Source organism: Streptomyces sp. NPDC059861, from assembly GCF_042731435.1.
Taxonomy (GTDB): Bacteria; Actinomycetota; Actinomycetes; order Streptomycetales; family Streptomycetaceae; genus Streptomyces.
The window spans coordinates 206,089-261,765 of the sequence record NZ_JBHWJQ010000002.1 but is presented as its reverse complement, the minus strand read 5'-3'; the positions used below and the strand labels follow the sequence as shown (position 1 = coordinate 261,765).

Sequence of the window (55,677 nt, the reverse complement as noted above, 5' to 3'; positions counted from 1 at the left end):
GCGGTGCACGGCGTTGAGGGAGTGCATTGCGCCTTGGAAGACGATCGAGGCGCCGGCCCACCGCACCGCCCGTACCTGACCCCACCGCATGGTCAGGATGTCCTCGCCGTCCAGCAGCACCGACCCGGCGATCCGCGTTCCGGTCGGCAGCAGCCTCAGCAGCGCCAGTGCCAGCGTCGACTTGCCGCACCCGGACTCGCCCGCGAGGCCGAGCTTCTGCCCTGCCGCCAGCGTCAGGTCCACACCCCGCACGGCGGCCGCACCGCCCGGATAGGTCACCTCCAGGTCCCGGACTTCGAGCAGTGTCAACGGGCCACCCCCAGCCTGGGATTGAGAACGGACTCCACCGCACGCCCGCACAGTGTGAACGCCAGCGCGATCACGGCGATGGCGATACCGGGCGGTACCAGATACCACCAGTCGCCCGAGCTGACCGCACCCGCCTCCCGCGCCTCCTGAAGCATTCCGCCCCAGGACACAACCGTCGGATCGCCCAGGCCCAGGAAGGCGAGAGTCGCCTCGGCGAGGATGGAGGAGGAGATCATCAAGGTGGTCTGTGCCAGCACCAGCGGCATGACGTTCGGCAGGACGTGCCTCGACATGACGTGCCAGTGGCCGCCACCGAGCGCCTTCGCACGTTCGATGTACGGACGGGACTCCACCGCCAGCGTCTGAGCCCGCACCAGCCGGGCCGTGGTCGGCCAGGTGGTGACGCCGATCGCCAGGACGACCGTGCCGAGGGACCGGGACAGCACCGTGGCGAGGGCGATGGCGAGCACCAGCGTCGGCATGACGAGGAACCAGTCCGTGATCCGCATCAGCACGGTGGCGTACCCCCCGCGGAAGTGCCCGGCGGTGATTCCGACCAGAGCACCGATCACCACCGAGAGCACCGCAGCCAGTAGCCCGACCAGGAGCGAGACACGCGAGCCCCAGATCAGCAGGCCCAGCAGGTCGCGACCGAAGCGGTCGGTCCCCAGTGGGAACTCGGCGCTCGGACTCTCCATCGGGCTGCCCGGCGCGTCCGTCACGCTCGCGACGTCCGAGCCGACCGTCAGTGGCGCAGTCAGGGCGGCCAGTACGAAGAGGGCGAGGGCGGTCAGGCCCACCAGGCCCGCGCGGTGCGTCCGGTAGCGCTTCCAGAAACGGGCCGCGGATTCGCGACGACGCTGCCAGGCGAGCTTCCGCCGCCCCGCCGGCACAGGCCTCTCAGCGGTTGTCATCGGGCCACCCTGGGATCGAGCAGCGGATAGATCAGATCGGCCAGTGTGTTCATCACGATCACCGCTGCCGCGAACACGAAGAACAGGCCTTGCACCAGCGGGAGATCAGGCACGCTCAGCGCCTGGTAGAAGAGTCCGCCCAGGCCCGGCCACGAGAAGACGGTCTCGACGAGGATCACGCCCGCCACGGTCCGGCCCAGGTTCACGAAGATCAGCGTCACCGTCGGCAGCATCGCGTTGGGCACGGCGTGCCGGCGCCGGACCAGGTCGTCCCTGAGGCCTTTGGCGCGCGCCGTGGTCAGATAGTCGCTGCCCATCTCGTCGAGCAGCGCCGAGCGGGTGACCAGCAGGGTCTGGCCGTACTCGACGGCGACCAGCGTGATCACCGGCAGCACGAGATGGTGGGCGACATCGATGACGTACGCGATGCCCTCCTCACTCCCCGACTCCATGCCACCGGTCGGGAAGAGGCCGGGAATCGGGCCCATGCCCACCGCGAACACGATGATGAGCAACAGCCCCAGCCAGAAGGACGGGATGGAGTAGAGGGTCAGTGCCAGGCCGGTGTTCAGCCGGTCGCCGAGGCGGCCGTGGCGCCATGCCGAACGTGTGCCGAGGAGGATGCCCAGCGCGGTGTAGAGGACGAATGCCGTACCTGTGAGGACGAGGGTGTTGGGAAGCGCTTCGACGATCTTGTCGGTGACCGGGGTCCGGAACTGGTACGACGTGCCGAGATCCCCGGTAAGAGCCTTGCGGCAGTAGTCCGTGAACTGCTGCCACACCGGAAGGTCGAGCCCGAACTCCCTGCGGTAAGCGGCAAGTTGTTCGTTCGAGACCTGACGCCCGCCGGTCATGTACTTGACCGGGTCCCCAGGGATCAGCCGGAACAGGAAGAAGCTGGTGACCAGGACGGCGAACAGGGACACGACAGCGCCACCCAGCTTTGCGACGCCGTACCGGAGGTAGCCGGTCCCCTTGGGGGCCGACGGACCGCCGGCCTTCGTCATGGACACGGATGCTGCGTCAGCGGCCATGAAGGCTACTCACGGTCCTCGGCGGTCGCACGCCGCCGCAGACCGAAGAACACGCCCGCGCCGACAAGGATCACAACACCGGCCACGATGCCCACGACCACGCCCGTCGAGCCCGAGCCGTCGGAGGAGTCACCGGATGCGGTCGGTACCGCCGACCACCAACTCCAGTACCCGTCCTGGCCGTAGATGTTGCCCGCTTTCTCCGGCATGGTGGTGATCGACTCGATCTGGTCCGTGCGATATGCCTCGACCGCGTTCGGGTACGCCATGACGTTCATGTACCCGAGGTCGTACAGGCGCGACTCCATTTGCTTGACGAGGTCGGCCCGGGTGGCCGGGTCGTACTCGGCCAGTTGCCGCGCGTACAACTCGTCGTACTTCTTGTCGCAGATGAAGTTGTCGGTCGCACCCACGTCCTCGGGGGTGGCGGGCAGGGCGTCGCAGGTGTGGATCGACAGGACGAAGTCCGGGTCGGGGTTGACCGACCAGCCGTCGAAGGCAAGGTCGTACTGGCCCGCCAGCCAGGGGTCGGACACGTTGTCGAGGCAGTTGAGCGTCACGCCGATGCCGAGGTCGCTCCACCACTCCTTGAGGTACTGGCCGACGGCCTTGTCGTTCGGGTCGGTGGCGTGACAGAGGATGCGGTAGTTGATCGGTTTGCCGTCCTTGCCGACCCGTTCACCGTTGCCGTTCTTCTTGTAGCCCGCCTCGTCCAGGAGTTGGCCCGCCTTCGTGGGGTCGTAGGCGAGTTTCTGTTCCGCCGACGGCTTCCAGTAGTACGGCGAGAAGCGCGGCGGGATGTAACCCTCACCTTCGACGGCATGGCCCTGGAAGACCTTGTCGACCAGGGCGGTACGGTCGACCGCCATGAACAGCGCCCGCCGTACCCGCTGGTCCAGCAGCGAGGAATGGCCGTCACCGAACTTCTCACCGTTCGCGGCCCGCGCGCCCGGATTGGTGGCCAGGGCGTAGAAACGACGGCCGGGCGCGTCGTTGACCTTGATGTTCTGCTGCCCTTGCAGCGCCTCGGCCTGAGCGGGCGTCAGGCCGCTGACGAAGGACACCTCGCCCTTCTGCAGAGCGGCGACGGCCGCGTCACCGTCCTTGTAGTACTTGAAGAGCACCTCGTCGAACTTCGCGGGCCCGCGCCAGAAGTTCTCGTTCGGCTCCAGTCGCACATAGCTGTCGGCCTTGTAGCCGGTGAGGACGAACGGCCCGTTGCCGACAACGGGAAACTCCGTGTCGTTGTTGAACTTGGAGAAGTCCTTCACCTTCTCCCAGACGTGCCTGGGCACGATCGGCACATCGAGGGCGGCCATGGTGGCCTGGGGTTTGTCGAGTTCTATGACGAGCTGGGTGGGGCTGGGAGCCGTCACCTTCTTGAAGTTGCCGACGAAGCTGCCGTTGGCGGTGGCCGCGTCCTCGTCGGTCATCATCTTGTTGAACGTCCAGGCAGCGTCCTCGGCGGTGACCGGCTTGCCGTCCGACCACTTGGTGCCGGAGCGGATCGTGTACGTCCAGGTGAGCTTGTCGGCGGACGGCGTCCACTTGGTGGCGAGACCCGGGATCGCGCGAGCGTCCTTGGGGTCGTAATTGGTGAGGTACTCGTACATGAGCCGGTGGATGCTCGTGCTGACCAGTCGGGACGCCAGGAAGGGACTCAGTGAGTCCACACTCTGCGCCACCGCGACGGTGAGGACCTTCTTGCCGTCCGCTGCTGCGGCCTGCGAGGGCGCGGGGCCGCCGAGCGGTACCACGAGCGCCACCGACAGTGTGAGGAGGGCGGCGAGGATACGGGGCACGCGGGGGCGGAGTCTGTGGGGGTGGCCATGCTGGTCGTGTCGCTTCATAGAACCTGACCTCGCGTCATCGCTCGCACAGGGACGGGTTCCCGGTGTCTATCAGCGCCGCTCCGGGCCCGTCAATGGCGCCTGCACCCCTTGTGGCCTGCGGAAACAACAAGTTGATAGGACCGTGATCACCAGAGGTCCAGACCTGTGAAGCCCCCCAGGTGACGGGCTGATACCCGTCTTGCGCGATATGTGGACCCATACGGGCGGAGCTGACGTGCGAATGATCCATTCCAGGCCGATATTGGCCGTTAACGGATCCGCGCGGCGCCGACACCGGCACCTTCACGAGGAGGCACCCCATGCGCAGAGCGACGCACGCCACATGGGCCGCATGCGCGGCGGCTGTAGCGCTCGCGGCGACGGCCTGCGGCGGAGGCGGCGGCAGCGGTGACGGGGGCGCGGTGCTCAGCTCCTCGTGGGGCGACCCGCAGAACCCGCTCGAGCCCGCCAACACCAACGAGGTGCAGGGCGGCAAGGTCCTCGACATGATCTTCCGCGGGCTGAAGAGGTACGACCCGGTGAGCGGCAAGGCCGAGGACATGCTCGCCGAGTCCATCACGACCAGCGACTCCCGGAACTTCACCGTCACCGTCAAGGACGGCTGGACCTTCAGCAACGGCGAGAAGGTCACCGCCCGCTCCTTCGTCGACGCCTGGAACTACGGCGCCGACCTGAAGAACAACCAGCGCAACGCCTACTTCTTCAGCTACATCGACGGCTACGACAAGGTGCACCCGAAGGGCGGCGGCAAGCAGAGCGCCGACACCCTGTCCGGTCTGCGGGTCACCGGCGACCGCACCTTCACGGTACGGCTGAGCCAGAAGTTCTCCAGCTTCCCCGACACCCTCGGCTACGCCGCCTTCGCCCCACTGCCCCGCGCCTTCTTCGACGACCACGCGGCCTGGCTGAGCAAGCCCGTCGGCAACGGCCCCTACGCCGTCGACTCGTACACCAAGGGCTCCCAGATGTCACTGCGTACCTGGGAGGGCTACCCGGGCCCCGACAAGGCGCAGAACGGCGGCGTCGACCTCAAGGTCTACACCGACAACAACACCGCCTACACCGACCTCATGGCGGGCAACCTGGACCTGGTCGACGACGTCCCCGCCGCCCAGCTGAAGAACGTACGGACCGACCTCGGCGACCGCTACCTCAACACCCCGGCCGGCATCCTCCAGACCCTCGCCTTCCCGTACTACGACGCGAACTGGGACAAGCCCCGCATGGACAAGGTCCGCAAGGGCCTGTCCCGGGCGATCGACAGGGAACAGATCACCAAGACCATCTTCCACGGGACCCGCACCCCGGCCACCGACTGGACCTCTCCGGTGCTCGGCGAGGACGGCGGCTACAAACCGGGCCTGTGCGGCGAGTGGTGCGAGTACGACGCCGCCGCGGCGAGGAAGCTGATCGAGGAGGGCGGCGGGCTGCCCGGAGGCCAGGTGAAGATCACGGTCAACGCGGACACCGGGTCGCACAAGCAGTGGGTGGACGCCGTCTGCAACTCCATCAACAACGCCCTCGACAACGACCGCGCCTGCGTCACCAACCCGGTCGGCACCTTCGCCGACTTCCGCGGCCGGATCACCGACAAGGAGATGACCGGGCCGTTCCGCGCCGGCTGGCAGATGGACTACCCGCTGATCCAGAACTTCCTCCAGCCGCTCTACTACACCGACGCCTCCTCCAACGACGGCAAGTGGTCCGACGAGAAGTTCGACGAGCTGGTCGACCGGGCGAACGCCGAGACCGACGCCGCCAAGGCCGTGAAGGCCTTCCAGCAGGCCGAGGAGGTCGTCCGGGACAACATGGCCGCCATCCCGCTCTGGTACCAGAACGGCAGCGCCGGCTACTCGCAGCGGCTGTCCGACGTGAAGCTCAACCCGTTCTCCGTCCCGGTCTACAACGAGATCAAGGTCAGCTGAGGCGGCGCCATGGGACGGTACGTCGTCCGGCGGCTGCTGCAGATGATCCCGGTGTTCATCGGGGCCACGCTGCTGATCTTCCTGATGGTCAACGTGATGGGCGACCCCATCGCCGGCCTGTGCGGCGAGCGGGAGTGCGACCCCGCGACGGCCGCGCAGCTCAGGAAGGAGTTCGGCCTCGACAAGCCGGTCTGGCAGCAATACCTGACCTACATGGGCAACGTCTTCACCGGCGACTTCGGCACCGCCTTCAACGGCCAGCCGGTCACCGAGCTGATGGGCAGCGCCTTCCCCGTCACCATCCGGCTGACCGTCGTCGCGATCCTCTTCGAGATCGTCATCGGCGTCACCCTGGGCGTGGTCACCGGCCTGCGCCGCGGCCGGCCCGTCGACACCGGCGTGCTGCTGGCCACGCTGGTGGTCATCTCCGTCCCCACCTTCGTCACCGGCCTGCTCCTTCAGCTCCTGCTCGGCGTCGAGTGGGGCTGGATCCGGCCGTCGGTGTCCCCCGAGGCCCCCTTCGGCGAACTGCTCCTGCCGGGCCTCGTCCTCGCCTCCGTCTCGCTGGCGTACGTCACCCGCCTGACCCGCACCTCCATCGCGGAGAACCGCCGCTCCGACTACGTCCGCACAGCCATCGCCAAGGGCCTGCCCAGACGCCGGGTCATCACCCGCCACCTGCTGCGCAACTCCCTGATCCCGGTGGTCACCTTCATCGGCACCGACATCGGCGCCCTGATGGGCGGCGCCATCGTCACCGAGCGCATCTTCAACATCCACGGCGTCGGCTACCAGCTCTACCAGGGCATCCTCCGCCAGAACACCCAGACCGTCGTCGGCTTCGTGACCGTCCTCGTCCTGGTCTTCCTGCTCGCCAACCTCCTCGTCGACCTCCTGTACGCCGTACTCGACCCGAGGATCCGTTATGTCTGACGCCCAGGACACCGGCGCGCCCACGGGCGCCGTCGCCGGCACCGGCATGGGCGGTGCGATGGACCTCGCCACCAGCGAGGCCCGGACGCTGGAGCGCCCGCCCGGTGGCCCCGACACCGGCGGCCCGTCCGGCAGACCGCGCTCCCTGGGGTCCGACGCCTGGCACGACCTGCGCCGCAACCCGGTCTTCCTCGTCTCCGCCCTCGTGATCCTCTTCCTGGTCTTCATCTCCCTGTGGCCGTCCGCGATCGCCTCCGGCAGCCCCCTGCGCTGCGACCTGGCCAAGGCCCAGGAGGGCTCCCAGCCCGGCGCCCCCTTCGGTTACGACGGCCAGGGCTGCAACGTCTACACGCGCACGGTCTACGGCGCCCGTACGTCCGTCGCGGTCGGCGTCTGCGCCACGCTCGGGGTCGCGATCCTCGGCAGCGTCCTCGGCGGCCTCGCCGGGTTCTTCGGTGGCGCCGGCGACTCGATCCTGTCCCGGATCACCGACATCTTCTTCGCGATCCCGGTCGTCCTCGGCGGGCTGGTCCTGCTGTCGGTGGTCACCAGCAACAGCATCTGGCCGGTCATCGGGTTCATGGTGCTGCTCGGATGGCCGCAGATCTCCCGGATCGCCCGCGGCGCGGTCATCACCGCCAAGCAGAACGACTACGTCCAGGCCGCCCGCTCCCTCGGCGCCTCCCCCGCCCGGCTGCTGCTGCGGCACATCGCGCCCAACGCCGTCGCGCCGGTCATCGTCGTGGCGACCATCGCGCTCGGCACCTACATCGCGCTGGAGGCGACCCTGTCGTATCTGGGCGTCGGCCTGAAGCCGCCGAGCGTCTCCTGGGGCATCGACATCTCCGCCGCCTCGCCCTACATCCGCAACGCCCCGCACGCCCTGCTGTGGCCCTCCGGGGCGCTCGCGGTCACCGTGCTGGCGTTCATCATGCTCGGCGACGCGGTGCGCGACGCCCTCGACCCCAAGCTGAGGTGAGGCGCCCCGATGCTGCTCGACGTACGTGATCTGCACGTGGAGTTCCGGACCCGCGACGGGGTCGCCAAGGCCGTCAACGGCGTCACCTACAGCGTGGACGCGGGCGAGACGCTCGCCGTGCTGGGGGAGTCCGGCTCGGGCAAGTCCGTCACCGCGCAGGCCGTGATGGGCATCCTCGACATGCCGCCGGGGCGGATCACCGGCGGTGAGGTCCTCTTCCAGGGCAGGGACCTGCTCCGGCTCAGGGAGGAGGAGCGGCGCAAGGTGCGCGGCGCCGGGATGGCGATGATCTTCCAGGACGCGCTGTCCTCGCTCAACCCCGTGCTGACGGTGGGCGACCAGCTCGGCGAGATGTTCGTCGTGCACCGGGGCATGTCCAGGAAGGACGCCAGGGCCAAGGCCGTCGAGCTGATGGACCGGGTGCGCATCCCGGGTGCCAGGGAGCGGGTGAGGCAGTACCCGCACCAGTTCTCCGGCGGGATGCGCCAGCGCATCATGATCGCGATGGCGCTCGCCCTGGAACCGGCCCTGATCATCGCCGACGAGCCGACCACCGCCCTCGACGTCACCGTCCAGGCCCAGGTCATGGAGCTGCTCGCGGAGTTGCGGCGCGAGCTGGACATGGGACTGATCCTGATCACCCACGACCTGGGCGTGGTCGCCGACGTCGCCGACCGGATCGCCGTGATGTACGCGGGCCGGATCGTGGAGTCGGCGCCGGTGCACGACATCTACAAGGCGCCGGCCCACCCGTACACGCGCGGCCTGCTCGAATCCATCCCACGCCTGGACCGCAAGGGCCGGGAGCTCTACGCCATCAAGGGCCTGCCGCCAAGCCTGCTGAACATCCCGCCGGGCTGCGCCTTCCACCCGCGCTGCCCGATGGCCCGGGACGTGTGCCGGACGGACGTACCCCCGTTGTACGAGGTGTCCGGGGAGCGGGGGAGTGCCTGCCACTTCTGGAGGGAGTGCCTCGATGGCCGATCCGGTTCTTGAGGTCAGCGGGCTCGTCAAGCACTACCCGCTCACCACGGGCATCCTCTTCCGCAAGCAGGTCGGCTCGGTGAAGGCCGTCGACGGCGTGGACTTCACGCTCGACCGGGGCGAGACCCTCGGCATCGTCGGGGAGTCCGGCTGCGGCAAGTCGACGGTCGCGAAGATGCTGGTCCACCTGGAGAAGCCGACCGCCGGGGTGATCCGGTACAAGGGCGAGGACATCACCAGGCTGTCCGGCAAGGCGCTCAAGGCCGTCCGGCGCAACATCCAGATGGTGTTCCAGGACCCGTACACCTCGCTCAACCCCCGCATGACGGTGGGCGACATCATCGGCGAGCCGTACGAGATCCACCCCGAGGCGGCGCCGAAGGGCGAGCGGCGCAGGCGTGTCCAGGACCTCCTGGACGTCGTCGGCCTCAACCCGGAGTACATCAACCGCTATCCGCACCAGTTCTCCGGCGGCCAGCGCCAGCGCATCGGCATCGCCCGGGGGCTGGCGCTGCGCCCGGAGATCATCGTCGCCGACGAACCGGTCTCCGCGCTCGACGTGTCCGTGCAGGCGCAGGTCATCAACCTGATGGAGCGGCTCCAGGCCGAGTTCGACCTGTCCTACGTGTTCATCGCGCACGACCTGTCCATCGTCCGGCACATCTCGGACCGGGTCGGGGTGATGTACCTCGGGCGGATCGTGGAGATCGGCCGAGACGCCGAGATCTACGACCACCCCACGCACCCCTACACACAGGCGCTGCTCTCCGCCGTCCCCGTGCCCGACCCTCAAGCCCGTGAGCACCGCGAGCGCATCATCCTCGCCGGTGACGTGCCCTCCCCGACGAACATCCCGTCCGGCTGCCGGTTCCGCACCCGCTGCTTCAAGGCGCGCGAGCGCTGCGCCCTGGAGGTCCCGACGCTGACGGTCCCCGCCGAGTACCGTTCGGCCACCGGCCCCGCCGCCCACCCCTCGGCCTGTCATTTCGCGGAGGAGAAACAGGTCGTCGCGCCCGGGGAGACGCGGTAACACACAGGCAACTCCGCCGACCCGGCTCCGATATACGGACGCGCCACTCTCTACGACGTACGGCCGTGCGGGTGCCGTGAACGGGCCGGGGGCGCCATGTCCCCCGGCCCGTTGCCGTTCAGCGGGGCAGGCCCAACGACCGCTTCAGGAAGTCCACCTGCAGCAGCAGCAGGTTCTCGGCGACCTGTTCCTGCGGCGTCATGTGCGTCACGCCGGACAGCGGGAGCACCTCGTGCGGGCGGCCGGCGGCGAGCAGGGCGGAGGACAGGCGCAGGGCGTGGGCGACCACCACGTTGTCGTCTGCCAGGCCGTGCACGATCATCAGCGGGCGGTGCGGCTCCGCCGCCGAGGACAGCCCGTCGTCGGTGATCAGGGAGCTCTTCGCGTACGCCTGCGGGGACTCGGCCGGGTGGCCCAGGTACCGCTCCGTGTAGTGCGTGTCGTACAGCCGCCAGTCCGTCACCGGGGCCCCGGCGATGCCCGCGTGGAAGACATCCGGCCGTCGCAGCACGGCCAGGGCGGCCAGCCAGCCGCCGTAGGACCAGCCGCGGATCGCGACCCGGGTGAGGTCCAGCGGGTGCGTCTTCGCGAGGTCCTGGAGCGCCTCGATCTGGTCGTCGAGGGAGACGGTGAAGTCGTCCCGGACCGCCTTCTCCCAGGCCGGGGAGCGGCCGGGCGTGCCGCGCCCGTCGGCGACGACCACCGCGAACCCCTGGTCCGCGAACCACTGCGAGGTCAGATACGCGTTGTGCGCGGCGACCACGCGAGGGCCGTGCGGACCGCCGTAGGGGTCGAGGAGAACCGGAAGGGAAGTGTCTCCTTGGTAGTCCTGCGGCATAAGCACGGCGCACGGAATCCTCTGTGCGCCCCCCACGGTGAGCGTCACGCGCGGGGACATACCGGGATCCTCGGCGTACGACGGGACAGTCGCCAGCTTCGCCCAGCCTTCGGCCGGGGGGACCCCCATCTCCCTTCGGTCGCCCTCGCGCAGCACCCGCACCGTCGCGCCCGGCCGGTCCGGCGTAGCGGACACGAGCACGGTCACGTCCCCGGCGCGCACCGCCGAGTGCACGCCCGGCTCCTGCGAGAGGCGCTCGACGCCGAGCTCGTTGACGCGATAGACGTGCACCTCGCCGGTCTCCGGACTCGCCGCCTCCGCCCCCGCCGAGGCCGACACGAGCACGTCGTCGGCCGTCACGTCGAGCACGGCACGCAGGTGCAACTGCGGTCCTGTCAGGGGGCGTTCACCCACAGCGAGGACCCGCGCGCCGCCCTCGTCGGCGATCCGCACCAGCTGCCCCGAGGGAGACCAGCACGGCACCCCAGGGAAAAGATCAAGCCAAATCGGATCTTCGTCGGCGTGCACCATCCGGGTCGCACCCGTGTCCGGATCCACCGCCAGGAACAACTGGCTGCGCTGGTCACGCGCCTGCACCAGGATCAGCGGTGCACCCGCCGCTGACCAGTGCACTCGCGCCAGATAGGGATACCGCACGCGGTCCCAGACGACCTCGGTGCGCGCCCCGCCCAGGTCGAACACGAACAACCGCACGTCCGCGTTCGCCGTGCCGGCCGCCGGATAGGGCACGTGTTGTGGATCACGTTCCGGCTGGGCCGGATCGGAGATCCACCACCGCCGCACCGGCGTGTCGTCCACCCGCGCCACCAGCAGCCGGTCGGACTCCGGCGCCCACCAGAAACCTCGCGAGCGCCCCATTTCCTCCGCCGCGATGAACTCGGCCAGACCGTAGGAAACCGACTCCGCGTCCGGTTCCGCGAGCGCCCGGTCGCCCTCGCCCTCGGCGCCGATCACCCGCAGCGCGCCCTGTGCGACGTACGCGATGTGCCGCCCGTCGGGGGACGGGCGGGGGTCGATCACCGGGGTGGGAACGGTGAGTTCACGCGCCGTGCCGGCCCGCAGCTCGGCCGTGAAGAGCCGCCCTGACAAGGTGAAAGACGCCAACTCCACGGCCGTGTCGGTGGCGTAGCCGACGATGCCGGCGCCGCCCTCGCGGCTGCGTTCACGGCGCGCCCGTTCCTCGGGCGAGAGGTCCTCCGCGGCCCCGCCCAGCAGGGCGCGCGGGTCGGCCGCCGGGCGCTCGGCGAGGTCCGCCAGGTCGAGCACCCACAGGGCGTTCGCCCGGTCGGTGCCGGAGTGCGAGCGCAGGAAGACGACACGGGAACCGTCGGGAGCCACGGTGAACGAACGCGGCGCGCCGAGCGTGAACCGCTGGGTGCGGGCGTGCCGTCGGGGGAAGGAGTCAGGCTCGGTGGTCATGCCCCGACCATATTGGCCATGCGCCCCCTTGTGCGGCCGTGCGCCATTCGATGCGCGCGTACGGATAGTTATGATCACTAGCGCTGCGTGGGTATGAACCTGCTGGCCGCTGTATGGATTTACACGTTTCCTCGCACTGTTCGTCCCCACATTCCCGGTTCTTGGAGGTGAGCCGCCGTGGCACTCTCGATTTCGGCGGTGGTGCTGCTGGCGATCATCGTCTTCCTGCTGATCAAGAAGTCGGGGCTGAAGGCCGGGCATGCGGTGGTCTGCATGCTGCTGGGCTTCTACCTCGCCTCGTCCACCGTGGCGCCCACGATCAGTGAGCTGACCACGAACATCGCGGGCATGATCGGCGGCATCAAGTTCTGACCGGCCCGGTCTGCTCGTAGGGTGGGTCCATGACGGAACGGCCCTCCCGGCGTCTGCTGCTGGTGCACGCGCACCCGGACGACGAGTCGATCAACAACGGCGCGACCATGGCCCGGTACGCGGCCGAGGGTGCCCATGTGACCCTGGTCACCTGCACCCTCGGTGAGCGTGGCGAGGTGATCCCGCCCGAGCTCGCGCATCTGACCGGCGCCGCCCTCGGCGAGCACCGCCTGGGCGAGCTCACCGCGGCCATGCGGGAACTCGGCGTCGAGGACTTCCGTCTGCTCGGCGCGGTCGGCCGCTACCGGGACTCCGGGATGATGGGCCTGCCCGACAACGACGACCCCGACTGCCTCTGGCGGGCGGACGTCGACGAGGCCGCCGCCCCGCTCGTCGAGGTGATCCGCGAGGTGCGGCCCCAGGTTCTCGTCACCTACGACCCGAACGGCGGCTACGGCCACCCCGACCACATCCAGGCCCACCGCATCGCCATGCGCGCCGCCGACCTCGCCGCCGAGGCCGGCATCGGCATCGCCAAGGTCTACTGGAACCGCGTCCCGCGCACGATCGCCGAGGACGCCTTCGACCGCCTCCAGGACGCGCTGCCCGGCCTCGGCTTCACCAGGAGCGCGGCGCCGGACGACGTACCCGGCGTGGTCGAGGACGAGCGGATCACCACCGAGATCGACGGAACCGCGTACGCCGCCGCCAAGGCGGCCGCGATGGCCGCGCACGTCACGCAGATCGAGGTCGCCGAGCCGTACTTCGCGCTGTCCAACCAGCTCGCACAGCCGCTGTTCGGCACGGAGTACTACGAGTTGGTGCGCGGCGAGCGGCCTTCGGGGCGGGAGACGGACCTGTTCGCCGGGATCGAGGTGGCGTCATGAGTGACCGGCACTCGATGCTCGCGCAGCCGCTGCGGCGCCCCTCCGCCGGGCGGTTCGCGGCCTGCCTCGGCCTGTTCGTGCTCGGACTGGTGGTCGGAGCCGCCGGATCGCTGGTGCAGGCCGCCTGGTTCCCGGGCGGGCTGCTGCTGGCGCTCGTGGGCGCGGCCGGGGCGTTCGTCGGCGGGGCGTGGCTGACCGGCGGCCGGGTCGGAGCCGTGGCGGCCGCGGCCGGCTGGATGCTCTCCGTCATCCTGCTCACCGCCAGCCGTCCCGAAGGGGACTTCCTCTTCGCCGCGGGCGTGGGCTCGTACGCCTACCTGCTCGGTGGCATGGCCGTGGCTGTGATCTGCGCCACCCTCGCTCCTGCGCCCCGAGCGGGTGGCCGGTCCGTCCGACTTGGCGAATGACGTACCGGTTCGCCGTCATGGGCTCGTGCGAGTCCCGTGTGGGTTTCCCCAGCGGTCGCGGGATACCCGCGCGAAGTGGCCAGTATGGTGGAGCCGCCGCCGCGCTGCCCGCGTATATGAGGTCGGAACCGGCGGTGGAGCCAACCGGGAGAACCTGCCTTGAGTCGTGAAACTGACAGTCCGTCCTCCGGGCCCAACGGGCACGGGGGTACCGCATACCCCTCGGGCACGCCGCCCTACGGCACCCCCACGGCTTCCGACAACGGTGCGGACACGGGCCGTTCGGGCGCAGGGACCGAGGAGCGCAAGACCGAGACCACGCTGACGACCCGGATCCGGATCAACATTCCCGGATCGCGGCCCATTCCGCCGGTCGTCGTCCGCAAGCCCGTCGCCGACTCCGAGAACGCCGACAGCGGCGCCGCCGAGCCCGCGGCGCCGAGCGCGGCCCCCTCGCCGGGCGCGGTCGAGGCTCCGGTCGAGCCACAACTTCCCCAGCCCGCCGAGGAGAAGACCAGCGACTGGTTCGCGCCGCGCAAGTCCGGTCCGGGCAAGCCCGGTCAGGGCGGCGTCGCCGCCAACGGGGCGGTCACGCCCACCGGTTCGGCCGCCCCGGCCGCTCCCGCCGGCCCCGCCGCTCCGGGTGCCGCGCGGCCCGGCGGTGTGGTCGGCTCCATGAACATGCCGGGCGGCTCCCGGCCCGGCGGCACGCAGGGCGGCGGCCTCCCCGGCGCCACCGGCGGCCCGGTGGCCCCCGGCCACGGCGGCGGCACGGGCTCCTTCGACGTCACCGAGGCCCTCGCGGCGAGCGGCAACGGCTCCCGCCCGGGTGAACCGCGCCGCGACGACCTGCCGTACTTCACGGAACCCGGACAGAACGGTCGGCCGGGCGGCCAGGGCACGCCCAACGGCCAGGACCCCTACGGCGCGCAGAGCCCGTACGGCGGTCAGGGTGCCGCTCCCCACGGCCGACGCGGTCCGAACGGCCAGGGCGGTCACGGCGGCCCCGGACATGGCGGCCCGGCCGGCCCGCAGGGCCCCTCGGGCCCGACCGGCGGCCCGGTCACCGGCAACAGCCCCCTCGCCCTGCCGAGCGGCCCCGGCGCGACCCCGCACCCCGGCCACGGCGGCGGCCTGAGCGACGACACCGCGATCCTCACCCCGCAGCAGCCGGCCCCCGAGCCGCCCCCCGGCAGCCCCTTCGGCGTGCCCGTGGACAACGTCTCCGGGGACACCCTCACCAGCGGCATCCCGGTCGTGCCGCCCGCCGACCGGAGCACGCCGTTCGGGCCGGGCGCCCCCGCCGACGGGCCGGTGGCGCACACCCCGCCGAAGCGGCCCGAGCCGGCGCAGCGGTCCGCGCCCCCCGCCGCGCCCAAGAAGAAAAAGAAGGGCCGCAACAAGCTGGTGCTGCTCAGCGGCGGCGTGATCGCCGTCGCCGGAGTGGCCTACGGCGCCGGTCTGCTGATGAACCACTCCGACGTGCCCAAGGGCACCACCGTGCTCGGCGTGGACATCGGCGGCGGCACCCGCGACGACGCCGTCAAGAAGCTCGACGAGGCCCTCGGCGACCGTGTCGACAACCCGGTGAAGCTGTCCGTCGACGGCGAGACCCTCTCCCTGAGGCCGGACCAGTCGGGGCTCCAGTTCGACACCGACGCCACGGTCGACGCCGCCGCCACGAGCGACTACAACCCGGTCTCCGTGATCGGCTCGCTGTTCGGCCAGGAGCGGGTCGTCGAGCCGGTCATGCCGGTCGACGAGGAGAAGCTGCACTCCGCCCTGGAGACCGCGGCGGGCGGCGCGGGCAGCGCCGGCGACGGCACGATCAGGTTCGAGTCCGGCAAGGCGGTCGCCGTCTACGGCAAGGCCGGCAAGGGCATCGCCGTCGACCAGGCCACCGAGGCCGTCGAGAACGCCTACCGCAGCCAGGTGGAGACCGGCGCGGCCACACCGGTCCAGGTCCCGACCACCGCCAAACAGCCGACGGTGCCCGACGCCGAGGTCGACCGGATGATGAAGGAGTTCGCCGAACCGGCGATGTCCGGCATAGTCACCGTGCAGACCGACGCGGCCCACTCGATCGCCTTCAGCCCGGAGAAGTCCCTGTGGAAGTTCCTCCGCGTCCAGGCGGTCGACGGCAAGCTCGTCGACACCTATGACGAGGCCGCCCTGAAGGAGCTCTACGGCAAGACCTTCGACGGCGTCCTCATCACGCGGGGCACCGGCCAGAAGACCACGATCACCGTCCAGGACGTGATCGGCGCCCTGCGCCCGGCCCTGAAGAGCACGACGAACCGCGTGGCGACGATCGAGACCGACCCGAGCTAGCCGGCGCAGACGCCGAGGGCACCCGGAACCCGCCGGGTGCCCCGGGGCGATGCCGGTCGGGGCAGCGTCCCTCAGGGGGTGCGGTGGACCACGCGACCAGCACGACGCGCCCACGCCCGCCGCGTCGAGCAGCCTCGGGGACGAACCTCTAGTTCAGGAGCGCCCGGGCCGCCCGGGCCTCCCCGCGCACCTTCTCGGCCGCCCCCTCGTCCACGGCCTCCACCACCTCCGCGTACGCGTCCAGCTCCGCGGCCCCGTCCATGAAGTCCCCCCGCCGCACCAGCACCTGCGCCCGCTCGTACCGCAGCCGCGCCGGATGCGAGGGCAGCAGCAACGACAGCTCCACCGCCCACAACGCCACGTCCGACCGCTCGGCCCGGGCCGCGGCCCACGCCCGGACGTTGTTAAGGATCCGCACCACCACGTCCAGCGGGTCCGCGGGCACCAGCATCGAGGGATCCAGCGGCGCCCCGGTGGCGCCCGCCACCAGCAACTCCGCGTCGTTCCCGCTGAGCACCCGCCCGCCGTCGAACGGATCGGCCAGCACCTGCTCCGCGGCCTCCCCCGGCGTCCCGCCGAAGCCGACCACGAAGTGCCCCGGCAGCGCCACGCCGTACACCGGCGCGCCTGCCCGCCGGGCCACCTCCAGCCACACCACCGACAGCAGGATCGGCAACCCCCGCCGCCGCGTCAGCACGGCGTGCAGCAGCGACGACTCCAGCCGCTGGTAGTCCGCGGCGGAGCCGCGGAACCCGCACCGCTCACCGAGCAGTACCCGCACCGCCTCGGCCCAGGCCCGCGCCCCGCCCGGCCGGAACGGCAGCATCCCGGCCAGCCGGTCCAGCTCCACCTGCGCGGCGTCGATGCCCGCCTCGTCCAGCGCCCGGTCGGCCTGCGCCCCCACGAGCAGACACAGCGTCGCCAGGTCGGGCCGCTCGGCGCGCGCCTCCTCGGCGAACCGCCGCCGCAGCTCGGAGGTCCGCTCGGGCGGTGGCGGGAAGGGTGGACGCATGGCTATCGGCCCTCCGGCTCCCGGAAATGGTGGTACGTGTGATGCGCGCCGAAGCCCAGCCCGGCGTACAACGACCGTGCACCGGCATTGTCCGTCTCGACCTGGAGCCACGCCGCCGACGCGCCCTCGTCCAGCGCGCGGCGGGCCAGCGCGGCCATCACCTCGGTCGCCAGCCCCCTCCGGCGCAGCGCGGGATCCACCTCGACGGCGGCGAACCCGGCCCACCGCCCGTCGACGACACAGCGGCCGATCGCGGCGGGTGCCCCACCGGCACCGGGGATGCTCGCGAACCAGACCGAACTCCCGCTCCCCAGCACACGCAGCGCCACCCCGCTCACGCCCTTGCGCTGGTACCTCGCCAGCCACCCGGCGTCCGCCTCCCGGGACAGCACCACCCCGGCGCCCTCGGACCGGTCGGCGACCGGCGCGAGGGCGCCGGTCCACACCTCGGCGGAGACCTCCCGCACCCAGCCGCGCCGTTCCAGCTCCGCGCACAGCAGTTCCTGCGTGCCCTCGGCGCCGGTGGCGGTCTGGAGGTAGGCGGGCAGGCCGCGCTCGCCGTACCAGCGCCGTACGGCGCTCAGCGCCTCGTCGAGCGACACGCCCGGGTCCCCGAGCGGCAGCGCGGAGTTGGCGCGCCGGGTGAACCCGGCGGCGGCGCGCAGCTCCCACTCGCCGAGCCGCTCGCTCTCCAGCGGCCGCCAGCCCCGCGCGGCGATCCGGGCCAGTTCCTCGTAGGAGGCGGCGGGACCGCGGCGGCGGGCCGGCGCGGCGGGCACGACCTTCCCCGCGACCAGCGCGGACTCCTTGATCCGGACGCGCTCGCCGTCCCGCCGTGTGATCACGAGCACACCGTCGTCCCAGGATGTGAGAACACCGACCGTGTCGGTGAATTTCTGCTCCGTGACGCCAAGGTCCCCCAACCGCCGTACGGAGACTCGTTTGCCCACGTCAGCTGTGGTGATACGGACCTCAAGGCGTCCGCCCGCCGATATTTCCACAGGTCGGTTCACCCCTCCTGTTCGGATCGTGCCCAGGAACGGAGATACTAGAGGCGGGCATCGACGACGCCGCGCTCCCGCGCGCCAGGCGGCGGAGCCTGAGGAGGCCCGCCGGCGCCCTATCGAGGAGGAACGACAGCGTGACCTACGTCATCGCGCAGCCTTGTGTCGACGTCAAGGACAAGGCGTGCATCGAGGAGTGCCCGGTCGACTGCATCTACGAGGGCTCACGGTCCTTGTACATCCACCCGGACGAATGCGTCGACTGTGGGGCATGTGAGCCGGTCTGCCCGGTTGAGGCGATCTTCTACGAGGACGACACTCCGGAGGAGTGGAAGGACTACTACAAGGCGAACGTGGAGTTCTTCGACGAGCTCGGCTCGCCCGGTGGCGCGAGCAAGCTGGGCCTGATCGAGCGGGACCACCCCTTCGTCGCCGCGTTGCCGCCGCAGGCCGAGTGACCCCTTAAGCGGCCCGAACCGCGCCGCCTCGGTCCCGTACGGCCCGATCACCCCGATCGCCGCCGCACGGGACCGAGGCGTTTGCCGCACCAGAAAGTGAGCCAGACACCGTGTCCGCAGTCTCCGACCGCCTGCCCACCTTTCCCTGGGACAAGCTCGCGCCGTACAAGGAGACGGCCGCCGCGCACCCGGACGGCATCGTCGACCTCTCCGTCGGCACCCCGGTCGACCCGGTCCCCGAGCTGATCCAGCAGGCGCTCGTCGCCGCCGCCGACTCGCCCGGCTACCCGACCGTCTGGGGCACGCCCGAACTGCGGGACGCGATCACCGGCTGGGTGCGGCGCCGCCTCGGCGCCCAGGACGTCACCCACCGCCACGTCCTGCCGATCGTCGGCTCCAAGGAACTCGTCGCCTGGCTCCCCACCCAGTTGGGTCTCGGCCCCGGCGACCGGGTCGCCTTCCCGCGCCTGGCGTACCCGACGTACGAGGTGGGCGCGCGCCTGGCCCGCGCGCAGTACGCGGTCTACGAAGACCCGACGGACCTCGACCCGGCGGACCTGAAGCTCCTCTGGCTGAACTCGCCCTCCAACCCGACGGGCAAGGTGCTCCCGAAGCAGGAGCTGACCCGGATCGTCGCCTGGGCCCGCGAGCACGGCGTCATGGTCTTCTCCGACGAGTGCTACCTCGAACTCGGCTGGGAGGCCGACCCGGTCTCGGTCCTGCACCCCGACGTCAACGGCGGCTCGTACGAGGGCGTCGTCGCGGTGCACTCCCTCTCCAAGCGCTCCAACCTGGCCGGCTACCGCGCCGCGTTCCTCGCCGGCGACCCGGCGGTTCTCGGCCCGCTCCTGGAGATCCGCAAGCACGGGGGCATGATGACGTCCGCGCCGACGCAGGCGGCCGTGGTGGCGGCGCTGGGCGACGACGTCCACGTCGGCGAGCAGCGCGACCGTTACGCGGCCCGCCGCACGATGCTGCGCGAGGCCCTGCTGGGCCACGGCTTCCGCATCGAGCACAGCGAGGCCGGCCTCTACCTGTGGGCCACCCGGGACGAGTCCTGCTGGACCACCGTGGCCCACCTCGCCGACCTGGGAGTCCTGGTCGCGCCGGGCGACTTCTACGGCCGCGCGGGCGAAAACTTCGTACGTGTGGCCCTGACGGCCTCGGACGAGCGGGTGGCGGCGGCGGTCAAGCGTCTCGCGTGAGCACGGCGAAGGGGCCCAGGGAACTCCCTGGACCCCTTCGCCTCGAGCGCCCGGCACTCAGCCGATCGGCAGCCCATTGGTGGGCAGCGACTGGGTCGGCAGTCCGCCCTTGGTCAGCCCGTCCGTCGGCAGCCCGCCCCTGGTCGCGCTCGCCGCGGCGTCACCCACCACGGCCCCGGCGGCACCGGCGGCGTCACCCGCGGCCTTCTGCACGGCGGGCGTCGCCTTCTTCGCGACCTGGCCACCGGTCTTGCCCGCGGCCGGGACGGCCTTCTTGACGGCCTTGCTGCCGGTGTCGCCGGCGGCACCGGTGACGTTCTGCGCCGTGCTGTCGACGGTGTTGCCGACGTTCGCCGCGTCCAGGGCGGTCAGTCCGCCGAGGTTGCCGGTGGCGGGCAGTTCGGGGGCCGCGCTGGCGGAGCCGGCCGCACCGACCCCGGCAGCCGCTCCCGCTGCGACAAGCAGCGCGGCACGGGCGATCCGACGGGTCAGGGGGAGGGACATGATGCTCCTTCGACGGGAGATGACGGTGAAGTGTCCAGCCGTTCCCGGGAGTTGCTCCGCGATGTCGGTCGCGGTCTCGCGCTCCGGGCTCGGACGCAGTGACTACCGCTCGAAGCGCGCGAAGGTTGCGGCGTGCCAAAGTAAAGAGTTGGCAATGCGTCGCATTATCGGCTGCGGATAAAAACGGGCAAAGAACACCCGGTCCGAAAGTCCGCCGAATCCTTACGGCTCCGTGTTCCCAAGGGATTTGGCGCATAGGGGGGTGAGGCTGCGAAAACCTGAGCACCCGGTCACCCGGTACCGGCGCAAGTAACCCCTGAGGCTGATCGGTCGCACTACTGTGCAGTGACAATGCGGACGGCCTCGGCGGTGCTCCGAGCCCCGTCCGGATTCTTCGCGTCCTCCGCGGCACGCCACCGGCTGTCCGTGTGCCCCGCGACCCACTCCCGCCCGGCGTACGAGACGCGTTCGATGTGCAGCGAGGAGGCGTTGGCCACGGCCCAGTGGGCGTACTGCCAGCCGCGCTCGCGCGCGCCGCGCTCGTCGGTGTCCTCGGCGACGGGCACGGTCACCGTGCGCCCGCTGGTCTCGGTGACCAGGGTCGGCGTGGGAGTGGGCGTGCGGGCGCCCACCTCGGCGCCGGCCTGCTGCACGGCGTCCCGCCCGAAGTCCCGCACCAGCGCGGAACGCACCGCGTCAGGACCGGCGGTCGGCGTCGCGCCCGGCCGTCCCTCGCAGGTCAGCGTGGCCGCCGCGCGCCCCGTGAGGGCGGCGGCGAGCAGGGTGGCGTCCGGCTCGTGCTTGGCGTACGCCTGCGGGAAGCCGCTGCGCTGCACGCGCTGGGCGGCGACGGTGAGGGGCAGCCGGGTGTAACCGGGGACGTCGACCAGGTGGTCGTAGAACATGCCCGCCGAGTAGATCGGGTCCATGATCTGCTCCTCGGTGCCCCAGCCCTGCGAGGGTCGCTGCTGGAACAGGCCGAGCGAGTCCCGGTCGCCGTGGCCGATGTTGCGCAGCGCGGACTCCTGCAGGGCGGTCGCGAGGGCGATCGTGACGGCCCGTTCGGGCAGGCCGCGTGCGGTGCCGACGGCGGTGACGGTCGCGGCGTTGACGGCCTGCTCGGGGCTGAACTCGTACGTCGCCCCGTCGCCGTCGGCCGAGACGACCTTGCATCCCGGGCCGCCGGTGCCCCCGGTGACGTACTGCACCGCGAGGTAGCCCGCGACGGCGAGGAGGACCACGAAGGCCGCCCCCACACGGAGAAGGCGGCCACGACGCTGGAGATGAGGTGACGGCTCTGGCACGCGTCCAAGGTACTGGAGAGTACGAAGTGACCGGTGCCAGGCGGGGAAAGTACACCCAGGTCGGGAGCGCTAGTGTCGACGCATGGCCGACTCCCCGCTTGACCTCACCCTGGACGCCGCCCAGCTCACCGCCCAGCTCGTCGACTTCCCGTCGGAGAGCGGCAGCGAGAAGCCCCTCGCGGACGCGATCGAGAACGCGCTGCGCGCCCTGCCGCACCTGACGGTCGAGCGGTACGGCAACAACGTCGTGGCCCGCACGGACCTGGGTCGGCCGCAGCGCGTGATCCTCGCCGGACACATCGACACGGTGCCGATCGCCGGCAACGTGCCGTCCCGGCTGGACGAGGACGGTGTGCTCTGGGGCTGCGGCACCTGCGACATGAAGGCGGGCGTCGCGGTCCAGCTGCGCATCGCGGCGACGGTTCCGGCCCCGAACCGCGACCTGACGTTCGTCTTCTACGACAACGAGGAGGTCGCCGCCGACCTCAACGGCCTCAAGCACATCGCCGAGGCGCACCCCGAGTGGCTGGAGGGCGACTTCGCGGTGCTGCTGGAGCCGTCCGACGGCCAGGTCGAGGGCGGCTGCCAGGGCACCCTGCGCGTCCTGCTGAGGACCGAGGGCGAGCGGGCGCACTCGGCGCGCGGCTGGATGGGCTCCAACGCGATCCACGCGGCCGCCCCGATCCTGGCCCGCCTCGCCTCCTACCAGCCCCGTTACCCGGTGATCGACGGGCTGGAGTACCGCGAGGGGCTGAACGCGGTGGGCATCTCGGGCGGTGTGGCCGGAAATGTCATCCCCGACGAGTGCGTGGTGACGGTGAACTTCCGCTACGCCCCGGACCGCACCGAGGAGGAGGCGATCGCCCATGTCCGCGAGGTGTTCGCGGACTGCGGCGTGACCGACTTCGTGGTGGACGACCACAGCGGGGCCGCGCTGCCCGGCCTGTCGCACCCGGCCGCGGCGGCCTTCATCGAGGCGGTCGGTGGCACCCCGCAGCCCAAGTACGGCTGGACGGACGTCTCCCGCTTCAGCGCCCTGGGCGTCCCGGCGGTCAACTACGGTCCCGGCAACCCGCACTTGGCGCACAAGCGGGACGAGCGGGTGGAGACGGCGAAGATCCTCGCCGGCGAGGAGCGGCTGCGGGCCTGGCTCACGGCGTGACGGGGGCGGTGCGTCCGCGAGGGGGTTTCCCCGCGGGCGCTTCGTTGCGGACATACACATGTCCCCCCTCTGTGACCGGCGTGGATCTACGCTGAGGTGGAAACACCCCGCAAGCGGAGGGAGCGCACATGGCCACCGGCAACCCTGAGGGAAAGCGGCAGCCGCCGGAGGAGCAGCGACTCGGACCGGTCCTCCGACGGCGGAGCCAGGTGACGGCGAGCACGACGGACCAGCGGCTGCTGGACGCGGGAGGCCCGTCGGACTGGGTCCACACCGATCCGTGGCGCGTTCTGCGCATCCAGTCGGAGTTCATCGAAGGCTTCGGCACGCTCGCCGAACTCCCGCCCGCGATCAGCGTGTTCGGCTCTGCCCGCACGCCCGTGGAGTCGTCCGAGTACGAGGTCGGCGTCCGTCTGGGCAGGGGCCTCGTGGAGGCGGGCTTCGCGGTCATCACCGGCGGCGGCCCCGGGGCGATGGAGGCGGCCAACAAGGGCGCCAGCGAGGCGGGCGGCATCTCGGTCGGCCTGGGCATCGAACTGCCCTTCGAGCAGGGGCTCAACCCCTATGTCGACATCGGCCTCAACTTCCGCTACTTCTTCGTCCGTAAGATGATGTTCGTCAAGTACGCCCAGGGGTTCGTGGTCCTCCCCGGCGGCCTGGGCACCCTGGACGAGCTCTTCGAGGCCCTGACCCTGGTCCAGACCCAGAAGGTCACCCGCTTCCCCATCGTCCTCTTCGGCACGGAGTACTGGGGCGGCCTGGTCGACTGGCTCCGCAACACCCTGGTCGCCCAGGGCAAGGCCGCGGAGAAGGACCTCCACCTCTTCCATCTCACGGACGACGTGGACGAGGCGGTGGCGCTGGTGTCGAAGGAGGCAGGGCGCTAGCTGTACTCGGCGCGGCGGGGTCTGGGGCCAGCCCCGGAGAGATTCACTTCCCGCACACCCGCCCACCCGACTGGCCGACCCGGTCGGGCGGGGCGGGTGGGATCAGCTGGGCGCAGGCCTCAGGCCAGCCCCCGCCGAGCGACCGCCGGGTCCCCCCAGCCCGCGATCGCCGCGACCATCTCCAGCACCTGCCGGGTCTCCCCGACCTCGTGCACCCGGTACACCTGCGCCCCCAGCCACGCGGAGACCGCCGTCGTGGCCAGCGTCCCGATCACCCGCTCCTTCACCGGCTTGTCCAGGCTCTCCCCGACGAAGTCCTTGTTGGACAGCGACACCAGCACCGGCCAGCCGGTCTCGACCATCTCCCCGAGCCGCCGCGTCGCCTCCAGACTGTGCCGCGTGTTCTTCCCGAAGTCGTGCCCGGGATCGATCAGCACCGACTCCCGGGGCACCCCCAGCGACACGGCCCGCTCGGCCAGCCCGAGCGTCACCCGCAGGATGTCCGCCATGACGTCGTCGTACGTCACCCGGTGCGGCCGCGTACGCGGCTCCGCCCCACCGGCGTGCGTACACACCAGCCCGACCCGGTACCGCGCGGCGACCTCCGCCAGCCTCGGGTCCACCCCACCCCAGGCGTCGTTCAGCAGATCCGCCCCGGCCTCGCACACGGCCTCGCCGACATCGTGCCGCCAGGTGTCCACGCTGATGACCACGTCGGGGAACCGCCGCCGCACCTCCGCCACGAAGCCGACCGTCCGCCGCGCCTCCTCCTGCGCGCTCACCTCCTCGCCGGGCCCCGCCTTGACCCCGCCGATGTCGATGATCGCGGCGCCCTCGGCCACCGCCTGCTCCACCCGAGCCAGCGCCGGCTCATCGCGGAACGTGGCCCCCTGGTCGTAGAAGGAGTCCGGGGTCCGGTTCACGATCGCCATGATCACCGACTCGCGCGGGTCGAACTCCCGCCTGCCCAGCCTGAGCATCCGTGTGACCTCTCCTCGTTCGTCCTGGTCCCGGCCCTGTGCGACCGCCTGTGACCCTAACTGTCAGACTCGCATGGCACGATCGGACCCTGACACATCCGACGTCGGCGTACGCCACAGGTGCGCCGCCACACTCCGCGTGGGGACCTCAGCGATGGTTATGTTCTTGTTCCTGGTCGTCGCCCTCGTCGTCGTGGTCGCCGCGGTGACCCTCGCGGTGGTCGGCGGCGGTGAGCGCGGCCCGCTCCCCGAGGCCGCGCCCGAACGGCTGCAGGACCCGCTGCCCCTGGACCGCCCGGTCGGCCGCACGGACATCGACGCCCTGCGCTTCCCCCTGGCCGCCCGCGGCTACCGCATGGCCGACGTCGACGACGCGCTGAACCGCGTCGCCGCCGAGCTCGCCGAGCGGGACGCCCGGATCGCCGACCTGGAGTCCGCCCTCGCCGGCGCCCAGGCCGCGGCCCGCGTCCCCATGGACAAGCCCGGCCGGGAAGAGGGCCCGCGATGACCGACGGAGCCACCCTGGCCGGCCCGGACGGCGCGCTGCGCTGCCCTTGGGCTTTGTCCACGCCGGACTATGTGACGTACCACGACGAGGAGTGGGGCCGCCCGGTCCACGGCGACGACGCGCTGTTCGAGCGGCTCTCCCTGGAGGCCTTCCAGTCCGGCCTGTCCTGGATCACCATCCTGCGCCGCCGCCCCGGCTTCCGCGCCGCCTTCGCCGACTTCAGCATCGCCACGGTCGCCACCTTCACGGACGACGACCGCGAGCGCCTCCTCGCCGACGTCGGCATCATCCGCAACCGCGCGAAGATCGACGCCACCCTCGCCAACGCCCGTGCGCTGGCCGGCTGGGAGCCCGGCGAGCTGGACGACCTCGTGTGGTCGCACGCTCCCGCCCCGGACACCCGCCCGGTCCCGAAGACCCTCGCCGACGTCCCCGCGGTCACCCCGGAGTCGACGGCACTGTCCAAGGCGCTGAAGAAGCGGGGCCTGCGCTTCGTGGGGCCGACGACGGCGTACGCGCTGATGCAGGCGTGCGGTCTGGTCGACGACCACCTGGCGGACTGCGCCGCACGCCGCGTCGGCTGAGCGGGCGGACCGGCTCAGCGCCCCAGATACTTCGGCTTCTCCTTGTTCACGAACGCCTGCACCGCGATCCGGTGGTCCTCCGAGGCTCCCGCCCGCGACTGCAACTCGTCCTCCTTCTCCAGCGTCTCGGCCAGCGAGTGACCGAACCCGTACGCCACGGCCTCCTTCAGCGCGGCGTACGCCACCGTCGGCCCCTCGGCGAGCAGCCTGGCCACCTGCTCGGCCTCCGCGCGCAGCTCCGCCGCGGGCACGACCCGGTTCGCGATGCCCAGCTCGTACGCCTCCTGCGCCTTGACGCTGCGCGGGAAGAACAGCAGGTCGGTGGCGCGCCCGGGCCCGACCACGCGCGGCAGTGTCCAGGAGACGCCGGAGTCGGCGGTCAGCGCGACGCCGGCGAACGAGGTGTTGAAGGCCGCCGTGTCCGCCACGACCCGGTAGTCGGCGGCGAGCGCGAAGCCGAAGCCGGCGCCGGCGGCGACGCCGTTCACGCCCGCGACCACGGGCTTCGCCATGTCGGTCAGCGCCCGCACGATCGGGTTGTAGTGCTCGCGCACGGTGCTCATCGTCTGCCCCTCGCCCGCCTCCCGGTCGGCGGCCAGCAGCCCGATGTGCTCCTTGAGGTCCTGTCCCACGCAGAACGCCCGGTCCCCGGCCGCGGTCAGCAGCACCGCCCGAACGGCCTCGTCGGCCGCCGCGGACCGGACCGCGTCCCGGAGCGCGACCTTGGTCTCGATGTTCAGAGCGTTCATCGCCTCGGGGCGGTTCAGCGTGATCGTCGCGAGCCCGTCGTTCACCTCGTAGAGCACGGTGTCGGCCATGGCGTATCCCCTCCGGTTCGGCGCTCGGGGCGTACCGGTCGGTACGTCCTGTCCGAGGACAGCATGGCGGAGATCACGGACAACGGCCCCGGGCGTCCGTGTGAGCTGCGTCAAAGAATTCGGGCCGGTTTCCGGTCGGCGGAAGTCCGTGCGGCTGCGCAGTATCGCAGTCACATCGCCGAATTGAGTGGTTTTGCTCGGGCGCGTTGCCCAAGCGATGCCGACCGATGTTGGTCATCGGGTCGTGAGATGCGGGATAATGGCTGGGAAGCAATGTGTTCGATGCCGGTGTCGCGTGTCTTGTTTCACGGACCGCGCGCGCCCTTCAGCGGGCGCCGTCGGCCTTGACGATGAGCTGGTTTTCAGGAAGGGGAACGAGCATGGCGGCCATGAAGCCGCGGACGGGTGACGGCCCGCTCGAGGTGACCAAGGAGGGGCGGGGCATCGTCATGCGCGTTCCGCTCGAAGGCGGCGGTCGGCTCGTCGTCGAGCTGACCCCGGACGAGGCCGACGCGCTCGGCGACGCCCTCAAGAAGGTCGTGGGCTGACCTGGAGGCGACCATACCCTTTCAGCCGCCCCGGCACCGCATCCGGTGCCGGGGCCGCTGTATTCCCGGCATTCCTCGGCTCACCGCTCCCGAATACGAGGTGCGGACCACCACCGCGGTGGCGAAAAAGAGTCAGCGCTTGACCGCGCACAGCAGCCCGTCGCCGACCGGCAGCAGCGACGGGACCAGTTCCTGGCTCTCGCGCACCGCGCGCAGCAGCTCACGCAGCCGCAGCACCTCCGTCGGCTGCGGGCCCGAGTCCACCGTGCGTCCGTTGGCGAAGACGCCCTCGAAGACCACCAGGCCGCCCGGACGCAGCAGGCGCAACGATTCAGCGAGGTAGTCCAGCACCTCCAGCCGGTCACCGTCGCAGAAGACGAGGTCGTAGCCGGCGTCCGCGAGCCGGGGCAGTACTTCCAGGGCGCGGCCGGGGATGAACCGGGCCCGGTTGCTGGCGAACCCGGAGGCGCGGAAGGCCTGCCGGGCGAACTGCTGGTGCTCCGGCTCGGGATCGACGGTGGTCAGCACGCCGTCCGCGCGCATGCCGTGCAGCAGATGGATCCCGGAGACACCGGTGCCGGTCCCGATCTCGGCCACCGCCTTGGCGTCCACGGAGGCGGCCAGCAACCGCAGCGCGGCGCCCGTCCCGGGCGAGACCGAGCGCAGCCCTGCGTCCCGGGCGCGGTCGCGGGCCCAGTGAAGCGCCTCGTCCTCGGCGACAAAGGCGTCGGCGAACGCCCAGCTCGTCAGCCGGTTGCCGGTAATGACCCTCTCCTGTCCCCGTGGTTGCCTGGGCGTGACTGTATCCGTTGGTGCCGGGAACCCGCAGATGGGACCAGGCGTTTAGAGGGGTGGGAGACGACGGCGGGGGACACGGTTGGATCACGACGACGAGCGGGGCGCCGAGCAAGTGCTGACGCAGCCGCATGAGCCGTACCAGCACAGATCAATTTCTCGTAAAACCGCTTATGGGGAGCTAACGGGCGAGGTGGCTATGGTAGGGGCCCCACTGGACACCACCAGAGCTGACAGGGGAGGTGCGGCTGCGCCTGTGGACCGCACAGGAGTGCTGAGGCGCTTCCTTGGGTCGGCGGGCAGGCCGAAATCCGTGAACGACACTGCTGCTGACCACAGCCACGCCGCTGACCACGACCGGACCGCGACGTTCTCCACCGACGCGGACGGGCAGGCGTGGACTCCGCCCACCTGGGAGGAGATCGTCAGCACCCACAGCGGTCGTGTCTACCGGCTGGCGTACCGCCTCACCGGTAACCAGCACGACGCCGAGGACCTCACGCAGGAGGTCTTCGTGCGTGTGTTCCGCTCCCTGTCGACGTACTCGCCGGGGACGTTCGAGGGTTGGCTGCACCGCATCACCACGAACCTCTTCCTGGACATGGTCCGCCGCAAGCAGCGCATCCGCTTCGACGCCCTCGGCGACGACGCGGCAGAGCGACTGCCCAGCCGCGAGCCGTCCCCGCAGCAGGTCTTCAACGACGCGCACTTCGACGCGGACGTCCAGCAGGCCCTCGACACCTTGGCGCCCGAGTTCCGCGCCGCGGTCGTCCTGTGCGACATCGAAGGACTGTCGTACGAGGAGATCGCCGCGACCCTCGGGGTCAAGCTCGGCACGGTCCGGTCCCGGATCCACCGCGGCCGCTCCCAGCTGCGCAAGGCCCTCGCGCACCGGTCCCCGGAGGCGCGCGCCGAGCGTCGCTCCTTCGTGCCCCGCGTGCCCGCTCTGGGGGGAGGGGGCGCGTCCGCGTGAGTGGAACACGACCGACGGCTGCCGAGGAGCGCCTCGCGGAGCAGCACCTGGGAGACCGACTCGCCGCCCTGGTGGACGGCGAGCTCGGTCATGACACGCGTGAGCGTGTGCTGGCGCACGTGGCGACCTGCCCGAAGTGCAAGGCGGAGGTCGACGCCCAGCGCCGGCTGAAGAACGTCTTCGCGGAGGCCGCGCCGCCGCCGCCCTCCGAGAGCTTCCTGGCCCGGCTCCAGGGGCTGCCCGGCGGAGGTGATCTCGACGGTGGTGTGCCACCGATGGGGGGAGGCTTCGGCGGAGGCGTCTTCGGCATGAGGCGCGGTGAGGGCTTCGACTTCGAGTACGTCCCCGCGGCCGCGCACGGGTCCGTCCTGCCCTCCTCCGCGCAGCGCGGCTTCCGGATCCACGACGTCGCCCGCAGCGAGGCCGAGCGGGCGGCGGCCTCCCGCGGGCGCCGGTTCGCCTTCGTGGCCGCTGGGGCGGTGTCCCTGGCCGCGATCGCGCTGGGCGGCGTCACCACCGGCACGCCGGGCGACGCCGAGACCCGGGGCGGCTCGGGAAGCAACGTGACCCCGGCGCGTCCGGGGTCGGGCACGACGACGCCGGAGAACCAGCGGCGCCGTGGGGCCGGCCCCCTGCTCTCACAGATCCAGGGCGGACGGACGCTCGGGGAGACGCCGGCGGCGGCGACAGAGGTGTCCGCGCCGCTGCTGCCCGGGGTGGCGTCCCAGCCGGTACACGCCCTCACGGCTCCCATGGTGGCCGACGCGGCCGCGATGTCGCCGTTGATACGTCCCCTGGTGGCGACGCCACCGATCACGCTCAGCAACTGGTCGACGGCTCCCGAGGCCATGACCCCGGGCCTGCTCGCGGCGCCCGTCACGGAAGGGAAGACGACTCCCTCCGCGTCCTCCTCCGTCACACCCCGCTGACCGTTCCCTGCGCCCCGGGGCGCGAACCTGATTGAATCCGAGGTGAAGCGCGCCCACGCCCAGGCGTCCGGTGCGGAATCTTCGAACTGCGGCCACACCAACGACGAGCCGGGCCGCGGCCAGCTGTGGGGAGAGCATGAACGAGGGCACCGCGCCGACGCCGGGCAAGGGGGAGGGCGACTTCGAACTGAGGCGCCCGGAGGAGGCACCCACGGAGACGGTCACCGAGGAGGTGCGGGGGGCTGACGTGCCAGGGGGTACTGGCGCTCCCGCGACGACCGGGCCACGGGACGAGGTGCCGCGGGCTGACGTGCCCCGGGACGACGCTCCGCGAGGTGAGTTGCCACGGGACGAGGTGCCGCCGCGGGGTGAGGTGCCCGGCGACGACGTGCCGCAAGGTGTCATGATCGCGTCCGATGCGCAGGATGTTCCGGCCGCTCGGCCGGCCGTGGAGGACCTCAAGCCACTGCACGACCCCGACCCGTACAGCACCCCGCCGTACGGCCAGCCCGGCCCATGGGCACCCGCCCCGCCCGTACAGCATCCGGCGACCACGCCCGCGCAGGGCACGGCCATGGTGGCGCCCCCGGCGGCCCCGGTGGGGGCACCTGTCGCGACGCCTCCGCACGGAGCACCTGCCCCGGTCCATCCGGCCCCTGCTGCGGCCCGGACTTCGGCTGCGCCTGTCCCTGCCCCTACGCCCGCATCGGCTCCGCCTTCGTTCCCTCCGGCCCCCGCTCCGGCAGTCCAGGCCCCCACTCCGGCTGCGGCCCCCGCCCAGGCCCTCGATCCGACCGCCCCCGCCCAGGCCCCCGCGCCGGCACCTGCTCCGACGGCCCAAGCCACCGCTCCGGCTCCGGCGCCCCTCTCTGCCCCCGCTCCCGCTCCGGAACCCGCGCCGGCGGTCCAGGCCCCCGCTCCGGCTGCGGCCCCCGCCCAGGCCCCCGCTCCGGCTGCGGCCCCCGCCCAGGCCTTCGATCCGACCGCCCCCGTCCAGGCCCCCGCGCCAGCACCTGCCCCGACCGCCCAGGCCACCGCTCCGGCTCCGGCGCCCGCCCAGGCCCCCGCTCCGGCTCCGGCACCTGCTCATGCCGTCCAGGCCCCCGTGCTGCCCCCTCAGGCCCCCGCACCGGCCGTTCCGGCTCCCAGGCCGGGGGGCGCCGCAGCAGCCGCCTCCGCACCTCCCAGCGGCAGCGGCGCCCCCACCCCGCCCCCGGCCTCAGCCGCCCCCGACCCCTGGCGCCGCTACGACCCCTGGGCCGCCGCCGGCCCCGCCACCGCCGCCGGCCCAGCGCTCGCCCCGGCCCCTCTCCAGCAGACCGGTGCCGCGGTCCTCACCGAGCGGCAGCGGCACAGGCGGGGCCTCAAGATCCTCGTCCTCGGCACCGCGCTGGTCGCCCTCGTGGCCGGCGGCATCGGCGGTGTCGTGGGCGCGTATCTGGAGCGCAACGGCGGGGTCGGGCAGGTCGAGCTGCCGCAGGCCGGGCAGGAGGACGCCGCGCGGGACGCCGACAGCGTGGCCGGGATCGCCGCGCGGGCCCTGCCCAGCGTGGTCACCCTGCATGTCAGCGGCTCCGGCGAGGCGGGCACCGGCACCGGATTCGTGCTCGACGGCCGGGGCCACATCCTCACGAACAATCACGTCGTGGAGCCCGCAGGCGAGGACGGTGAGATAACGGTCACGTTCCACGACGGTGAGAACGCGAAGGCCGAGGTCGTCGGCCAGGACAGCGGCTACGACCTCGCGGTCGTCCGCGTCCGCGGCGTCAGCGGTCTGCGGCCACTGCCCCTCGGCAACTCCGACAACGTCCAGGTCGGCGACCCGGTCGTCGCCATCGGAGCCCCCTTCGACCTGGCGGGGACGGTCACCTCCGGCATCATCAGCGCCAAGGAGCGCCCCATCACGGCGGGCGGCGAGGGCGGCGACGCCAGCGACATCTCCTACGTCGACGCGCTCCAGACCGACGCACCCATCAACCCGGGCAACTCCGGCGGCCCGCTGCTCGACGCCCGGGCCCGCGTCATCGGCATCAACTCCGCCATCCGCTCCGCCGGCGACGGGGCCGACGCGGACGGCGGCCAGTCCGGCTCCATCGGTCTCGGCTTCGCCATACCGATCAACCAGGGCAAACGCGTCGCCGAGGAACTGATCAACACGGGCCGGGCGACCCACCCGGTCATCGGCGTCACCCTCGACATGGACTACACCGGCGACGGCGCCCGCGTCGGCACCGCGGGCGCCGACGGTGCCGCCCCGGTCACCCCCGGCGGCCCCGGCGACAAGGCCGGCATCGAGCCGGGCGACGTGGTCACCGAGGTCGACGGGCAGCCGATCCACTCGGGTGAGGAACTGATCGTCAAGACCCGCGCCCACCGCCCCGGCGACCGGTTGGAGCTGACCCTGCGGCGGGACGGCGCGGAACGGACGATCTCCCTGGTGCTCGGTTCCTCCGGCGGAGCCTGAGGAGACGAGAACAAACCTCACAGACCGGACGGTGACCCGCTCCCGCAAGGCAAACAACCGGAAAAACGCTCACCAACGTGCACGTGTGACGCCCGGGACAGTACCGGTCGGACAGGATCGACGGGTACCGTGGATCCGGCCCGGGACACACAAGGAGCTTTCAGGTGTTCAATGACATAGGAGCGCTGGAGCTGGTGACGCTTGTCGTCCTCGCCGTGCTCGTGTTCGGTCCGGACAAGCTCCCGAAAGTCATCCAGGACGTGACGCGCACGATCCGGAAGATCCGTGAGTTCTCGGAGAGCGCGAAGCAGGACATCCGGCAGGAACTCGGCCCGGAGTTCAAGGACTTCGAGTTCGAGGATCTCAACCCCAAGACCTTCATCCGCAAGCAGCTGGACAACGAGGAACTGGGGCTCAAGGAGATCCGCAACGGCTTCGACCTGAAGAAGGAGATGGCCGAGGTGACGGACGCGGTGCACAGCCGCGACGCCGAGCCGCCCGCCTCCTCCGGGTCCTCGGGTGCCCGCGTCGACATGACGAAGAAGCCCGACGACCGCCCGCCCTTCGACGCGGACGCCACCTGACACCCGGGACCCGCCTGACGCCCGCGGACCCGCGTGACGCGCGCGGGACACGACTGACACCTGTGGGATCCGCCTTTCCCCGTGCCACCTCGTCGGATGCCCGCGCGTCGGCCCCTTCGATCACCCGCCCCACGGCTTGAGGACGACGCCCACGCGACCCACGCGCCGGGCGCATTCCCGGCTGCCCGCACCGGTGTGGATATGCTGCCGAGTTGTTGTGCGGACCGGACGAGTACGCCCGAAGGGGGGTGGGCCGTCCGATCCGACGAGAGCGAGGAGGCGTCCGGGCACATGGAGACGACGAGTCGGGCAGTCGAGCAGGCGCCGGCCGCGGAGGGTGGACAACAGTTCCCCTCCGCCCGGCGTACGGTCGACGGCTACCTGCGTGCGCCTTTCCCGTGGTACGGCCTCGACGAGGCGTTCACGGGCCCGCGCTGGCTGATGCAGGTGGGTATGACGGCCGACGGGGCCGTGGAACACGGTTCGATCGGCCACGGTGACGAGCCCTCGGTGCGCGCGGAAGGCGTCGCCGAGGAACGGGAGCGCTTCGCGGTCGTGGTGACCGTCGCCGCGAACCCCGTGCGGCGCAGCGCCGACGGCACGGGGCTGCTGGAGGCCACGTCGGTCTCCTCGGCCGCCTGGCTCGCGGGGGTGGGGCTGCTGTCCTTCACCTGGCCCGGGCAGATGGACCACAGCCTGCGGGACCACTGGCTGGAGCAGCAGACGGAGACCGCCTGGGTCCTCGCGGACGACCTCGCCGGTTCGGACTGGTCGACGCTCTCGCTTCCCGTCGACGGCGTTCCCACGCCGTTCCACTACCGGGAGTCCGAGTTCGGCTGGGTGCTGGCGGGGTCGACGCAGGAAGGCGTCCACGTGGGCGCGTACGGCCGCGGGATGAGCGCGTACGGCCTGGGGTTCTCGGTGGTCAAGGACATCGCCCAGTACGCATGAGAAAGGGCGCCGCCGGGACGGGGCGCCCTCTCGCCGTGGGTGGTGCTCACGCAGTTCCCCGCGCCCCCGAGGGGGCGCACGCGTCACCCACGGGCCGGACTCAGAACTTGTTGCGCGGCGTGATTCCGAGCGACATGCCGGACAGGCCGCGCTGGCGGCCGCCCAGCTTGCCGGCGATCGAACGCAGGGCCGCGCCGGCGGGGGAGTCGGGGTCGCTCAGGACCACCGGCTTGCCCTCGTCGCCGCCCTCGCGGAGGCGGACGTCGATGGGGATGCTGCCGAGCACCGGGACGTTGGTGCCCGTGGTGCGGGTCAGGCCTTCGGCGACCGTCTGGCCGCCGCCCGTGCCGAAGACGTCGACCATCTCGCCGCAGTGCGGGCAGGGCAGCCCGGACATGTTCTCGACCACGCCGACGATCTTCTGGTGGGTCTGTACGGCGATGGAGCCGGCCCGCTCCGCGACCTCGGCCGCCGCCTGCTGCGGGGTCGTCACGACGAGGATCTCGGCGTTGGGGACCAGCTGGGCCACGGAGATGGCGATGTCGCCGGTGCCGGGCGGCAGGTCCAGCAGCAGGATGTCCAGGTCGCCCCAGTACACGTCCGCCAGGAACTGCTGGAGCGCGCGGTGCAGCATCGGACCGCGCCAGACGACGGGGGCGTTGCCCGGCGTGAACATGCCGATGGAGATGACCTTCACGCCGTGCGCGGACGGCGGCATGATCATGTTCTCGACCTGGGTGGGCCGCCCGTCGGCGCCCAGCATGCGCGGCACGCTGTGGCCGTAGATGTCGGCGTCGACGACACCGACCTTCAGGCCGTCGGCCGCCATCGCCGCCGCCAGGTTGACCGTGACGGACGACTTGCCGACGCCGCCCTTGCCGGAGGCGACCGCGTACACCCGGGTGAGCGAGCCGGGCTTGGCGAAGGGCACCTCGCGCTCGGCCTGGCCGCCGCGCAGGGCGCTCGCCAGCTCCTTGCGCTGCTCGTCGCTCATCACGTCGAGCGTGACGTCGACGCGGGTGACGCCGTCGACCCGGGAGACCGCCTCGGTCACCCGCTGCGTGATCGTGTCGCGCATCGGGCAGCCCGAGACCGTGAGGTACACGGAGACCGCGACCGCTCCGTCCGCGCCGATCCCCACCGACTTCACCATCCCGAGCTCGGTGATGGGCCGGTTGATCTCGGGGTCGTTCACCGTCGCCAGTGCCTCGCGCACCGCGTCTTCCGTAGCCATAAGGACGATGGTACGGCGCCGCACAGGCACCGCGGAAAGCCCGTCAGCGGTCGTCTACGTCACGCGCCCCGGACCGTTCTGCCGGGAATGCCCGGTGACCGTCGGGCTGCCCGTCCTGAAGGTCCTTGACGATGTCCTGCAATTCGGAGCGGATCCAGTCGCGGGTCGCCACCTCGCCGAGCCCGATCCGCAGGGCCGCGATCTCGCGCGTCAGGTACTCGGTGTCCGCGATCGACCGCTCGTTCTGCTTGCGGTCCTGTTCGAGGTTGACCCGGTCACGGTCGTCCTGCCGGTTCTGGGCGAGCAGGATCAGGGGGGCCGCGTAGGAGGCCTGGAGCGAGAGCATCAGGGTCAGAAAGATGAACGGGTAGCTGTCGAAGCGCAGGCCGGCCGGCGCGGACACGTTCCACAGCACCCACGCCACGACGACGATCGTCATCCAGACCAGGAACCGCCCGGTGCCGATGAAGCGCGCGACGCGCTCGGACAGCTTCCCGAACGCCTCCGGGTCCCACTCGGGCAGGATCCGGGGCCGCCGGGGACGTGGCTGGTCGAGCCGGGCGCGCGAGCGTGTGGTCGCCGTGGCCCCGGCGGGCACGCGCTCCCGGCCGGTCTCGCGCCACGCCTCGCGTCGCACCACCTCACGCTCGGGAGCCATGGACGCTCACCCCCTCGCCCTCGTCCAGCTCGAACTCGGACTCCCGCCAGTCCTCGGGCAGCATGTGGTCCAGTACGTCGTCCACGGTCACCGCGCCCAGCAGCGACCCGGACTCGTCGACGACGGGCGCCGAGACCATGTCGTACGTCGCGAAGAACCCGGCGACGAGCTGCAGCGTCGCCCCCGGCGCGAGGGGTTGCAGATCGTCGTCGAGGATCGAGCTGACCAGGGTGTACGGCGGGTCGCGCAGCAGCCGCTGGAAGTGGACGGTGCCGAGGTACTTGCCGGTGGGCGTCTCGTCGGGCGGCCGGCAGACGTAGATCTGGGCGGCGAGGGCGGGGGAGAGGTCGCGGTTGCGGACCCGGGCGAGGGCCTCGGCGACGGTGGCGTCGGGGCGCAGGACGATCGGCTCGGTGGTCATCAGACCGCCCGCGGTGTGTTCCTCGTACGCCATCAGGCGCCGCATGTCGGCGGCGTCGGCGGGCTCCATCAGGCTCAGCAGCCGCTCCTTCTCCTCCTCCGGCAGCTCGGAGAGCAGGTCGGCCGCGTCGTCCGGGTCCATCGCCTCCAGGACGTCCGCGGCGCGCTCCTCCTGGAGCTTGCCGAGGATCTCGATCTGGTCGTCCTCGGGGAGCTGTTCGAGCACGTCGGCCAGGCGGTCGTCGTCGAGGGCCGCGGCGACCTCCGCCCGCCGCTTCGCCGACAGATGGTGCAGGACGTTGGCGAGGTCGGCGGGGCGCAGCTGCTCGAAGGTGGCGAGGAGGCTCTCGGCGCCCTGTCCGTGCTCCTCCAGGGAGAATCCGGTGACGCCGGACCACTCGACGGTCAGCGTCTCGCCCTTGGCCCGCCGGAAGGCGCTGCCCTTCCTGCCCTTGCGGACGAAGACGCGGTCGATCTCCCAGTCGCGGCGGGCCGGCAACTGCTGCACCGCGAGGTCCAGGACGGTGACCTGCTCGCCGGTCTCGACGAGGGTGACGCTCTTGTCCAGCAGCTCGCCGAAGACCAGCCGCTCGGTGGGGCGCTGTTCGAAACGGCGGACGTTCACCACGCCGGTGGTGATGACCTGTCCGGACTCGACGCCGGTGACCCGGGTCATGGGCAGGAAGATCCGGCGCCGGGTGGTGAGTTCGACGACCAGCCCGAGCAGCCGCGGCGGCTTGTTGCCGACCCGCAGCATGACGACCAGATCGCGTACGCGGCCCACCTGGTCGCCGTTCGGGTCGAAGACGGCGGTGCCGGAGAGGTGCGAGACGAAGATCCGGGGGGCGCCGGCGGCCATGGCTGCGCCTCCTTTTCCTGCTGTTCGTTGCGTTTGCTCCGCTTGTGCCGAATTGCTCGCTCGGATGGGCTTCAGGCTAGCCCGTCCCGATCGGATCCGCCCTGGTGAGCGGTCCGGACGGACTGGCTCCATGGGCCGCCCGGCACCCCGGTACGCTGCGTTACGCCGGTGAAGTACCGACGTCGGAAAGGCAACACCACCTGTGACTGCGATGCGCCAGGGCCGTATGCGCCGGACCACTCTGGTGAGCGCGATGTGCGCGCTGGTTGTGGCGGGGACGGGGCTGACCGGGTGTGGCAGCGAGGACCCGGACGCGGGCACGAACGGCGTGGGCAAGCTGCCCGCCGAGAAGATCCAGGCCACGACGCGTACGGCGGCCGAGTCCGCGAAGGCGGTACGGCTGTCGGGGACGGTCGTCGCGGGCGGCAGCACGTACAAGCTGGACATGCGCCTGAAGGCGGACGGTGGCACCGGGTCGGTGAGCGGGGAGGGGGCGACCTTCGAGCTGCTGCGGGTCGGGGAGAAGCTGTTCCTGATGGCGGACGCGGAGTTCTGGAGCCACGGCGGGGGCGAGGGCGAGGGCGGAAAGTCCGACGCCGCCGCGGCCGACAAGCTCGACGGCAAGTTCGTGAAGGTGCCGCAGGGCGATCCCTCGTACAAGCGGTTCAGCGGATTCACCGACAAGGACGTCCTGCTCGGCAGCCTGCTGACCCTGCACGGCGCCCTGGCGACCGACGGGCGCCACGAGGAGTCCGGCGTGCGCACCGTCCGCATCACCGGCGACAAGGGCTCCGGGGGCACCCTGGACGTCTCCCTGGAAGGCCGGCCGTACCCGCTGCGCCTGGTCCGCGCGGGAGGCGCGGGCACCCTCACCTTCTCCGACTGGGGCAAGGACTTCCCCCTGGAGCCGCCCGCCAAGGACAAGACGGTGGACTACGGCCAGCAGCTCCCGACGTCGTAGGCCGCCCGGCAGCACCCCCGCTTCCCCGGGGGGCGTCGCTCGCTAGGAGCGCTTCCGCTTCTTCCTCAGGAGCAGACGCGGCAGCGCGGCGGGGATCGGCTCACGTGTCGTCACCGGTGTCGGCAGCGGCGCCTCGGCCAGCGAGCCGTCCGGCAGCGGCGAGGTCGTGCCGGTCGGTTCCAGGCGCACCACCCGGCACTCCCGGGCCCACCGCGCGGGCATCGCCTCACCGTCGGGCGCGTTGAGGCGCTTGCCCTTCAGCTCGGCGACCGTCGCCTCCCACTGCTCGGATCCGGACGGCAGTTCGACAACCCGCGCCGTCCAGGCGACCAGCCGGCCGCCCTTGTCCTTGCTGCGCACGGTCACCTCGGCGGCGCCCCCGTCGGCCAGCCCCGGCAGCGGCTGCTCGCCCGGCCCGTCGCCGACCACGCACGCGGCACCCTCGTGCCACACATGCCACAGCGCACGAGCGGCCGGCGCCCCGGCACCCCGCACCCAGATGAGGCCGGACTTCTTCGTGGCCTCCTCGACGAGGGCCTGGTCGAGCAGCTCGCTAGTCATGGGAGCAGCGTAGCGAGGCCGCTCACAGCCAGCCGTTGCGCTTCAGCGTCCGGTGGATGCCGAAGCAGATCACGGCCGTGATGCCGAGCACCATCGGGTAGCCGAACCTCCAGCGCAGCTCGGGCATGTAGTCGAAGTTCATCCCGTACACGCCACACACCATGGTCGGGACGGCGATGATGGCGGCCCAGGACGTGATCTTGCGCATGTCCTCGTTCTGGGCGACCGACGCCTGCGCGAGATTGGCCTGGAGGATGGAGTTGAGCAGCTCGTCGAAGCCCGTCACCTGCTCCTGCACCCGGGCGAGGTGGTCGGCGACGTCGCGGAAGTACTTCTGGATGTCGGGGTCGATCAGCCGCATCGGCCGCTCGCTCAGCAGCTGCAGCGGCCGCATCAGCGGCTGCACCGCCCGCCTGAACTCCATGACCTCACGCTTGAGCTGGTAGATCCGCCCGGCGTCGACGCCCCGCGGCGCGCCCTTGCGGCCCGGCGAGAACACCTCGGTCTCCACCTCGTCGATGTCGTCCTGCACCGCGTCGGCGACCGCGATGTAGCCGTCGACGACGTGGTCGGCGATGGCGTGCAGCACCGCCGAGGGGCCCCTGGCGAGCAGTTCGGGGTCGTCCTGCAGCCGGTGGCGCAGCGCCCGCAGCGAGCCCTGGCCGCCGTGCCGGACGGTGATGAAGAAGTCCCGGCCGGTGAAGCACATCACCTCGCCGGTCTCGACGACCTGGCTGCTGGCGGTGAGTTCGTCGTGCTCGACGTAGTGGATGGTCTTGAAGACGGTGAACAGGGAGTCGTCGTAGCGCTCCAGCTTCGGCCGCTGGTGGGCCTGGACGGCGTCCTCGACGGCCAGTGGGTGCAGCCCGAACTCACTGGCGATACCGGCGAATTCGGCTTCCGTGGGCTCGTGCAGCCCGATCCACACGAAGCCGCCGTCGCGCCGCACCCGGCGCATCGCCTCGTGCGGGGTGAGCGGGCCCGTGGTCTCGACGCGGGCGCCGTCGCGGTAGACGGCGCAGTCGACGACGGCGGTGGTGGTCTGGGGGTCGCGGGTCGTGTCGTACGCCCCGGTGTCCTTGCGCAGTGCGGGACGCGACGGGCGGACCGCGGCACGGAGGTCACGGATCATCGACATGGCAGGCTCCTTCGCAGGCGAGCAGCGAGAGGCCGCGGGCGCCGGGTGGAACTGCCCGGAATGGGGACGTCCTGACTGCGGAGGTTTGGCACGTCCACAAAGCGGGGAGCACCGCACCGTCGCGGTGGCGAACTTCGCTACTGATTCAGCTGCTGATGCAGGTCATACAGATCAGGCAGAGGCAAAACGGAACGAAGTGCTCTTCAGCGGACAACGCAGGAGATGCGCATGCGAGAGGTGGCGGCAGACCAGAGCCAGACCAACATCAGCGGCCGGAAGAGCGGGTGGTACTGCACGGTCGACTTCGGTCCATTGCAGCCCCACCTCCTCCGGCCGGTCCCTCGTAAGGGAGTGTCGTCGGCGTCGGGACTTGATCGCGACGCTTCTGCGTGCTGCCCCGAACCGCCGGGCAAGAGTATCAGCAGACCGAAGTGTCAAGGCGCTGCTTTGCCTGGTACTGACGAGTTCTATGCTCGGCGCATGGCTGATGTTCTCCCGCTGGTCGAGGCCCGGTTGCGCTCCGCGCTCGGCGAACCGGACGCGCGCGCCGCGGTCACCTTCCTCGGTACCGACCGCCTGGAGGTACTGCGTTTCCAGGAGGGGGACCTCGTCCGCTACGCCACGCTCGGCATGTCCGCGCAGCCCATGGCGGACCCCACCGCGGTCCTCGCCGACCCGGTCAAGGGCCCGCGCGCCGAACTGGTCCTGTCCGTACGGGCCGGGCTCGCCGAGACCGACAAGGTGCTCCGGCCGCTCGCCGTCCTCGCGGCGTCCCCGCAGGTCGAGGGCGTGGTCGTGGCCCCCGGCGCCTCCCTGGACGTCGGCGAACCGCTGTGGCCGGGCGCCCCGTTCACCTCGGTCCTGGTCGCCGAGCCGGGCGGCCTGGTCGAGGACCTGGAACTGGACGAGCCCCTCGACCCGGTCCGTTTCCTGCCGCTGCTCCCGATGACCCCGAACGAGGCCGCCTGGAAGCGCGTCCACGGCGCCCAGGCCCTCCAGGAACGCTGGCTCACGCAGGGAACCGACCTGCGGGACCCGTCCCGCAAGTCGGTGGCGCTGGATTGACCGAAGGCCGCACCGGTGTGCGCGAGGGGCGTGAGGAAGCTCACCAAAGTCCCCCCGGGATCGGTCAGTTGGCGAAGACGCCCACACCGTCCTCGGTGGCGTGCCGCACCTCCAGCTCCTGCGCCTTCGCCGTCAGCGCCCGGCGTCGCACGGCGACCACGGCCGCGCCCAGCACCGCGGTGACCGCCGCCACCACGAAGGGGACGTGCACGTCGCTCCACTCCTCGATCTTCGGCGCGAGGAACGGCGCGGCCGCCGCCGCGAACCACCGCACGAAGTTGTAGCCCGCGCTCGCCACCGGGCGTGGCGCGTCCGACACCCCGAGCGCCAGCTCGGTGTAGACGGTGTTGTTCACGCCGATGAAGGCGCCGGACAGGATCGTGCAGACGACGGCCGTGGTGTGGTCGCCGTAGCCGAGGACGAGGACGTCGACCGCGAGCAGCAGCAGTGAGCCGCCGAGCACCTTCAGCGAGCCGAACCGCGCCTGCATCCGCGGGGCGACGAGTACCGAGAAGACGGCGAGCAGCACACCCCAGGCGAAGAACACCGCGCCCGACCGGTACGGGCTCATGTTCAGCACGAACGGCGTGAAGGCCAGCACGGTGAAGAACGTGTAGTTGTAGAAGAACGCCGATATCGCCGCCGAGGCGAGCCCGCCGTGGCCGAGCGCCTTGAGCGGGTCCAGCAGCGAGGTCCGGCGGGCCGGCTTCGGCTGCTCCTTCAGGAGCACCGTGATGCACAGGAAGCCCACCGCCATCAGGAACGCGGTGCCGAAGAACGGGTAGCGCCAGCTGGCGTCGCCGAGCAGCGCGCCCAGCAGCGGCCCGCACGCCATGCCGAGGCCGAGCGCGGACTCGTACAGCAGGATCGCCGCGGCGCTGCCGCCCGCCGCCGCGCCGACGATGACCGCGAGGGCCGTCGAGACGAACAGCGCGTTGCCCAGTCCCCAGCCGGCCCGGAACCCGACGAGTTCGCCGACCGAGCCGGAGGTGCCGGACAGGCCGGCGAAGACCACGACGAGGGCGAGGCCGAGCAGCAGCGTCTTGCGGCCGCCGATACGGCTGGAGACGAAGCCGGTGAGCAGCATCGCGATCGCGGTGATCAGGAAGTAGGAGGTGAAGAGCAGCGAGACCTGGCTGGTGGTGGCGTCCAGGCCCTTGGCGATCGACGGCAGGATCGGGTCGACCAGCCCGATGCCCATGAAGGCGACGACCGAGGCGCCGGCGGTGGCCCAGACCGCCTTCGGCTGACGTAGGACTCCCGTGCTGCTGTGCATGCCTGGGGCTCCCCTGCTGACGGTGGGAATGGTTGATGTTTACACACAATAAATTAGTGTTGCTAATTAATGCAAGCTACACCTAATGGTTCGCGGTGCCGCTTCCGCCCGGACGGGTGATCGTCCTTGACGTGGCGCAGAAGGGGTAGGACCGTGGAGCCCTATGAGGGGCGAACCCAGTTGCCCGAAGTGTGGTGGCCGGGTCAGGGCTCCCGGACTCTTCGCCGATACCTGGCAGTGCGATGTGCACGGCACGGTGCATCCGCTGCAGCCCGTGATCCCGCCCAGCGTCGAGGCCCTCGGTGTCGTGGTGGCTCGCACGCAGGTGCCGGTGTGGATGCCGTGGCCCCTGCCGGTCGGCTGGCTGTTCACGGGCGTGATCTGTGCCGGTGACGATCGCAGCGGTGGTCGTGCCACCGCGGTGGCGTGCTCGGGGCCCGGGCCGCTCGGCGGCATCGGTGAACTCGTCCTGGTCGCCGAGGAGCTCGGCGTCGGTCTCGGTGCGCGGTACGCGGGGATCGACGGCCCGGACCCAGGGCCGTACATGAACGTCGAGAAGCCGCCCCAGGCGAAGGTGCTGGCCGCGGGCCGGCCCACCCCGCTGTGGCACGTCACCGGGGCGCCGGACGACCGGGCGGTGTTCGCGGGGGAGGCCCGGGGGCTGTGGCTGTGGGCCGTGGTGTGGCCGGAGCAGTCCGGGCTGCTGATGTACGACGAGCTGGTGCTGACGGACGTCCGGGACGCGGGCGCGGAGGTCGAGCTGGTGCCGTGCGGAGCGTTGTCGCCGCGCTTGCTGCACCCGTAGCGGGCCGTTCCCCCGCGCCCCCTCGCGGTGCGAGCCCAGTGCGTTTGTAGGGGGTGCACCCCGGTTGCAGGTGTGACAGGGGGGCGCGGAACGACCCGCTATCCTTGGGTGTCCCTTTCCGTTCAGTGACCGCCTGGAGTCCGTGTCGTGCGAATAGACCTGCACACCCACTCCACCGCGTCCGATGGCACGGACACCCCTGCTGAGCTGGTGCGCAATGCCGCCGCTGCCGGGCTGGACGTCGTCGGGCTGACCGATCACGACACGACCCGGGGACACGCCGAGGCGATCGAGGCGCTGCCCGAGGGGCTCACGCTGGTCACCGGAGCCGAGCTGTCCTGCCGCACCGACGGCATCGGCATGCACATGCTGGCCTATCTCTTCGACGCCGAGGAGCCCGCGCTGCTCGCGGAGCGTGAGCTGGTGCGCGACGACCGGGTGCCGCGGGCAAAGGGCATGATCGCCAAGCTGAACGAGCTGGGCGTGCCGGTCACCTGGGAGCAGGTCGCGCGGATCGCCGGCGAAGGGTCCGTGGGGCGCCCGCATGTGGCGACCGCGCTGGTCGAGCTGGGTGTCGTACCGAGTGTGGGCGACGCCTTCACGCAGGACTGGCTGGCCGACGGCGGGCGGGCCTACGTGGGGAAGCACGAGACCGATCCGTTCGAGGCGATCCGGCTGATCAAGGGCGCCGGCGGAGTCGCCGTGTTTGCGCATCCGGGCGCCGCCAAGCGCGGGCGTACGGTGCCGGAGTCGGTGATCGCCGAGCTGGCCGCCGTCGGGCTGGACGGCATCGAGGTCGACCACATGGACCACGACCCGGACACCCGGGCACGGCTGCGTGGCCTGGCCAAGGAGCTCGGGCTGCTGGTCACGGGGTCCAGCGACTACCACGGCAGCCGCAAGACGGTCGCGCTCGGCGAGTACGCGACCGACCCCGAGGTGTACGGGGAGATCACCCGGCGGGCGACGGGCGCGTTCCCGGTGCCGGGCACCGGCGGAGCCTGAGGCGCACCTCCCGCACGCTCACCGCCGTCACCCCATCGCAAGGCCTGTAGCTCTCTCATGTTCGACCTCGCTGTCTTCGGCTCGCTCTTCCTCACCCTCTTCGTCATCATGGATCCCCCGGGATCACCCCGATCTTCCTCGCCCTGACCGCGGGGCGGCCCGCCAAGGTGCAGCGGCGGATGGCCTTCCAGGCCGTCTGCGTCGCCGGTGGCGTGATCACCGTGTTCGGGGTGCTGGGGCATCAGATCCTCGACTACCTGCATGTCTCCGTGCCGGCCCTGATGATCGCCGGCGGGCTGCTGCTCCTGTTGATCGCGCTCGACCTGCTCACCGGCAAGACCGACGAGCCCCAGCAGACGAAGGACGTCAACGTCGCCCTCGTACCGCTCGGCATGCCGCTGCTGGCCGGGCCCGGCGCGATCGTGTCGGTCATCCTCGCCGTGCAGAAGGCGGACGGCATCGGCCCCCAGGTGTCCGTGTGGGCCGCGATCCTCGCCATCCATGTCGTGCTGTGGCTGGTCATGCGGTACTCGCTGCTGATCATCCGGGTCATCAAGGACGGCGGTGTGGTGCTGGTGACCCGCCTCGCGGGCATGATGCTGTCCGCGATCGCCGTGCAGCAGATCATCAACGGGGTGACCCAGGTGATCCGGGGGAGCTGAGCCCCGCGGACACACCAGGACCCCGTACGGCGTGTCCGTACGGGGTCCTGAAGCTTCGAGTGGGGATCCGCTGTTATGAGGCCGTGGTCTCGGCCGGGCGGATCCAGAGTCGCTGCCCGATGGCGGCGGCCTGCTGAACGATCCGGTTGACGGAGGCGGCGTCCACGACGGTCGTGTCCACGGGCGTGCCGTCCACGTCGTCGAGTCGCATGATTTCGAAGCGCATGGCTTCTCCCTTCGTCTGGTCATCCTCCTGAGGAGAACTACTGGTGATGGCGCGAGAGGCGGGGTGTCTCCGGCTCCATACGTATGCAACGGAGTGTGGGTTACAAACATTCCCTACGCTAAGGAAATTTTTCGAACGTCTAAATACTGAACGGTAAGCAGCTCTCCTGAGACTAACCGGGACCAGTTGTGTTCGCAGCGTGACCAACGGGACAATGGAGGCGATGAACGACGACCTCGCGGCCCTGTCCGCCCGCATCGACCGCACGAACGAGCTGCTTCAGCGCATGCTCGCCGAGGTGGCGAAGACACCCTCGACCCACGCCATCTTCGTCGACGCGGGATATCTCTACGCGGCCGCGGGCCGGTTGGTGTCCGGGACCGAGGACCGGCGCGCCTTCGACCTGGACGCCGAGGGCCTGATCGAGGCGCTCATCGACAAGGCCCGCCAGATCTTCGCGGACAGCCGACTGCTGCGGGTCTACTGGTACGACGGCGCCCGCCGCCGCATCCACACCACCGAGCAGCAGTCCATCGCCGAGCTGCCCGACGTGAAGGTCCGCCTCGGCAACCTCAACGCCAACAACCAGCAGAAAGGCGTCGACTCACTGATCCGCACCGACCTGGAGTCCCTCGCCCGGCACCGCGCCATCAGCGACGCGGCCCTGCTCGGCGGCGACGAGGACCTGGTCTCGGCGGTCGAGGCGGCGCAGGGGTACGGGGCGCGGGTGCACCTGTGGGGCATCGAGGCACCCGAGGGCCGTAACCAGGCCGAGCCGCTGCTGTGGGAGGTCGACAGCCAGCGCACCCTCGACCTCGACTTCTTCAAGCCGTACGTCTCCCGGCGCACGGCCGCCGCCTACGAGCCCACCACGGCCGTGCGGCCCGCCCGCGAGGCCGTCCGCTTCGTCGGGGCGCAGATCGCGGCGAAGTGGCTGGCGGCACGGGGGCGGGAGTCGCTGGTGGAGCTGCTGCCGGGGCATCCGTATCTGCCCGGGTCGGTGGACCAGGATCTGCTGGTCGAGGCCGAGGGGCTGCTGCAGTACTCGCTGCGGGGACAGGCGGATCTGCGGCGGGCGCTGCGGGACGGGTTCTGGGAGCATCTGCGGACGCAGTACTGACGGGCGGCGGCACGGGTCGTGCACCGGAAGTCGGTGATGGCTAGTCCGTCGTGTGGGTCATGTCCCAGAAGTCGGCGATCGCACGGGCCGTCGGGAGCGGCTGCTCCGCGTTCGGCGAGTGTTCGGCGTCCTCGACGACCGTGCGGTGCGCGCGCAGCCGTACGGCCATGTCGTCCAGGAGCGGCAGCGGCCAGGTGTCGTCCCGCACGCCCGACAGGACGTGGAACGGCAGCGGCACTGCGGCGAGTTCGGCGACGCGATCCGGCTCGGTGGACAACTGGCGTCCGGTGGCGATGAGTTGTGCGGGCTTGTTGCCCAACCAGCGGCGACGCAGCAGTTCGGGACCGCCGATGCCCCGAGCCGGACCGCCGACCTCCTCGGGGGCGCCCATCGACTGGATCACCTCCCAGACCTCGGCCATCGTCATCACGGCGAGCGCGTCCCGCAGCAGCTTCACGCGTTGCTGCTGGGAGACCGAGATCTGCGCCGGGCCCGACGACATGAGGGTGAGTGAGGCGAAGGGGGAGTGGTCGAGCAGAACCGCGGCGCGGGTGATCTGGCCGCCCAGGGAGTGTCCGAGGAGGTGCAGGGGAGCGCCCAGGGACTCGGCCTGCGCGAGGACGTCACGTGCCAACTCCGGCTGGGCATAGACGGTTTCGTCGTGCTCGGGCCCGTCCGACTCGAACTGTCCCCGGCCGTCCACGGCCACCGTACGGTATCCACGCGCCGCGAGCGGCCCCTGCATCAGGCGGAAGTCCTCCTTGCTGCCGGTGAATCCGGGAATCAGCAGGGCCGTGCCGCGCGGCGCGACGCCGGGGGCGACCGGTACGTCCACCACCGCGAAGTCACCGCGTGCGGTGGGCAGGGGGTAGGCGCGGGCGCCGGGGGGTGGGGTGTGGGCGGCGGGCGTGGTCACGGGGTGAGGGTAGCGGGTGGGGGTGTACGGGGAGGGGCGGCGAGATGGGCACAGTTGTGCCGGAACGCCGACGGCCCGGTCCCACGAGAAGGGGGACCGGGCCGTCAGGTTGCCGTGATCAGCTGTCCGCGGGCTCCGCGGCGGCCGTGGCCTTGCGGGTGCGGCGGCGCGGTTCGGCCTCCGGCTCCTGCGTGGCCTGCGCCGGGATCTCGGCGGTCGCCTCCGGGGCGGGTACGGCTGCCTTGCGCGTCCGGGTGCGCTTGGGCTTGGCCTCGGCGCTCTCGGCGGTGTCCACCGCGGCCTCGGCCTTGGCGGCCGCGGTCTTGCGGGTGCGCTTCGGCTTGGCCTCGGCGTCCTCGCCGGTGTCCACCGCGGCCTCGGCCACGGCGGCTGCCGTCTTGCGGGTGCGCTTCGGCTTGGCCTCGGCGCCCTCCGTGGTGGCGATCGCCTTGCGGGTGCGCCTGGGCTTGACCTCCGCGCCCTCGGCCGTGTCGACCGCTGCCTCGGCGGCGGCCGTGGCCTTGCGGGTGCGGCGCGCCTTCGGCTTGGCCTCCGCCGTCACCGCCGCCTCGCCGGCCTGGGCGGGCACGGTGACCTCGGGGGCGTCGGTGGCCTGGACAGGCTCCGCGGCCTTGCGGGTGCGGGTCCGCTTGGGCTTGGCCTCGGCGCCCTCGGCGGTGTCGACCACCGTCTCGGCCGCGGCGGCCGCCGTCCTGCTGGTACGGGTGCGGGTGGGCTTGGCCCCGGCGCTCTCGGCGACCGCCTCGGGTGCGGCGGCTGCCGCCTTGCGGGTGCGGGTGCGCTTCGGCCCGGCCTCGGTGCCCTCGGCCGTGTCGACCGCTGCCTCGGCGGCCTTCGGGGCCTCGACAGGCGTGACGGCGGCCACGGTCTCGACGGCGTGAGCGGACTGCGCCTCGGCCGACTTGCGGGTACGGCGGCGGCGCGGCTTCGCCGGGCCCTCCGCACTGTCCACGGTGTCCACGGTGGCGGTGCCCTCGGCCGTCGTCACCGCGGTTTCGGCGGCCTCGGTCACGGGGGACTCGACCACTGCCGGGGCCGTGGCCTGCGAGGCGCCCGCACGGGTGCGGCGCCGACGGCGCAGGGTGCGCGGCTCGGCGGCCTCCTCCGTGGTCGCCTCGGCGGTCGTGGGCTCCGGCGTCTGCGTCGCGTCCAGCGGCGTACCACCGCGCGTCCGCCGGCGGCGCCTCGGCGTGCGGTCGGAACGCTCGCGGTCGGGTGCGGGGCGGGACTCCTCGCGGCCGCCCCGGCCACCGCGACCGCGCGCCCCGCGGCCTCCCGGCTCGCCCAGGTCCTCCAGCTCCTCCGCGTCGAGCCCGGCGCGCGTGCGCTCCGAGCGCGGCAGGACGCCCTTGGTGCCCTCGGGGATGCTCAGCTCGGCGAACAGGTGCGGAGACGTGGAGTACGTCTCCACCGGGTCGTTGAACTTCAGCTCCAGCGCCTTGTTGATCAGCTGCCAGCGCGGGATGTCGTCCCAGTCGACCAGCGTGATCGCCGTACCCGAAGCACCCGCGCGGCCCGTACGGCCGATGCGGTGCAGGTACGTCTTCTCGTCGTCCGGCGTCTGGTAGTTGATGACGTGCGTCACGCCTTCGACGTCGATGCCGCGGGCGGCGACGTCGGTGCAGACGAGGACGTCCACCTTGCCGTTGCGGAAGGCGCGCAGCGCCTGCTCGCGGGCGCCCTGGCCGAGGTCGCCGTGGACCGAGCCGGAGGCGAACCCGCGCTGCTTGAGCTGGTCGGCCAGGTCGGCCGCGGTGCGCTTGGTACGGCAGAAGACCATGGCCAGACCACGGCCCTCGGCCTGCAGTATGCGCGCGACCATCTCGGGCTTGTCCATGTTGTGCGCGCGGTAGACGTGCTGCGAGATGTTCGCGACCGTCACGCCCTCGTCGTCCGGCGCGGTGGCGCGGATGTGCGTGGGCTGCGACATGTAACGGCGGGCCAGGCCGATGACCGCGCCCGGCATGGTCGCCGAGAACAGCATCGTCTGGCGGCGCACCGGAAGCATGTTGATGATCTTCTCGACGTCGGGCAGGAAGCCCAGGTCGAGCATCTCGTCGGCCTCGTCGAGGACCAGGCTCTTGATGTGGCCGAGGTCGAGCTTCTTCTGGCCCGCCAGGTCCAGCAGGCGGCCCGGGGTGCCGACGATCACGTCGACGCCCTTCTTCAGGGCCTCCACCTGAGGCTCGTAGGCCCGGCCGCCGTAGATCGCGCAGACGCGCACGTTCCGCACCTTGCCGGCGGTCAGCAGGTCGTTGGTGACCTGCGTGCACAGCTCGCGCGTCGGGACGACGACGAGGGCCTGCGGGGCGTCGGTGAGTGCCTCGGGCTTGGCGCGCCCGGCCTCGACGTCGGCGGGGACGGTGACACGCTCGAGGAGTGGAAGGCCGAAGCCCAGCGTCTTGCCGGTGCCGGTCTTGGCCTGGCCGATGACGTCCGTGCCGGAAAGGGCGACGGGGAGGGTCATCTCCTGGATGGGGAACGGGGTGACGATGCCGACGGCCTCCAGGGCCTCGGCGGTCTCGGGGAGGATCCCGAGCTCTCGGAACGTCGTAGTCAGGGTGCTGCCTCTTCTGTGTGCGCGGTACGAGGCGAGCGCGGGGGTCGTGTCGGACCGTGCCGGGGACGTCGACGGCCGTAGGGGCGCGCCGTAGGACACGGGACCTCTGCCAACGCTCCAGCGTTCGTACCGCTGAGGGGTCCCTCCGATCGTCGTACGCACAGTGCCGTACGGTCAGGGAGGGCTGTCGGGTCGGAGCCGATCGGGCCTCCGACCGGGCATCCTCATACGTGCGGCCTGTCGAGCTACGGCGAAGACGTCGTCGTACCAGCAGGCGCATTACCACCATACCCCGGAATCGCGCACATGCGATGGCCGATTCGGTCACGTAGTCATCGTCACACTCGCGTACATGGTCATTCGCGTCGCCGTGGTCACACTGATTGACCAGGGACTTCCGCCCCGGGGCGAGCGGGCTATTGTGCGCTTCATGACGACCTCTGACAAGCCTGAGCACGCCGCCGCGACCCCCGACGCCGACGCCGCCGCACACACCGGGGTCGCCGCCCAGGACTGGGCGACCGCCTCCGCCGACCCGCAGTACCGGGCCGCGGTCGTGGACCTGCTCGGGGCGCTCGCGTACGGGGAGCTCGCGGCCTTCGAGCGGCTCGCGGAGGACGCCAAGCTGGCACCGACGCTGGAGGACAAGGCGGAGCTGGCGAAGATGGCGTCGGCGGAGTTCCACCACTTCGAGCGGCTGCGCGGCCGGCTCACCGAGATCGGTGAGGAGCCGACCGCCGCGATGGAGCCGTTCGTGGCCGCGCTCGACGGCTTCCACCGGCAGACGGCGCCCTCGGACTGGCTGGAGGGGCTCGTCAAGGCCTATGTCGGCGACTCCATCGCCAGCGACTTCTACCGCGAGGTGGCCGCACGGCTGGACGCCGACACCCGCTCCCTGGTGCTCGCCGTGCTGGACGACACCGGTCACGCCGGATTCGCAGTCGACCGGGTGCGTGCGGCGATCGACGCCGACCCGCGCGTGGGCGGGCGGCTCGCGCTGTGGGCGCGACGGCTGATGGGTGAGGCCCTGTCCCAGTCCCAGCGGGTGGTGGCCGAGCGCGACGCCCTGTCCACGATGCTGGTGGGCGGCGTCGCCGACGGCTTCGACCTCGCCGAGGTCGGCAGGATGTTCTCCCGGATCACCGAGGCGCACACCAAGCGGATGGCCGCTCTGGGGCTGGCCGCGTAGCTGTCGTCGACGGGTGGGGTCCGGGCCCGGCAGGTCCTGACCGCGAGGACCATGCCCTTCCCGGCAGGACCGCCGGGCGGGCCCCTACGGACGGCGGCTTCCGCGGCGGCGGCTCAGGCCGTCGCCGATCGTCGGCGGAGTCTTCCCGCCGGGCGCAGCAACAGGGAGAGGGACGCGACGGAGACGATCGCCGCGCCGAGGAGCACCAGCAGGACGCCGCCGGTCTCCAGCGCGCTGTGCGTGAGAAAGGCGCCGAAGAGGGCCCCGGCGACACCGGTCGACAGGACCAGGTGACGGGCCGGGAGGCGGTGTGGCAGGCGAGCGGCGTAGGCCCATGACAGAGCCAGGCCGAGGATCGCGGAGCTGAGTGCTTCCAGGAGCATGTCAGGGTCCTCCCACATGGCCGGTCTGCCCGAAACGGTCGTAGCCCGTCTTACCCCTGACCTGCGGAATGCAATCCTCCTCTGTGCGGGAGGTGTGCTCCGTCTGTGAATCCGTGCGGGACGGGTCGCAAACGGTCAAAGGAGAAGCCGAAACGGGGAGGGCTCGGAGGCTTGTGCAAGCCTCCGAGCCCTCCCGTCTGCTGCTGTCCGCGGCGTCCGCCTACAGCGCGCCGAAGCCCACCTTGCGCGGCGCCGGCTCACCGAGCTCGACGTACGCGAGACGGTCGGCCGGGACCAGGACCTTGCGGCCGTGCTCGTCCACGAGGCTGAGCAGCTGTGACTTGCCGGCCAGCGCCTCGGCCACCACGCGCTCCACCTCCTCGGCACTCTGACCGCTCTCCAGCACGATCTCGCGCGGCGCGTGCTGAACGCCGATCTTGACCTCCACGGCTATGTCCCTCCGAACGGTCAGTGAAGTGCGCGGGCCTCCGCGCCGTACCCAGCACACATTAGCCCGGTGAGGGGACGCGCACGCTCCACGCGGGAACGCCAGGAGCGAACACCCGACGGGAACAAACGCGCAGGCGTCAGTGGTGCTGCTGCTCGTTGCCGTGCAGCGGGAAGCCCGCGATGCCCCGCCAGGCCAGCGAGGCCAGCAGCTGCACCGCCTGGTCGCGCGGCACGCTGCGGTCGCTGTGCAGCCAGGAGCGGGCCACCACCTGGGCGAGGCCGCCGAGCCCGGAGGCCAGCAGCATCGACTCCGCGCGCGAGAGGCCGGTGTCCTCGGCGATCACGTCACAGATCGCCTCGGCGCACTCGTTCGTGACCTTGTCGACGCGCTCGCGCACCGCGGGCTCGTTGGTCAGGTCCGACTCGAAGACCAGCCTGAAGGCGCCGCCGTCGTCCTCGACGTACGCGAAGTACGCGTCCATCGTGGCCCGGACGCGCTGCTTGTTGTCGGTGGTCGACGCGAGCGCGTTGCGTACCGACTGGATCAAGGACTCGCAGTGCTGGTCCAGCAGGGCGAGGTAGAGGTCGAGCTTGCCCGGGAAGTGCTGGTAGAGCACCGGCTTGCTGACGCCGGCACGCTCGGCGATGTCGTCCATGGCGGCCGCGTGGTAGCCCTGCGCCACGAAGACTTCCTGGGCCGCGCCCAGGAGCTGGTTCCGACGGGCACGGCGCGGCAGGCGCGTACCCCGCGGGCGCGCCGCCTCAGTTTGCTCGATGGCTGTCACGCCGCCTCCCAATGTCGTCCACATGCGGTGTGCGCCGCGCGGCCATCGTACTTTTCGGTAACCGTGCTGTGCGCGGTGCGAGCGCAGAATTTCACGGACCGGACGGCCACGAAAGTCACACAGACCGTTTTGAACGTGTCCGGAGCGGGCAAAAAAGGGCCTCTTTCCCGCGTGACGGTGCCGGTCTCGTCAACCGTCACCGATAGTCGTCCTCGTCCAGACTCACGACGCGGGCCTGCTCCGCGAGGTCGCCCTCGCTGGCCTGGTCCGGCTTCACGTCGGTCAGCGGGTCGTCGCGGTCCGGCGCGAGGTCCGCGTGCTGTTCGGCGGCGTCGGCGACGGGGGCCTCGACGTCGAACTCCTGCGCTTCCTCGGTCTCCTCGTCCTCGAAGGTCTCGGGATCGGTGGGATCAACGGCCATGGCGGGCTCCCTTCCTACGAACGTCCCTGAGAGATGCAGGGGCCACACGCGGGTGCCCTCATTACGAGGGTAGGAGACACCCGATCCGGACGCTATGCGATCCGCGATCGGATCGTCACGCGCTGCGCATCCGGCGACGGCGCGCAGCCGTGGGTCCGCGCATCTGTGGACCTTCCGTGGGCGGGGCCGTCGTATCCCATGGCTGTGACGGTGATCTCCCGTGTCCGTGTCGGCGAACACATGAACCAGTGCGTGATCACCTCGTAACATTGCCGCATGTCTTCGACCGAGTTGCCGTTCGTGCCGACCACCAACGTGCTCCCGAAGGTGGCGCCCGTCCGGGTCGCGGAGGGCGAGCGGCTCAAGTCGGTCCGGTTGCCCGGCATCACGCTCACGGTGCGTTCGAGGCCCCCCGCGCGCGAGGGACTGCCCGCCGCGCTGTTCGTCCACGGCCTCGGGGGTTCCTCGCAGAACTGGTCGGCGATGATGGAGCTGCTCGACGCGGACGCCGACTGCGAGGCCGTCGACCTGCCGGGCTTCGGCGACTCGCCGCCGCCGGACGACGGGGACTACTCGGTCACCGGGCACGCGCGTGCGGTCATTCGCTATCTGGACTCCTCCGGACGCGGTCCCGTGCACCTGTTCGGCAACTCCCTCGGCGGCGCGGTCACCACCCGCGTCGCCGCTGTCCGTCCCGACCTGGTCCGGACACTGACGCTCGTGTCACCGGCGCTGCCGGAGCTGCGCATCCAGCGCACCGCCGTGCCCACGGCCCTGCTGGCGCTGCCCGGAGTGGTCCGGCTGTTCACCCGGTTCACCACCGGCTGGACGGCCGAGCAGCGGGTCAGGGGCGTCCTGACGCTCTGCTACGGCGACCCCGACCGGGTGTCGCCCGAGGGCTTCCGCAACGCGGTGGAGGAGATGGACCGGCGGCTGCAACTGCCGTACTTCTGGGACGCGATGGCGCGCTCCGCGCGTGGGATCGTCAACGCGTACACGCTGGGCGGCCAGCACGGACTGTGGCGCCAGGCCGAGCGGGTCCTCGCCCCCACGCTGCTCGTCTACGGTGGACGCGACCAGCTCGTAGGCTTCCGGATGGCGCAGAGGGCCGCTCGTACGTTCCGTGGCGCACGGCTCCTGACGCTTCCGAGCGCCGGACATGTGGCCATGATGGAGTACCCGGAGACCGTGGCGAAGGCGTTTTGTGAACTGATGGCGGAGGCGGAGACCAAGGTGAGAGCGACTGAGTATGTTGCCTCCGGTGGTGCTGCCTCCGGTGGTGCCGCTGCGGCCGGGCGTGGCTCCGGCGACGGGGCCCGCGAGGGTGGGGCCGATTCCGCGAGCGCGGGGAGCTGAGGGGCGAGGTGGGACGCCACAGTCGTCGTGGTCCGGCACCCAAGGGTGAGGCCACGGACAAGGTGCCACGCCGGCGCGCGCCCGGGCCTTCCGCGGGTCAGCGTGGTGCGGGGTCGCAGGGGCTCGCCGAGGAGACGCCGCCGAGAGGGGTGCCTCGTTTCACCGACGGCACCCCCGCGCGCGGGGTGCCGAGGTTCCAGGACGGCACTCCCGCGCAGGGGGTGCCGCGCCTTGCCGACGGGACTCCTGCTCAGGGAATGCCGCGCATTGCCGACGGCACTCCCGCGCGCGGGGTCCCGCGTCTGCCCGACGGGACGCGTGCGCACGGCTTTCCCCGTATGCCGGACGGCACTCCCGCGCACGGCGTCCCGCGTCCTGCGGACGGCACCCCCCAGGTGCGGGGCGGTCATCCCGAGCAGCGTGAAGGCGGGGGCGGATGGGGTGAGTTGAGGGGGCGCACGGTAGCGGGCACCGGGGCTCCGGTGTTCCCCCGCCAGCGGCAGGCGCCCCCCGGCCCGCGGCAGGACTACGTCGACGCCTTCGAGGAGCGGGACGACGTCTTCGTACGCCGTCACCCGGCGCCGACGACGGCCACCACCGGGCACCTGTCGGATCCGTACGGCTCCGTCACCAGCTGGGACGCGGAACCCGACGTCGACGACGAGGCGCCCCCGACCGGCGAACCCGCGCCCTCCAGGGGCGGCAAGGGTCGCACCTTCGCCGGTATCGCGGCCGCCGCCGTGACCACCGTGCTCGCCGTGGTCGTCGCCGGGCAGGTCACCGGCCAGGGCGACGACAATGCCGTGGAGTCGCAGTCCGCCGCCGACCGTGCCAGGGACGTCCGGGACCCCGCGTCGCGGGGGGACGGGCGGCCGACGCCGTCCGGTCCGCCGAGCGCGGCGCCGCTGACGTACGAGCAGAAGATGGGCCGTACGTACCCGCTGAGCGCGAAGCTCGACGGCTCGGGGAAGTTCGACGCGATCGAGGGCGTCGACAAGGCGCCGGGCGCGGGGCAGAAGTACACCTACCGCGTCGACGTGGAGCAGGGCCTCGGCCTCGACGGCGAGCTCTTCGCGCAGGCCGTGCAGAAGACGCTGAACGACGACCGGAGCTGGGCGCACAACGGCGGCCGTACCTTCGAACGGATCCACTCCGGGAAGCCCGACTTCGTGATCACGCTAGCCAGCCCCGGCACCACCGCGGACTGGTGCGGCAGATCGGGCCTGGACACGACGGTCGACAATGTGTCCTGCGACTCCGCCGCCACCGAGCGCGTGATGATCAACGCCTATCGCTGGGCGCAGGGTTCGGAGACGTACGGCGACAAGATCTATCCCTACCGGCAGATGCTGATCAACCACGAGATCGGCCACCGCCTCGGCTACGCCCACGTCACCTGCGACAAGACCGGCGAACTGGCGCCCGTCATGCAGCAGCAGACGAAGTTCCTGGAGCACGACGGGATCCGGTGCAAGGCCAACCCCTGGCCGTTCCCGGAGAGTTGATCCCACTTTCTACGTTATGACGATCCGTACGCAGGCGATCTCCTAGCGCGACGAAACGCGATCCGCACGGGAAAGTTACGGGCGTTCACCCCTTTTGGTGGGGGGGGGGGGCCCACCCCCGGCCGCCCCCCCCCGCGGGCGCGAGAGAAGGTGTAACCGTGAGGCGCCCGGGGCGACGGAGCCCGACAGAAAAAA

At 71.4% G+C, this 55,677-nt stretch carries 54 protein-coding genes and 1 pseudogene (1 of these 55 only partly in view); 30 read left to right on the top strand and 25 right to left on the bottom strand.

All coding sequences use genetic code 11. The features are described 5' to 3' along the window. The 4 genes in view from ACFV6X_RS03280 to ACFV6X_RS03265 are tightly spaced (at most 32 nt apart) and all read right to left on the bottom strand, a layout consistent with a single transcriptional unit that may run on beyond the window. Positions 1-309, bottom strand: the 5' portion of a protein-coding gene (locus tag ACFV6X_RS03280) for an ABC transporter ATP-binding protein (RefSeq protein ID WP_385376837.1). The gene continues 681 nt to the left of window position 1, outside the view; the window shows 309 of its 990 coding nt (coding positions 1-309); it begins with the start codon at positions 307-309; its stop codon lies beyond the left edge, outside the window. Then, a complete protein-coding gene (locus ACFV6X_RS03275) occupies positions 306-1,223 on the bottom strand; it encodes an ABC transporter permease (RefSeq protein ID WP_385376834.1) in 918 nt (305 codons plus the stop codon). Before ACFV6X_RS03275 ends, ACFV6X_RS03280 begins: the two co-directional genes overlap by 4 nt. Continuing rightward, positions 1,220-2,230 (bottom strand): ABC transporter permease, encoded by a 1,011-nt coding sequence (locus ACFV6X_RS03270; RefSeq protein WP_385376831.1) that lies wholly within the window; start codon positions 2,228-2,230, stop codon positions 1,220-1,222. Before ACFV6X_RS03270 ends, ACFV6X_RS03275 begins: the two co-directional genes overlap by 4 nt. A 32-nt stretch (positions 2,231-2,262) precedes the next feature. After that, positions 2,263-4,107: an ABC transporter substrate-binding protein gene (locus tag ACFV6X_RS03265; protein WP_385376828.1), complete on the bottom strand. Its 1,845-nt coding sequence runs from the start codon at positions 4,105-4,107 to the stop codon at positions 2,263-2,265. Between the two features lie 302 nt (positions 4,108-4,409). On the opposite strand from ACFV6X_RS03265, the gene ACFV6X_RS03260 reads away from it, so the two are divergent. The 5 genes from ACFV6X_RS03260 to ACFV6X_RS03240 are packed head-to-tail and all read left to right on the top strand — an operon-like array spanning position 4,410 to position 9,961. Continuing rightward, on the top strand, positions 4,410-6,035 hold the full coding sequence (locus ACFV6X_RS03260; RefSeq protein WP_385376826.1) for an ABC transporter substrate-binding protein: 1,626 nt from the start codon (positions 4,410-4,412) through the stop codon (positions 6,033-6,035). Between the two features lie 9 nt (positions 6,036-6,044). Continuing rightward, positions 6,045-6,968, top strand: a complete 924-nt coding sequence (locus ACFV6X_RS03255) for an ABC transporter permease (protein ID WP_385376823.1) — start codon at positions 6,045-6,047, stop codon at positions 6,966-6,968. Next, positions 6,961-7,947, top strand: a complete 987-nt coding sequence (locus tag ACFV6X_RS03250) for an ABC transporter permease (protein ID WP_385376821.1) — start codon at positions 6,961-6,963, stop codon at positions 7,945-7,947. The genes ACFV6X_RS03255 and ACFV6X_RS03250 overlap by 8 nt, the downstream gene beginning before the upstream one ends. Before the next feature lie 9 nt (positions 7,948-7,956). Further along, a complete protein-coding gene (locus ACFV6X_RS03245) occupies positions 7,957-8,943 on the top strand; it encodes an ABC transporter ATP-binding protein (protein WP_385376818.1) in 987 nt (328 codons plus the stop codon). Continuing rightward, positions 8,924-9,961, top strand: a complete 1,038-nt coding sequence (locus tag ACFV6X_RS03240) for an ABC transporter ATP-binding protein (RefSeq protein ID WP_385376815.1) — start codon at positions 8,924-8,926, stop codon at positions 9,959-9,961. The genes ACFV6X_RS03245 and ACFV6X_RS03240 overlap by 20 nt, the downstream gene beginning before the upstream one ends. Before the next feature lie 118 nt (positions 9,962-10,079). Here ACFV6X_RS03240 and ACFV6X_RS03235 read toward each other — a convergent pair whose 3' ends face one another. Next, positions 10,080-12,239, bottom strand: coding sequence for a prolyl oligopeptidase family serine peptidase (locus tag ACFV6X_RS03235; protein WP_385376812.1), 2,160 nt, complete (start codon positions 12,237-12,239; stop codon positions 10,080-10,082). Positions 12,240-12,416: 177 nt separating this feature from the next. On the opposite strand from ACFV6X_RS03235, the gene ACFV6X_RS03230 reads away from it, so the two are divergent. The 4 genes from ACFV6X_RS03230 to ACFV6X_RS03215 all read left to right on the top strand — a co-directional run bounded on the left by ACFV6X_RS03230 (position 12,417) and on the right by ACFV6X_RS03215 (position 16,236). After that, complete coding sequence (locus tag ACFV6X_RS03230; RefSeq protein WP_365455014.1) at positions 12,417-12,611, top strand: hypothetical protein; 195 nt, start codon at positions 12,417-12,419, stop codon at positions 12,609-12,611. A 29-nt stretch (positions 12,612-12,640) separates the two neighbouring features. After that, positions 12,641-13,498 (top strand): N-acetyl-1-D-myo-inositol-2-amino-2-deoxy-alpha-D-glucopyranoside deacetylase, encoded by an 858-nt coding sequence (gene mshB / locus ACFV6X_RS03225; RefSeq protein ID WP_385376809.1) that lies wholly within the window; start codon positions 12,641-12,643, stop codon positions 13,496-13,498. Next, positions 13,495-13,905 (top strand): DUF6113 family protein, encoded by a 411-nt coding sequence (locus ACFV6X_RS03220; RefSeq protein ID WP_385376806.1) that lies wholly within the window; start codon positions 13,495-13,497, stop codon positions 13,903-13,905. The genes mshB and ACFV6X_RS03220 overlap by 4 nt, the downstream gene beginning before the upstream one ends. 159 nt (positions 13,906-14,064) lie before the next feature. Further along, entirely contained in the window at positions 14,065-16,236 is a 2,172-nt protein-coding gene (locus ACFV6X_RS03215; protein WP_385376804.1) for a hypothetical protein, read from the top strand. Positions 16,237-16,384: 148 nt separating this feature from the next. Here ACFV6X_RS03215 and ACFV6X_RS03210 read toward each other — a convergent pair whose 3' ends face one another. Beyond that, positions 16,385-17,248: a transglutaminase-like domain-containing protein gene (locus ACFV6X_RS03210; protein WP_385376801.1), complete on the bottom strand. Its 864-nt coding sequence runs from the start codon at positions 17,246-17,248 to the stop codon at positions 16,385-16,387. Positions 17,249-17,250: 2 nt separating this feature from the next. After that, positions 17,251-18,249, bottom strand: a complete 999-nt coding sequence (locus tag ACFV6X_RS03205; protein ID WP_385376910.1) for a GNAT family N-acetyltransferase — start codon at positions 18,247-18,249, stop codon at positions 17,251-17,253. A gap of 140 nt (positions 18,250-18,389) precedes the next feature. Here ACFV6X_RS03205 and fdxA point away from each other — a divergent pair, with 140 nt between their 5' ends. Together fdxA and ACFV6X_RS03195 are read left to right on the top strand one after the other, a co-directional pair. Continuing rightward, entirely contained in the window at positions 18,390-18,710 is a 321-nt protein-coding gene (fdxA, locus tag ACFV6X_RS03200) for a ferredoxin (protein WP_362249186.1), read from the top strand. Positions 18,711-18,820: 110 nt separating this feature from the next. Further along, positions 18,821-19,915 (top strand): bifunctional succinyldiaminopimelate transaminase/glutamate-prephenate aminotransferase, encoded by a 1,095-nt coding sequence (locus ACFV6X_RS03195; protein WP_385376798.1) that lies wholly within the window; start codon positions 18,821-18,823, stop codon positions 19,913-19,915. Between the two features lie 57 nt (positions 19,916-19,972). Here the strand turns inward: ACFV6X_RS03195 and ACFV6X_RS03190 are convergent, their stop codons facing one another. Together ACFV6X_RS03190 and ACFV6X_RS03185 are read right to left on the bottom strand one after the other, a co-directional pair. After that, the gene (locus tag ACFV6X_RS03190; RefSeq protein WP_385376796.1) at positions 19,973-20,419 is read right to left on the bottom strand and encodes an ATP-binding protein; all 447 of its coding nucleotides are present in this window, start codon (positions 20,417-20,419) and stop codon (positions 19,973-19,975) included. 335 nt (positions 20,420-20,754) lie between these two features. Further along, entirely contained in the window at positions 20,755-21,723 is a 969-nt protein-coding gene (locus tag ACFV6X_RS03185) for a heavy metal transporter (RefSeq protein ID WP_385376794.1), read from the bottom strand. 82 nt (positions 21,724-21,805) lie between these two features. Here ACFV6X_RS03185 and dapE point away from each other — a divergent pair, with 82 nt between their 5' ends. Further along, positions 21,806-22,885 carry a succinyl-diaminopimelate desuccinylase gene (gene dapE, locus ACFV6X_RS03180; protein WP_385376791.1) on the top strand — a complete coding sequence of 360 codons (1,080 nt, stop codon included), beginning with the start codon at positions 21,806-21,808 and terminating at the stop codon, positions 22,883-22,885. A 128-nt stretch (positions 22,886-23,013) separates the two neighbouring features. Next, complete coding sequence (locus ACFV6X_RS03175; protein ID WP_385376788.1) at positions 23,014-23,772, top strand: TIGR00730 family Rossman fold protein; 759 nt, start codon at positions 23,014-23,016, stop codon at positions 23,770-23,772. Between the two features lie 119 nt (positions 23,773-23,891). Here the strand turns inward: ACFV6X_RS03175 and folP are convergent, their stop codons facing one another. Further along, a complete protein-coding gene (gene folP, locus ACFV6X_RS03170; RefSeq protein WP_385376785.1) occupies positions 23,892-24,752 on the bottom strand; it encodes a dihydropteroate synthase in 861 nt (286 codons plus the stop codon). Between the two features lie 154 nt (positions 24,753-24,906). Here folP and ACFV6X_RS03165 point away from each other — a divergent pair, with 154 nt between their 5' ends. Both ACFV6X_RS03165 and ACFV6X_RS03160 read left to right on the top strand, forming a co-directional pair. Continuing rightward, entirely contained in the window at positions 24,907-25,260 is a 354-nt protein-coding gene (locus ACFV6X_RS03165) for a DivIVA domain-containing protein (RefSeq protein WP_365452405.1), read from the top strand. Further along, a complete protein-coding gene (locus ACFV6X_RS03160) occupies positions 25,257-25,844 on the top strand; it encodes a DNA-3-methyladenine glycosylase I (RefSeq protein ID WP_385376782.1) in 588 nt (195 codons plus the stop codon). Before ACFV6X_RS03165 ends, ACFV6X_RS03160 begins: the two co-directional genes overlap by 4 nt. 14 nt (positions 25,845-25,858) lie before the next feature. On the opposite strand, the gene ACFV6X_RS03155 is transcribed toward ACFV6X_RS03160, so the two are convergent. Further along, the gene (locus ACFV6X_RS03155; protein WP_385376779.1) at positions 25,859-26,662 is read right to left on the bottom strand and encodes an enoyl-CoA hydratase/isomerase family protein; all 804 of its coding nucleotides are present in this window, start codon (positions 26,660-26,662) and stop codon (positions 25,859-25,861) included. A gap of 380 nt (positions 26,663-27,042) precedes the next feature. Between ACFV6X_RS03155 and ACFV6X_RS03150 the strand changes: the two genes are divergently transcribed. Continuing rightward, positions 27,043-27,210 carry a DUF3117 domain-containing protein gene (locus ACFV6X_RS03150; RefSeq protein ID WP_003966491.1) on the top strand — a complete coding sequence of 56 codons (168 nt, stop codon included), beginning with the start codon at positions 27,043-27,045 and terminating at the stop codon, positions 27,208-27,210. A gap of 132 nt (positions 27,211-27,342) precedes the next feature. Here ACFV6X_RS03150 and ACFV6X_RS03145 read toward each other — a convergent pair whose 3' ends face one another. Continuing rightward, positions 27,343-28,041: an O-methyltransferase gene (locus ACFV6X_RS03145; RefSeq protein ID WP_385376907.1), complete on the bottom strand. Its 699-nt coding sequence runs from the start codon at positions 28,039-28,041 to the stop codon at positions 27,343-27,345. A 235-nt stretch (positions 28,042-28,276) separates the two neighbouring features. On the opposite strand from ACFV6X_RS03145, the gene sigE reads away from it, so the two are divergent. The 5 genes from sigE to ACFV6X_RS03120 all read left to right on the top strand — a co-directional run bounded on the left by sigE (position 28,277) and on the right by ACFV6X_RS03120 (position 33,906). Continuing rightward, the gene (gene sigE, locus ACFV6X_RS03140) at positions 28,277-28,978 is read left to right on the top strand and encodes an RNA polymerase sigma factor SigE (RefSeq protein WP_365452429.1); all 702 of its coding nucleotides are present in this window, start codon (positions 28,277-28,279) and stop codon (positions 28,976-28,978) included. After that, positions 28,975-29,907: an anti-sigma factor family protein gene (locus ACFV6X_RS03135; RefSeq protein WP_385376777.1), complete on the top strand. Its 933-nt coding sequence runs from the start codon at positions 28,975-28,977 to the stop codon at positions 29,905-29,907. The genes sigE and ACFV6X_RS03135 overlap by 4 nt, the downstream gene beginning before the upstream one ends. Positions 29,908-30,481: 574 nt before the next feature. Then, positions 30,482-32,371, top strand: coding sequence for a S1C family serine protease (locus ACFV6X_RS03130; RefSeq protein WP_385376904.1), 1,890 nt, complete (start codon positions 30,482-30,484; stop codon positions 32,369-32,371). A 164-nt stretch (positions 32,372-32,535) separates the two neighbouring features. Further along, complete coding sequence (locus ACFV6X_RS03125; RefSeq protein ID WP_385376774.1) at positions 32,536-32,955, top strand: sec-independent translocase; 420 nt, start codon at positions 32,536-32,538, stop codon at positions 32,953-32,955. A 291-nt stretch (positions 32,956-33,246) separates the two neighbouring features. Next, positions 33,247-33,906 (top strand): hypothetical protein, encoded by a 660-nt coding sequence (locus ACFV6X_RS03120; RefSeq protein WP_385376771.1) that lies wholly within the window; start codon positions 33,247-33,249, stop codon positions 33,904-33,906. 100 nt (positions 33,907-34,006) lie between these two features. Here ACFV6X_RS03120 and ACFV6X_RS03115 read toward each other — a convergent pair whose 3' ends face one another. From ACFV6X_RS03115 to ACFV6X_RS03105, 3 genes are read right to left on the bottom strand one after another with little or no spacing between them, the layout of a single operon-like run. Then, the gene (locus ACFV6X_RS03115; RefSeq protein WP_385376767.1) at positions 34,007-35,140 is read right to left on the bottom strand and encodes an Mrp/NBP35 family ATP-binding protein; all 1,134 of its coding nucleotides are present in this window, start codon (positions 35,138-35,140) and stop codon (positions 34,007-34,009) included. A 43-nt stretch (positions 35,141-35,183) separates the two neighbouring features. Further along, positions 35,184-35,798: a DUF1003 domain-containing protein gene (locus ACFV6X_RS03110; RefSeq protein WP_385376764.1), complete on the bottom strand. Its 615-nt coding sequence runs from the start codon at positions 35,796-35,798 to the stop codon at positions 35,184-35,186. Next, entirely contained in the window at positions 35,782-37,077 is a 1,296-nt protein-coding gene (locus ACFV6X_RS03105) for a magnesium transporter MgtE N-terminal domain-containing protein (protein WP_385376761.1), read from the bottom strand. Before ACFV6X_RS03105 ends, ACFV6X_RS03110 begins: the two co-directional genes overlap by 17 nt. Before the next feature lie 202 nt (positions 37,078-37,279). Here ACFV6X_RS03105 and ACFV6X_RS03100 point away from each other — a divergent pair, with 202 nt between their 5' ends. Beyond that, positions 37,280-38,038 (top strand): hypothetical protein, encoded by a 759-nt coding sequence (locus ACFV6X_RS03100; protein ID WP_385376758.1) that lies wholly within the window; start codon positions 37,280-37,282, stop codon positions 38,036-38,038. A gap of 42 nt (positions 38,039-38,080) precedes the next feature. Here the strand turns inward: ACFV6X_RS03100 and ACFV6X_RS03095 are convergent, their stop codons facing one another. Then, positions 38,081-38,599 (bottom strand): hypothetical protein, encoded by a 519-nt coding sequence (locus ACFV6X_RS03095; protein WP_385376756.1) that lies wholly within the window; start codon positions 38,597-38,599, stop codon positions 38,081-38,083. A 22-nt stretch (positions 38,600-38,621) separates the two neighbouring features. Continuing rightward, on the bottom strand, positions 38,622-39,737 hold the full coding sequence (locus ACFV6X_RS03090; protein ID WP_385376753.1) for a magnesium and cobalt transport protein CorA: 1,116 nt from the start codon (positions 39,735-39,737) through the stop codon (positions 38,622-38,624). A 480-nt stretch (positions 39,738-40,217) separates the two neighbouring features. Here ACFV6X_RS03090 and ACFV6X_RS03085 point away from each other — a divergent pair, with 480 nt between their 5' ends. Then, positions 40,218-40,802: a suppressor of fused domain protein gene (locus ACFV6X_RS03085; RefSeq protein WP_385376750.1), complete on the top strand. Its 585-nt coding sequence runs from the start codon at positions 40,218-40,220 to the stop codon at positions 40,800-40,802. A gap of 64 nt (positions 40,803-40,866) precedes the next feature. Here ACFV6X_RS03085 and ACFV6X_RS03080 read toward each other — a convergent pair whose 3' ends face one another. Beyond that, a complete protein-coding gene (locus ACFV6X_RS03080) occupies positions 40,867-42,078 on the bottom strand; it encodes an MFS transporter (protein ID WP_385376747.1) in 1,212 nt (403 codons plus the stop codon). A 163-nt stretch (positions 42,079-42,241) separates the two neighbouring features. Here ACFV6X_RS03080 and ACFV6X_RS03075 point away from each other — a divergent pair, with 163 nt between their 5' ends. From ACFV6X_RS03075 to ACFV6X_RS03065, 3 genes and pseudogenes are all read left to right on the top strand, one after another. Next, positions 42,242-42,883: a DUF6758 family protein gene (locus ACFV6X_RS03075; RefSeq protein ID WP_365452377.1), complete on the top strand. Its 642-nt coding sequence runs from the start codon at positions 42,242-42,244 to the stop codon at positions 42,881-42,883. Positions 42,884-43,030: 147 nt separating this feature from the next. Then, entirely contained in the window at positions 43,031-43,888 is an 858-nt protein-coding gene (locus tag ACFV6X_RS03070) for a PHP domain-containing protein (protein ID WP_385376744.1), read from the top strand. Positions 43,889-43,945: 57 nt separating this feature from the next. Continuing rightward, positions 43,946-44,550 (top strand): annotated as a pseudogene (locus ACFV6X_RS03065) (MarC family protein). A 73-nt stretch (positions 44,551-44,623) separates the two neighbouring features. Here ACFV6X_RS03065 and ACFV6X_RS03060 read toward each other — a convergent pair. After that, positions 44,624-44,776, bottom strand: coding sequence for a hypothetical protein (locus ACFV6X_RS03060; protein WP_094057445.1), 153 nt, complete (start codon positions 44,774-44,776; stop codon positions 44,624-44,626). A 223-nt stretch (positions 44,777-44,999) separates the two neighbouring features. On the opposite strand from ACFV6X_RS03060, the gene ACFV6X_RS03055 reads away from it, so the two are divergent. Continuing rightward, the gene (locus ACFV6X_RS03055; protein ID WP_385376901.1) at positions 45,000-45,896 is read left to right on the top strand and encodes an NYN domain-containing protein; all 897 of its coding nucleotides are present in this window, start codon (positions 45,000-45,002) and stop codon (positions 45,894-45,896) included. Between the two features lie 40 nt (positions 45,897-45,936). On the opposite strand, the gene ACFV6X_RS03050 is transcribed toward ACFV6X_RS03055, so the two are convergent. Both ACFV6X_RS03050 and ACFV6X_RS03045 read right to left on the bottom strand, forming a co-directional pair. Beyond that, the gene (locus tag ACFV6X_RS03050; protein WP_385376740.1) at positions 45,937-46,812 is read right to left on the bottom strand and encodes an alpha/beta fold hydrolase; all 876 of its coding nucleotides are present in this window, start codon (positions 46,810-46,812) and stop codon (positions 45,937-45,939) included. Positions 46,813-46,930: 118 nt separating this feature from the next. Continuing rightward, positions 46,931-49,300 carry a DEAD/DEAH box helicase gene (locus ACFV6X_RS03045; RefSeq protein WP_385376898.1) on the bottom strand — a complete coding sequence of 790 codons (2,370 nt, stop codon included), beginning with the start codon at positions 49,298-49,300 and terminating at the stop codon, positions 46,931-46,933. Positions 49,301-49,814: 514 nt separating this feature from the next. Between ACFV6X_RS03045 and ACFV6X_RS03040 the strand changes: the two genes are divergently transcribed. Next, positions 49,815-50,582 (top strand): ferritin-like fold-containing protein, encoded by a 768-nt coding sequence (locus tag ACFV6X_RS03040; RefSeq protein ID WP_385376895.1) that lies wholly within the window; start codon positions 49,815-49,817, stop codon positions 50,580-50,582. A gap of 113 nt (positions 50,583-50,695) precedes the next feature. Here ACFV6X_RS03040 and ACFV6X_RS03035 read toward each other — a convergent pair whose 3' ends face one another. The 4 genes from ACFV6X_RS03035 to ACFV6X_RS03020 form a co-directional block, all read right to left on the bottom strand. Beyond that, the gene (locus ACFV6X_RS03035) at positions 50,696-50,965 is read right to left on the bottom strand and encodes a hypothetical protein (protein ID WP_385376738.1); all 270 of its coding nucleotides are present in this window, start codon (positions 50,963-50,965) and stop codon (positions 50,696-50,698) included. Positions 50,966-51,185: 220 nt separating this feature from the next. Then, a complete protein-coding gene (locus ACFV6X_RS03030) occupies positions 51,186-51,413 on the bottom strand; it encodes a DUF3107 domain-containing protein (protein WP_073940165.1) in 228 nt (75 codons plus the stop codon). Between the two features lie 139 nt (positions 51,414-51,552). After that, positions 51,553-52,200: a TetR/AcrR family transcriptional regulator gene (locus ACFV6X_RS03025; protein ID WP_385376735.1), complete on the bottom strand. Its 648-nt coding sequence runs from the start codon at positions 52,198-52,200 to the stop codon at positions 51,553-51,555. A 196-nt stretch (positions 52,201-52,396) separates the two neighbouring features. Further along, the gene (locus ACFV6X_RS03020; RefSeq protein WP_385376732.1) at positions 52,397-52,621 is read right to left on the bottom strand and encodes a hypothetical protein; all 225 of its coding nucleotides are present in this window, start codon (positions 52,619-52,621) and stop codon (positions 52,397-52,399) included. Positions 52,622-52,897: 276 nt separating this feature from the next. On the opposite strand from ACFV6X_RS03020, the gene ACFV6X_RS03015 reads away from it, so the two are divergent. Both ACFV6X_RS03015 and ACFV6X_RS03010 read left to right on the top strand, forming a co-directional pair. Continuing rightward, positions 52,898-53,977 (top strand): alpha/beta fold hydrolase, encoded by a 1,080-nt coding sequence (locus ACFV6X_RS03015; RefSeq protein ID WP_385376729.1) that lies wholly within the window; start codon positions 52,898-52,900, stop codon positions 53,975-53,977. A gap of 8 nt (positions 53,978-53,985) precedes the next feature. Further along, the gene (locus ACFV6X_RS03010) at positions 53,986-55,482 is read left to right on the top strand and encodes a DUF3152 domain-containing protein (RefSeq protein ID WP_385376725.1); all 1,497 of its coding nucleotides are present in this window, start codon (positions 53,986-53,988) and stop codon (positions 55,480-55,482) included. The last annotated feature ends 195 nt before the right edge of the window (positions 55,483-55,677 follow it).

Bases quoted from the DNA above. Each gene is read 5' to 3' on its own strand.
- ACFV6X_RS03020 (WP_385376732.1), bottom strand. From the start codon at position 52,621: ATGGCCGTTGATCCCACCGATCCCGAGACCTTCGAGGACGAGGAGACC.
- ACFV6X_RS03160 (WP_385376782.1), top strand. From the start codon at position 25,257: ATGACCGACGGAGCCACCCTGGCCGGCCCGGACGGCGCGCTGCGCTGC.
- ACFV6X_RS03155 (WP_385376779.1), bottom strand. From the start codon at position 26,662: ATGGCCGACACCGTGCTCTACGAGGTGAACGACGGGCTCGCGACGATC.
- ACFV6X_RS03255 (WP_385376823.1), top strand. From the start codon at position 6,045: ATGGGACGGTACGTCGTCCGGCGGCTGCTGCAGATGATCCCGGTGTTC.
- ACFV6X_RS03275 (WP_385376834.1), bottom strand. From the start codon at position 1,223: ATGACAACCGCTGAGAGGCCTGTGCCGGCGGGGCGGCGGAAGCTCGCC.
- ACFV6X_RS03090 (WP_385376753.1), bottom strand. From the start codon at position 39,737: ATGTCGATGATCCGTGACCTCCGTGCCGCGGTCCGCCCGTCGCGTCCC.
- ACFV6X_RS03045 (WP_385376898.1), bottom strand. From the start codon at position 49,300: ATGACCCTCCCCGTCGCCCTTTCCGGCACGGACGTCATCGGCCAGGCC.
- ACFV6X_RS03085 (WP_385376750.1), top strand. From the start codon at position 40,218: ATGGCTGATGTTCTCCCGCTGGTCGAGGCCCGGTTGCGCTCCGCGCTC.
- ACFV6X_RS03080 (WP_385376747.1), bottom strand. From the start codon at position 42,078: ATGCACAGCAGCACGGGAGTCCTACGTCAGCCGAAGGCGGTCTGGGCC.
- ACFV6X_RS03240 (WP_385376815.1), top strand. From the start codon at position 8,924: ATGGCCGATCCGGTTCTTGAGGTCAGCGGGCTCGTCAAGCACTACCCG.
- ACFV6X_RS03105 (WP_385376761.1), bottom strand. From the start codon at position 37,077: ATGGCCGCCGGCGCCCCCCGGATCTTCGTCTCGCACCTCTCCGGCACC.
- ACFV6X_RS03035 (WP_385376738.1), bottom strand. From the start codon at position 50,965: ATGCTCCTGGAAGCACTCAGCTCCGCGATCCTCGGCCTGGCTCTGTCA.
- ACFV6X_RS03220 (WP_385376806.1), top strand. From the start codon at position 13,495: ATGAGTGACCGGCACTCGATGCTCGCGCAGCCGCTGCGGCGCCCCTCC.
- ACFV6X_RS03175 (WP_385376788.1), top strand. From the start codon at position 23,014: ATGGCCACCGGCAACCCTGAGGGAAAGCGGCAGCCGCCGGAGGAGCAG.
- ACFV6X_RS03265 (WP_385376828.1), bottom strand. From the start codon at position 4,107: ATGAAGCGACACGACCAGCATGGCCACCCCCACAGACTCCGCCCCCGC.
- ACFV6X_RS03120 (WP_385376771.1), top strand. From the start codon at position 33,247: ATGGAGACGACGAGTCGGGCAGTCGAGCAGGCGCCGGCCGCGGAGGGT.
- ACFV6X_RS03150 (WP_003966491.1), top strand. From the start codon at position 27,043: ATGGCGGCCATGAAGCCGCGGACGGGTGACGGCCCGCTCGAGGTGACC.
- ACFV6X_RS03270 (WP_385376831.1), bottom strand. From the start codon at position 2,230: ATGACGAAGGCCGGCGGTCCGTCGGCCCCCAAGGGGACCGGCTACCTC.
- dapE (WP_385376791.1), top strand. From the start codon at position 21,806: ATGGCCGACTCCCCGCTTGACCTCACCCTGGACGCCGCCCAGCTCACC.
- ACFV6X_RS03260 (WP_385376826.1), top strand. From the start codon at position 4,410: ATGCGCAGAGCGACGCACGCCACATGGGCCGCATGCGCGGCGGCTGTA.
- ACFV6X_RS03110 (WP_385376764.1), bottom strand. From the start codon at position 35,798: ATGGCTCCCGAGCGTGAGGTGGTGCGACGCGAGGCGTGGCGCGAGACC.
- ACFV6X_RS03190 (WP_385376796.1), bottom strand. From the start codon at position 20,419: ATGTCCCTCCCCCTGACCCGTCGGATCGCCCGTGCCGCGCTGCTTGTC.
- ACFV6X_RS03210 (WP_385376801.1), bottom strand. From the start codon at position 17,248: ATGCGTCCACCCTTCCCGCCACCGCCCGAGCGGACCTCCGAGCTGCGG.
- ACFV6X_RS03075 (WP_365452377.1), top strand. From the start codon at position 42,242: ATGAGGGGCGAACCCAGTTGCCCGAAGTGTGGTGGCCGGGTCAGGGCT.
- mshB (WP_385376809.1), top strand. From the start codon at position 12,641: ATGACGGAACGGCCCTCCCGGCGTCTGCTGCTGGTGCACGCGCACCCG.
- ACFV6X_RS03245 (WP_385376818.1), top strand. From the start codon at position 7,957: ATGCTGCTCGACGTACGTGATCTGCACGTGGAGTTCCGGACCCGCGAC.
- ACFV6X_RS03130 (WP_385376904.1), top strand. From the start codon at position 30,482: ATGGTGGCGCCCCCGGCGGCCCCGGTGGGGGCACCTGTCGCGACGCCT.
- ACFV6X_RS03015 (WP_385376729.1), top strand. From the start codon at position 52,898: ATGTCTTCGACCGAGTTGCCGTTCGTGCCGACCACCAACGTGCTCCCG.
- ACFV6X_RS03115 (WP_385376767.1), bottom strand. From the start codon at position 35,140: ATGGCTACGGAAGACGCGGTGCGCGAGGCACTGGCGACGGTGAACGAC.
- ACFV6X_RS03250 (WP_385376821.1), top strand. From the start codon at position 6,961: ATGTCTGACGCCCAGGACACCGGCGCGCCCACGGGCGCCGTCGCCGGC.
- ACFV6X_RS03235 (WP_385376812.1), bottom strand. From the start codon at position 12,239: ATGACCACCGAGCCTGACTCCTTCCCCCGACGGCACGCCCGCACCCAG.
- ACFV6X_RS03055 (WP_385376901.1), top strand. From the start codon at position 45,000: ATGAACGACGACCTCGCGGCCCTGTCCGCCCGCATCGACCGCACGAAC.
- ACFV6X_RS03060 (WP_094057445.1), bottom strand. From the start codon at position 44,776: ATGCGCTTCGAAATCATGCGACTCGACGACGTGGACGGCACGCCCGTG.
- ACFV6X_RS03165 (WP_365452405.1), top strand. From the start codon at position 24,907: ATGGTTATGTTCTTGTTCCTGGTCGTCGCCCTCGTCGTCGTGGTCGCC.
- ACFV6X_RS03095 (WP_385376756.1), bottom strand. From the start codon at position 38,599: ATGACTAGCGAGCTGCTCGACCAGGCCCTCGTCGAGGAGGCCACGAAG.
- folP (WP_385376785.1), bottom strand. From the start codon at position 24,752: ATGCTCAGGCTGGGCAGGCGGGAGTTCGACCCGCGCGAGTCGGTGATC.